Here is a 55,076-nt window from a genome sequence, read left to right on the forward strand (position 1 = left end):
TGCTAACAGCGAAATGGTGAAGGAAATGCTCGAAAAAGCCGCACCCTGTCTGACTGATAAGGGAACGATGCTGCATTCCGACCAAGGTGTGCTGTACCGTACGGCGGGGTATAGGGAATTGCTTGCGGAGCATTCCATGGTCCAAAGTATGTCGCGTAAGGCGAACTGTTGGGATAACGCGCCGATGGAGAGTTTCTTTGCGGTGTTGAAGACGGAGTGTTTCTATAACGCAGGAGAATTGACGGTGGACGAATTGATGAAGCAGATAGATGACTATATGGATTACTACAACCGGGAGCGTTGCAGTTTGAAATTGAAAAAGCTGAGTCCTGTCGCATACAGAACCCAGCTTGCACAGAGCGCCTGAAAAGGCTTTTATGAGTGTCCAAGATTTGGGGGGCAGTTCAAACGGATTTCAGACGACCTTTTGACAAACAGGGAATGCGGATTATGCGTTGCCTTCTTGTTGTTGCTGGTACATGGCTTCGAAGTTGATCGGAGCGAGCAGTACGGGCGGGAAGCCGGCGCGGGTTACGCTGGTGGAAATGGCTTCGCGGGCGTAAGGGAAGAGGATGTTCGGGCAGGCTACGCCTAAGAGCAGTTGAACGTCTTCTTCAGGGATGTTTTCCAGACGGAAGATGCCGCTTTGGGTTACTTCGTTGAGGAACATGGTACGCTCGGCGTTGAGTTTGGCGGTTACGGTTACGGTTACGTCAACGTTGTAGTAGCCTTCTTCCAGCTTCTCGCTGTTGGTGGAAACGCGCATATCGACTTCAGGCTCGCCTTGTTCTAAGAAGATTTGGGGGGCGTTGGGCACCTCCAAAGACAGGTCTTTGACGAACAGGCGTTCGATGCTGAATACGGGTTGCAATTCTTCGCTCATTTTGTTTTCCTAGTTGGGTTTAAAGTTACGGGTTTAATAAAGAATCCAGCCTGCCTTCGCGGTGCAGGCCGTACAAATCGGTGAAACCGCCGACGTGGGTATCGCCGATGAAAATTTGCGGTATGCTGCGCTGCCCTGAAAGCTGCTGCATTTCGGCAAAGGCTTCGGGGCTGCGGTCGACGCGGATTTCGTTGATTTCGGCGACGCCCAGCGAATGCAGCAGCTTTTTAGCCATGGTGCAGTAGGGGCAAAACGCGCCTGTGTACATCGTAACGGTTTGCATGATTGTTTTTTAAAGTTCTAACGGGGTTCACTATATGGGCATATGGTTTATTTTACAATACTTGAAATCGGCTATTTTGCCTGAATCTTTGTTTTTAGGGCGTAAGGGCTGCCTGCCGCCCATGTGCCAAAACGCCGTTTTTAAAGTATGATAAACGGCAATCCGAACCGCTTTTGCCATTTATAGTGGATTAACAAAAATCAGGACAATGCGACGACGCCGCAGACAGTACAGATAGTACGGAACCGATTCACTTGGTGCTTCAGCACCTTAGAGAATCGTTCTCTTTAAGCTAAGGCGAGGCAACGCCGTATTGGTTTAAAGTTAATCCACTATATTTTCCACAAAACCGACGGCAAGCGGATGGTAGATTAAATTTGAGTCAGAACAGCAACACAATCAGCCGATCATTTTTCAGGTTTGGGCAAAGCAAAACCGGACTGGTTCAAATTTAATCTACTATATTTCTTATTAAAAATCAGGAACTAAAACAATGCTTTCAGGAATCCCTATCCCGAAGGACGCTATCCGTCCGCCCGAAACCGTGCTCGTCAACATTACGCCTCAGGAAACGCGCGTGGCGGTGTTGGAAGAAAACAATATCTGCGAGCTGCACATCGAACGCAACAGCGGTCATAGCTTGGTCGGCAATATTTATCTGGGCGTGGTACGCCGCGTCTTGCCGGGAATGCAGAGCGCGTTCATCGACATCGGTTTGGAACGCGCCGCGTTTTTGCACATCGTCGATGTTCTCGAACAACGCCGCAATCCCGAAGAAACGCAGCGCATTGAGCATATGTTGTTCGAAGGGCAGTCGGTTTTGGTACAGGTCATCAAAGACCCGATCAACACCAAAGGCGCGCGCCTTTCCACTCAAATTTCGCTGGCTGGGCGTTTCCTCGTCCACCTTCCGCAAGAAGACCACATCGGAATTTCCCAGCGCATCGAAGACGATGCCGAGCGCAACAGTCTGCGCGAACGCTTGACCAACCTGCTGCCCGAAGACGCGTGCCACGGTTATATTATCCGCACCAACGCCGAAAACGCCACCGACGAGCAGCTTCAGTCCGACATCCACTACCTGACCAAAGTGTGGGAACACATTCAAGAACAAGCAAAAATCCAGCCGCCGGAAACCCTGCTTTATCAGGATTTGCCTTTGAGCCTGCGCGTGTTGCGCGATATGTTCAGCCTCGACACGCAAAAAATCCTGGTCGATTCAACCGAAAACCACCGCCGCATGACCCGCTTCGCCGAGCAATACGTCCACGGCGCATTGGGCAGGATAGAGCTGTTCAAAGGCGAACGCCCGTTGTTTGAAACCCACAACGTCGAGCAGGAAATCAGCCGCGCCCTGCAACCGCGCGTCAACCTCAACTTCGGCAGCTACCTGATTATCGAGTCCACCGAAGCCATGACCACGATAGACGTAAATACCGGCGGCTTCGTCGGCGCGCGCAACTTCGACGAAACCATCTTCCGCACCAACCTCGAAGCCTGCCACACCATCGCCCGCGAATTAAGGCTGCGCAACCTCGGCGGCATCATCATCATCGACTTCATCGACATGGCGCAGGAAGCACACCGCGAAGCCGTGTTGCAAGAGCTTGCCAAAGCCCTCGCCTTCGACCGTACCCGCGTTACCCTCAACGGTTTCACCAGCTTGGGTTTGGTCGAGCTGACGCGCAAACGTTCGCGCGAAAACCTCAGCCAAATCCTCTGCGAACCCTGCCCGTCCTGCCAAGGCAGGGGTCGTCTGAAAACGCCGCAGACCATCTGTTACGAAATCCAGCGCGAAATCGTCCGCGAAGCCCGCCGTTACGACGTGCAGTCCTTCCGCATCCTCGCCGCGCCCAACGTCATCGACCTCTTCCTCGACGAAGAGTCGCAATCGCTGGCGATGCTCATCGACTTTATCGGCAAACCGATTTCGCTGGCAGTCGAAACCGCTTACACGCAAGAACAATACGATATTGTGTTGCTGTAAAGACAAAAGGTCGTCTGAAAACGGAATCGGGGTTTTTCAGACGACCTTTTGGCAAGATTGGCAAACCATTCAAGTGCAGTATTCCTTTAGAAAAAAATGTCCAACATATAGTGGATTAACTTTAAACCAGTACGGCGTTGCCTCACCTTAACTCAAAGAGAACGATTCTCTAAGGTGCTCAAGCACCAAGTGAATCGGTTCCGTACTGTCTGTACTGTCTGCGGCTTCGTCGCCTTGTCCTGATTTAAATTTAATCCACTATACTAAGTAGAACTCACTCCCAAGGAACCCGATAAAGTACGGAAAAACAACAAAAAGGTCGTCTGAAAACCCGATTCCGTTTTCAGACGACCTCCCGCTAAACCCTTCCTAATTTTCCCCTGCTATCCTCCCGTTAATTAAGGAGAACACCATGCGCGTATTGCTTGCAGAAGACGACAACATGATTGCCCAAGCCGTAGCCGCCAACCTCAAAGACAGCGGCTATGCCGTCGATTGGGTCAAAAACGGCAGCCAAGTTTCTACCGCCCTTCAGGCGCAGAACTACGACTTGCTGCTGCTCGACCTCGGACTGCCCGGCAAAGACGGGTTGGACGTTCTCACCCAAATCCGACACGAAGGCAGCAAAACCCCCGTCCTCATCGTAACCGCCCGCGACGACCTCCACAGCCGCCTCAACGGACTGGACGGCGGCGCAGACGACTACATCGTCAAACCCTTCGACATGGCGGAGCTGCAAGCCCGTATGCGCGCCGTCCTGCGCCGCCACGGCGGCCACAGCCAAACCCTGCTGACCAACGGCGCACTTACCCTCAACCCCGCCACCTACCAAGTCGAAGTCAAAGGACAAGACAAACCCGTCCCATTGAGCAACAAAGAATTTGCCGTCCTCCAAGCCCTGATGATGCGTCCCGGCATCATCCTTTCCCGCAGCGACCTTGAAGACAAAATCTACGGCTGGGGAGAAGAAGTCGAAAGCAACGCCGTCGATTTCCTCATCCACGCCTTACGGAAAAAGCTCGGCAAAGAACACATCCAAAACGTACGCGGCGTAGGCTGGCTGGTCGCAAAAGAGGTCGTCTGAACCTCAAACCGCGTATCCATACCCGCCTATGCCATCATTAATAACAAAACCTAAAACATGCTCGCCAACACACCCAACACACTATGCATCACTTTATCCAGACCCTCAAACAATCCCTGCAAGTCCGTATCAGCATCGCCCTGATACTGATGTTCCTGCCTTTGTCCATCATCGCAGGCGCGTTCTCCTATTACCAAACCTACCATGAAGCCGAAGAGCTTCAGGACGACCTGTTGCGCCAAACCGCCGCCTACATCAACCCCAAAACCACCGACTACACACAAATAGGCAGCGAAAACCACATCCTCATCCAAACCTTCGGGCGAGAAGACACCGTCCCACTGCCAAACACACTGGGCGAAGGATTCCACACCATCCAAGGCGGTATTGATTATGACGATGATGATGATGACGACGAATACCGCGCCTATATCCGCCAAACCCCGCAAGGCAAAATCGCCGTACTCCAAGAAACCGAATACCGCGACGACCTCGCAGCCACCGCCGCCTACCAAAGCGTCCTGCCGCTGCTCATCGCCCTGCCGCTCATGATTATACTGACCGTATGGATTACTTACCGCGCCATGCGTCCCGTTAAGACGCTTTCCGCCTCCCTCGGGCAACGCCGTTCAGACGACCTCTCGCCGCTGGATGGAGAAGGTGTGCCCAGCGAAATACAAGGCTTCGTTACCGCCATCAACCAACTGCTGCAACGAACAGGCGAAAACATCCGCCGCCAGCAACGCTTCATCGCCGATGCCGCCCACGAACTGCGCAGCCCCCTGACCGCCCTCTCCCTTCAGGCAGAACGGCTCACCAAGCTGCCCCAATCGGACGAAGCCCGCGAACAGACCGGACTCATCCTCCAAAGCATACAGCGCAACCGCCACTTGCTCGAGCAGCTCCTGACCCACGCCCGCGCCCAAGGCTCCGAAACCCAACGCAACCTGACCGACATCAGCCTGCAAGCCCAGTTCCGCCGCGTGCTGCAAGAACTCATGCCCCTTGCCCTTAACAAACAGCAAGACATCGGCGTCGCCGTTGAAAACGACCTGCGCATCCGAGCCGACGACACCGAAATCTACACCCTCATCAAAACCTTCACCGACAACGCCATCCGCTACACCCCCGCAGGCGGCCGCATCGACATAGGTTTCAGCGAGACCCCGACCACCCTCACCATCTGGGTGGAAGACGACGGCCCCGGTATCCCCGCCGCCGAACGCAGCCGCGTAACCGACGCCTTCTACCGAATACTCGGCACGGAACAGCAAGGCACCGGACTCGGACTCTCCATCGCCGACGCCATCGCCAAACGCTACGGCGGCAAACTCATCCTCGCCGACAGCCGCAACTTCGCCCACGGCCTGCTGATACAGGCGGAACTCAACAAGCAACTGCTAGAAGCAGACTAAGCAAACAAGAAGGTCGTCTGAAATCCGTTTTCAGACGACCTTCTTTATTTTCCAAGCCAAATCAAGGCATCAACATGCCGCCGTTGACGTGCAGCGTTTGACCGGTGATGTATTTCGCTTGGTCGGAAGCGAGGAACAATACCGCATCGGCGATGTCCTGCGCTTCGCCGAATTTGCCCAGCGAAGTTTGCGCTTCGAAGGTTTTGCGGGTTTCTTCGGGCAGCGCGCGGGTCATGTCGGTGTCGATAAAGCCCGGGGCGACGCAGTTGACGGTAATGCCGCGGCTGCCGACTTCGCGCGCCATGGATTTGGAGAAACCGATCAAGCCTGCTTTTGCCGCGGCATAGTTGGTCTGACCGGCATTGCCCATCACCCCGACGACGGACGTGATGTTGATGATGCGGCCGGCGCGTTGCTTCATCATGCCGCGCAAGACGGCTTTAGAGGCGCGGAACACGGATTTGAGGTTGACCTGCATGATGTCGTCCCACTCTTCTTCTTTCATACGCATCAAGAGGTTGTCGCGGGTGATGCCGGCGTTGTTAACCAGAATATCCAGCTTGCCGAACGCTTTTTCGATGTCGGCAATCAGGTTTTCGATGGTTTCGGGTTCGGCGGAATTCAATGCACGGCCTTCGCCGCCCCATTGCGCCAGACGCTCGCTAATCGCCGCCGCGCCGCTTTCGCTGGTCGCCGTACCGATGACTTTGGCACCTGCCGCCGCCAACGTGTCGGCAATCGCCGCGCCAATACCGCGCGATGCGCCTGTTACCAATGCGATTTTGCCGCTTAAATCTTGTGTGCTCATGTTTACTTCCTTATTTGGGAATGGAGTCTGTTGATTTCAGACGACCTTATAGCATAAATAGTGTGATGAATCTAATTTTTGAGGTCGTCTGAAACAAAATAAAAAGCCTCCTTATTGTCATTCCCGCGCAGGCGGGAATGACAGTACGGGCATTGCCTATTTTATCTGCTATATCGGCAAATTTCAGACGACCTTTCCGTTTATTCGGGCAGGGTTATTTTTTGATGGGGCGGTATGTCCAGAATATAGCGCAACCAGTTGCCGAAGCTGTATTTTTGGTAGATTTCGGGTGGCAGCTCGCAGTAGGGTTTGGCGACAAATTCTGCCAAACCGTCCAAACTTTTACCGTCCCAAACAAAGATGTTGTCGGGGTGGTAGAAATCGTATTTTTTGATTTCGGCGTTGGTGGTAATCAGTTTTTTGCGGTAGCCGAGGGCTTCGAAGGAGCGGAACGAGAGGCCGTTGTGAACGGGTGTTTTGAAATCTATTAGGATTTTTGCCTGCTTGGCGGCTTTGAGGTTGTCGGCGAAACTTCTGATGCCGATGAAGACTTTGATGTTTTCCGTAGGATAAAAACGGCGGAGGTTTTTTACATTGGTATTCAAACAGCCGATATTGAAGTCGAGCTTCCAGCCCAGCGTTTCGGCCGCTTTGCCGAACGCGGAAATAATCGGGGCGCGTTCGGGTATATGCCAGCCGATGAAATAGAAATCGTTGGGCGGGTTTTCAGGCAGGTTGACGTCGTGGTCGAAATAGAAGTTGGTGGTCGGCAGGAAGGGATGTTTCGGATTTCGCATATCGGCGGGATCAAAAACGTAAATACGGTCAAACCGGTCGGCGCAATCCCAAATGGCGGGGAAACGGTCGATGCCGTCCCATTGGTAGTTGACCATATTGCCGGGACGGGTATGGCGTTTAATCATATCCAGAAACTCAGGCGAGTAGATGTCGCCGCGAATAAACAGGGCATAATCCGCCTTGCCGTGCGCTGCCAGTTTGTTTTCGACGTCTCGGATCAATTGGGCAGATTTAAAGTCTTTTTTGGCGTTTTTGTCCCGCAGCACCAGTTGTCTGAATTTGACTTTCAGACGACTGGAAAGGGAAGGATAGCGGAAATTCAGGTTGTCCATGACGACGCTGACGACGTTGAAGCCGTGATGATCTAGGGCGGCTTCGATGACGCGGTAGATTTGGTTGTCCGCGGGCATCCCAAGGATAATCTTTTTTTGTTCGGTCGGCATGGTATCTGTTTATGCTTCGTCTGATATGTCGAGGATTCGGCGGACCCAGTTGCCGAAGGCGTATTTGTTTTTTATTGCTTCGGGAACAGGATGGTAAGGTCGTCTGAAAAAGTCTTCCAATCCATCAAGGCTTTCCCCGTCCCAAATGAAGATGTTGTCGGGATGATAGAAATCGCATTCCGTTACTGCCTGATTGCTGGTAATCAGTTTTTTGTCGAAACACAGGGCGTCGAATACGCGGAAAGACAAGCCGTAATTTTCAAATTGGACAAAATCGACGACTGCCAGGCAGTTTTTGACCTTTTGCAGGTTTTGCTCGAAGCTCAGGATGCTTTGTCTATTTAAATAGATAATGCCGTCGTTACCGAAAATTTTGCTTGCACGGTCGTCTTTGCAGTAGATATGAAAATCCAAAGGCAATCCCAGCTTGCGTGCTTCATCGAGAAAAACGGAGGTTTGATGTTCCCTGCCTGCTTCGTAGCCGCCTAAAAAATAAAGGCCTTCCGTTTTTCCGTTTCCCTCAATGGGAAAATCGAAATAGAAATTGGTGGTCGCTTTAAAACGGTGTTGGGGGTATTTCTCCACATCGTTTTTATTGAACACCCAGCAGCGGTCAAAATAGGGCAGATATTCGATGATGTCGGGGAAACGGTCGATACCGTCCCATTGGTAGTTGACGCATACTTTGCTATGCTCACGAACAGCAGAAATGATTTTTTTGGGATAAATATTGGCGCGGATGCAAAGGGCGTAGTCTGCTTTGTTTCCTTCCAACGTAGCCAATTTTTCTACTATCTGCCCCTGGTAGCGGGAATATTTCAGTTTCTTCTTATAATCACCGTCTTTTTTGATATGTTTATGGTACATACCGAGAATACGGGAACCTATGTGCGGATAGTATGAATCCCTGTCATCGTAACAGAGATTGATAACATTAAAGCCGTGGAAGCGCAGATTTTTTTCTATGCACTTATCCAACCCGTACATATATGGGGCGACCAGTATGATGGTTTTGTTCATGATTAAGATGTGATGCGGTTAATCAGGAGAGATTTTGCTTTCAGACGACCTTTAGGCAAAAAGGTCGTCTGAAGACACATTTCATATCCCTTAATATAAAAAAGAAATATGAGTTTGTGGAAATTTATTTTTTGAGTATTTTTTTTAGAAATTGCTCTACACAATACAAAGGACTTAAGATTAACCAAGCTGGAGAAAAAACGATCTTAAGTAATTCAGCTCGTGCCAAGCTTTCAGTCTCCGGAATAATGTTTTTCTTTTTAGGACGCCTCCTGAAAAGCCAATTGATTTTTTTACCCAAGCGGAGAATTTTCCAAGTGTAGGAATGATAAATCTTTAACAAGTAGACTTTTGCAGAAGCATGACCGCCTACATCGTTGGAAGAAGGATTGGAAATCGAAGCAGTATCAATTTCTTTAATCCACCATCCGAATTGTTCCGTTTTTAGTTGGTATAGTTGTCTGTCTGCCTCTGCCCATTCTTGTCTTTTTTGTACCGCTTCTGTATGGGTTAATGTTCCATGCGATAGGACTGTATTAGTGCCATCTGACCGAATGCAATATTCGGCACTATAATTCGGGATATGTAATGGTTCATATTTAAATGCCAAGCGTAGTAGAAAATCATAATCTTCATTCTTACATAGAGTCTCATTAATGAAACCTATATCTTTAGCTCGCTCCCTATCTACAACAAAGGCATGGATAGGGATAAAATTTCCCCTAATATGATCATGAAATGAATAGTCCCCTCTCCTAAAAGGATAGGAACGGGATACTAACTGACCATCTTTATTAAAGTCTGCTCTGACAATTTCACAATATACCCATGAAAACTTACTTTTTTGTAAAGCCTGAACCATTTGTTGATAATGATGCGGATAAACTTTGTCATCATCATCCAAAAAGGCAAGATAGCGTCCGGAAGCATATTTCATGCCCATATTCAGACTTTTGGCACGCGCATCAGTATCGGAAGTGTGGTGCAGGAAACTTATTTTAGGAAAATGTTTTTTCCATTTCGCAATAAGCACATCAATTTTTTCAACAGATTCCGAATCTGTTTTGCATTGCGCAACGACAATAGGCTCTAAATCTTGGTATTGCTGACCCGACAAAATGAAAAGACATTTATCTAAAAAATGCTCCCTTCCCGGCATAGTACGGATGACGATAGAAACGGTCTGGTTCATGGCTTAACCCCACATTGGTTGTGCAAAATAAAGGCCATTATTAAAATTCGGATTAGCCTTCAATACTTCTGTTACGGAATGCTGAGACAGGTGCTCCAGCTGCTCCAATAGATCGTTTTTTTTCATATCCACATGTTGAAGCCACATTTGCATTGCTGTTTCTTGGAATTTTTCAGAACGCCATTTATAAGCAAGAAAAGTTGCAGCACGCCAAATTTCAGATTCTCTCGATTGTCTGTCCATTGCATAATGGAAGAAAAAGGCATCGGCACAGGTGTAGCACTGATAACCTGCGGCTTTGACGCGCCATGATAAATCTACATCTTCACAATACAGGAAAAAGTCATCATCAAAACCGTTTATCTGACGATAAATAGCGTTCGGTATAAGCACACACGCACCGGAACACCAATCAGTCAAACCTGTTTTAGGGTTGAAAGTTTTGGGATGCATAATTGGTTCTTGTATTGCTTCTACGATACCGTGCCAATCATTTTTTTGACTGAAAGACACTAATTTTTCGAGACCTTCGTCATGTAAAAATCCATCCGGATTCATGCAAAGATATGCCGTAGATTGGTTTGAAATCTCAGAAAAAATTTGATTATGCCCTGCACCAAACCCAATATTCTCCCCATGATAAACTTTAATCTCCCAACCTTTTCCTTCGGCTAAAGATTTAATTTGCTCAACTAATTTTTTATTTCCCTGATTACGGATGATAACTTCTATGCTCTCAAAGCCGTATGTTTGGCTGAAAATACTTTCCAAACATCTTTCTATCTCGGACATTGGATTATTGTAAGTTAATATACCTATGCTTATGAAAGGTTTCATTTTTATCCCTTTTGGTTGGTTTAAATACAATTCACATAAAAGCAGAAGATACTTAAAGTAAGTTTTGCTTTAAGGTCATCTGAAAACGAGTAAAGCAGGTTCCGTTAAGATTAATTCACTGCCTGCTTCGGCATATTGCGCAGCATGGCATAGTAGCCGTTTTGAGCCATCAATTCATCGTGGGAACCTTGCTCAACGATATGACCGTCGTCCATGACAATAATGCGGTCGGCTTGCTCGACGGTGGTCAGGCGGTGGGCGACGATGATGCTGGTGCGGTTTTCCATCAAGCGTTCGAGGGCTTGTTGGACGAGGCGTTCGGATTCGTTATCCAGTGCGCTAGTGGCTTCGTCTAAAAGCAGGATGGGAGCGTCTTTCAAAATGGCGCGGGCAATGGCGACACGTTGACGCTGACCGCCGGAGAGTTGATTGCCGTTTGCACCTATCTGTTGGTTCAAGCCATGTGGCGAGCTTTCAACCAAATCTTGCAAGTTCGCGGCTTTGAGGGCTGCCAATACTTCTTCTTCAGTGGCATCGGGACGGCTGTAACGGACGTTTTCCAAAAGCGTGCCTTCAAACAAAAAGACATCTTGGGAAACAAGGGCGAATTGGGAGCGCAGGTTGTCGAGTTTGATATCTTCGATATTTACATCATCCAAATAAACCGCTCCGGAGCTTGGTTCGACAAAACGCGGAAGCAGGTTGACGGCAGTAGATTTACCGCTGCCTGAGCGACCGACCAAAGCTACGCGTTCGCCTTGGCGAATGTCAAGATTGAAGCCGTCCAAGGCTTTTTTACCGTCTGCGTGGTAGCGGACATCGACGTTATCAAATTTCAGACGACCTTCGACATTGGTCAGGATTTTTGTACCGTTATCTTTTTCAGGCTCGGTATCGAGGAATTGGCAAACGGCATCAGAAGCAATAAACATGGTCTGCATGGGGATGCTGATGTTCGCCAAGTTTTTAATCGGACTGAGCATTTGCAGCATGGCAACGATAAACGCCATAAATTCGCCGATGGTGGTATGTCCTTGTTGGCTCTGCCAAAGGGCGATAAAGATGACAATAGCCAAAGCAAACGACGCAATCAGTTCGCTGAATGGAGAACGGGCGGCAGTGGCTTGGGTGATTTTTTTACCGAGACGGACGATGGTGTCATTGACAGCAGTGAAGCGTTCGGCAGCCTGACGTTGGCCGCCGAAGAGTTTGACTACACGATGTCCTTGATGGACTTCATTGACGACATTGTTCATGGTACCGATACTGAGTTGTGCTCCCGCAATAATGTCTTTCAGACGATTACGGTAATAACGGGACAACAAAGACAGCAGCGGGAACATCAGGGCAACAACCAAGCTAAGCTGCCAGTTCAAATAAAGCAGGACGCAGACCAAACCGATGACAATCATGGTATCGCGGGTTAAAACGATAAAGACATTGCTGGCGTTGCTGATGGATTGTTCCGCCATTTGCACCATGTTCATCAAAACCGTGCCAGACGGGGTTTCCTGATGAAATTTGGAAGAGAGTTGCAGCATCTTGGCAAACATATCGCGGCGCAGATGACTGATTGCCATAACGGAAACCCAAGTCAAGAGATATGTGCTGACATAGCGGCTGATGCCTCGAATAATGACCAAAAAGATAAAAAATATCGGCACAACCCAGACTTTGTTAGGCGTACCCCAAATCAGGTAGGTAAATTGGTCTTTCCAGTTTTGCAGCGTGGCGATGATGCCGCCTGCGGTATTGAGTTCGGGCGGTGCAGAAGGCGGGGCGAAGCCTTGGTTGACCAGCGGGGCGATGAAGGCGGCAAGATAGCTTTCGGTGGCGGCAACGCCGAAGATAGCAATTAAAGCAAAGATGATGCGTGTTTTATAAGGGCGGATATAAGCCATCAAGCGCATGAAGCTGCGCGAATCTTCTTGGGTAAACAGGCCGAAGGTCAGTTTTTCTATCATTGGCTCGGTGTTCCGGGGTAATGTAGATCGAACGTTTTGTCAATCTGTCGGATTGGTAAAGCTTATGATTATATCGCAACGAAGTTACCGATGCGACGAAATTGCTGTTTTTAAATAAATAATGATTTTTATTTCTGTAATTTCTTTTTAGACAACCTTAAATGTTCAAAATAAATGGATAGTGAACTGAAATGAAAAACATCTTCCTGCTGCTATTCCCTTCCCTATCCGAACACAACCGACAGACATTAAAAAACGACCCTTCATTAAGAAAGGTCGTCTGAAACATACAAGGCGGCAAGTTTAATGCGCTTCGATAAAGGCAGCGACTTGTTCGGAATGGGTCAAAGCGCTGCACACGGCTTCTTTGTTGATGCGCTTTGCCAAACCTGCCAACACTTTGCCCGGTCCGCATTCGGCGGATTCGGTAATGCCTTCCGTAACAAGCGCGTTGACGGTTTCCGTCCAACGTACAGGGCTGTAAAGCTGGCGGACAAGTGCGTCTTTGATTTTCTCTGCGTCGTCGTAAGCGGCAACATCGGCATTATGGATGACGCGGATTTGCGGTTGTTTGATTTCAACGGTTTTGAGTGCTTCGGCAAGTTTCTCTGCGGCAGGTTTCATCAGGCTGCAATGCGAAGGAACGGATACAGGCAGCGGCAGCGCGCGCTTGGCTCCTGCTTCCTTAGCAGCGTTCATCGCGCGCTCGACGGCGGTGGCATTGCCCGCAATCACGACTTGTCCGGGCGAATTGAAATTGACGGCTTCGACCACTTCGCCTTGCGCGGCTTCTGCGCAAATGGTTTTTACCTGTTCATCTTCCAAGCCGAGAATCGCCGCCATCGCGCCTACGCCCTGCGGCACGGCGGACTGCATCAGTTCGGCACGCAGGCGGACGAGTTTGACTGCATCTGCAAAATCCAATGCACCGGCGGCGACAAGTGCGGTGTATTCACCCAGGCTGTGGCCGGCAACGACAGCAGGCGTTTTGCCGCCCGCTTCAAGATAGGCACGGTAAACGGCAACGCCGGCGGCCAGCATGATAGGCTGCGTATTCACGGTTTGCCCGATGAGGTCCGCATCCGTGCCGTTAATCATCGCCCACAAATCCTGACCCAAGACGGCAGAAGCTTCATCGAAGGTGTTTTTTACGACCGATTGTCCTGCGAAGCCGTCCATCATGTTGAGGCTTTGCGAACCCTGACCGGGGAAGAAAAATGCAAAAGACATGATATTCCTTTGTTTCAGTTTAGTTTTTCAGAAAATTCGTCAGAGGATTGTCGGCGTAATGTATCAGCAGGGCATAGGTAATAGCAACATTTATTGCCACTGTCAGCCAGAAAATCTGAACAAAAGGAACTTTCTTGGTTTTGTGGCGGAACGCGGCGCGCGCAACCAATGCGCCGGGCCAACCGCCCAGCAGGCTGAATGCGTGCAGCTTGTTTTCAGGGATGCGGTTTTGGTATTCGTTTTTACGTCTGATCTTGCGCGCGGACTCAATCGCCGTCTGCTTGTCCTGTTGATAGAGAATGAAGGCGGCAATACTGATAAGGACGTAAATGAAAAACAGCTTATTGGAAAGCGCGGCGACAACGGTCAGGAAAACGACGGCAATGACGCTGTTGATAAGGAGTGCCTGCATATCGATGTTGAGCCTGTTGTAGTCGGGTGGCAATTCGTCAAACAGGAATGCTTCATCGCCCAACCGGACAACCTTGATCGCTTGTTGGCGGTTGCCTTCTATCGGGCGGTTGCAGTAGAAACTGACGCGCTGACCTGTTTGCGGACGGCTGGTATTGTAATGGTACGCGCTGATGTGGAAGAAAATATTTTGGGATTCGTCGCCGAAACGGATAAAGCCGTAGCCTTTGGCATCGTCCCATGTGGTAATCGTACCGCTCATGACCTGATTGGGCGGCAGCAGATTCTTTTGGGCGGATTTCGGAGCGGGATAACGGGTTTCGGCAACCAACGGCTGTTCGATTTTGGCTTGAACTTTCGGGCCGTGCTCCGGACGGAAAAAGTGTATGGTTTGAACATTTTCTTTTTTCGCGGCCGCAGCGTGTATCGATTCAGGCTCTGGCTCGGACTCAGGCGTACTGCGGATAACTGCATCGACCAGCAGCCATTGTCCGTTGGGATGACGGCGGAGCGTGCCTTCAAGACGGTCGCCCGCCCGAGGCGTACAGGTTTGGTCGGCAAGAAACTGTCCCAGCACAAACACCGGCTGCCCTTCATTTGAAACATCCATTCCATAACCACCATTCTTCGACCAATCCCAGTCGGTCAGCGTAATGACCGCGCTGTCATTGTTTTGATAACCCGGATTGACGCGCTCGACATCCCTTGCGACGGCGCGGTTGTTTTCCGTTTCAATTTGAAAGCTGACGCGGTGTCCGGTTTCAGGTTCTTGATAATCGGGGTGGAGGGATTGGCGGTTGGCAAAGATGCGTTGCGAAGACTCGTCGCAAATGATGGAGCCGCGGCTCATTTCCCCGAACCAATGGGCGATTGTCCCGTGATGTTTATTATGGTTCATTTTATTTTTATATTAGGAAAAAATGTATTGGATAATCATTTTTCCAATTATACCGATTTATCATAACCCATGTACATTTTAATCATAATAAATAAAAAGGTCGTCTGAAACGGTGTCGGTTTGAAGCAACTGCACGTTTTCAGACGACCTTTTAGGCTTGAGACAAAGGCAAAACAATTTACCCCACTCTGCATATTATCTGTTTATATAGTGGATTAAATTTAAACCGGTACGGCGTTGCCTCGCCTTGTCCTGATTTTTGTTAATCCACTATAATTTTGAATCCTCACATATCAAAAAGGTCGTCTGAAACCGCTCCGGCGCAGTTTCAGACGACCTTTTAAGTTTTAAACAGACAAAAAAATCAGTATTTCACCAACACCGCGCCCCACGCGAAGCCGCCGCCTATGCCTTCGAGCAGCAGGTTTTGTCCGCGCTTGATTTGACCGTTTTGGATACCGACGTCGAGCGCGAGCGGGATGGACGCGGCGGATGTGTTGCCGTGTTCCTGTACGGTCAGGATGACTTTTTCCATACTCAATCCCAAGTGTTTTGCGGTGGCGTCGATGATGCGTTTGTTGGCTTGGTGCGGCACGAGCCAGTCGATTTGATCGGCGGTATAACCTGCCTCGCTGATGACTTCGTCGGCGATTTTTGCGAGCATTTTGACCGCAAATTTAAACACGCCCGGCCCGTCCATTTTGACGTAAGGCGAACCGCAAACTTGCCCGTTGGCGATTTGACCGGGTACATTGAGCAGGTCGAGGTAGTTGCCGTCGGCTTTGAGTTTGCTGTGGATGATGCCCGCTTCGTCGGACGCGCCCAATACTACCGCGCCTGCGCCGTCGCCAAACAAAACGCAGGTCGTGCGGTCGTTCCAATCCAAGATGCGGCTGAACGTTTCCGCGCCGATGACCAAAGCCTTTTTCGCCATGCCGCTTTTGATGTAGGCGTTGGCGGTGGACAGGGCGTACATAAAGCCCGCGCAGACCGCCTGCACGTCAAATGCAGGACAGCCGTTTTCTATGCCGAGTTTTTGTTGAACGATGGTCGCGGTGGATGGGAACTGCATATCGGGGGTGGCGGTTGCTACGATAATCAAATCAATTTCATCGGCAGCGACACCCGCAGAAACGAGCGCTCGGCGCGATGCTTCGGCAGCGAGATCGCTGGTTTTTTCGGCTTCATCTGCAATATGGCGGAACTTGATGCCGGTACGGGTCGTAATCCACTCGTCGGATGTATCGACTTTTTTCGCCAAATCGTCGTTGCTGACACGGTTGGCGGGAAGATAGCTGCCGGTACCTAAAATTTTGGCGTATTGCATGTGAAGGCCTTTGAGCGTTGATTCGGATAATCGGCTATTGTAAGCGAAAACGGATGAATTGCCCAACGCCGCGAAGTCGTAAAACAGGTAAAGCGGGCAATGGCTTGAAAAACAAATATAAACATATGATTTCAATAAAACTTACTTTTCAAACCATCTAAAAATTTACGTTTCCATATCCCGTTTTCAGACGACCTCGATTACACAAAATCCCCCCAAAGCGTCTGCATCGCCGCAATCGCCGCCAGCGAAGCGGTTTCCGTCCGCAAAACCCGCTTGCCCAGCGTTACCGACTGGAATCCCGCCTCAAACGCCAACCGCTCCTCCTCGTCCGTCCAGCCACCTTCCGGCCCCACCATAAAAATCAGGTCGTCTGAAAACGGCTTGACGGCACGCAAACTCTGGGCGCGGTTCAAACTCATCAACAGCTTGGTCGTTTCAGACGACATCTGTTTCAAAGCCTCGCGGTAAGGCAGCAGCGGTCGCACTTCCGGCACAATATTCCTGCCGCTTTGTTCGCAGGCGGATACCACAATTTCCTGCCAGCGCGCCACCCGTTTGTCCGCCCGCTCGCCGCTCAGGCGCACGACACAGCGTTCGCTGATTACCGGCTGAATCGCCACCACGCCCAGCTCCACGCTTTTCTGCAAAGTAAAATCCATACGTTCGCCACTCGATACCGACTGCACCAAGGTGATTTTCAGCGGCGATTCGTTGTCCGTCTCCTCCTCGCGCAACACTTCCGCACAGGCACGGCGTTTTTCCAAAACATCCAAACGCGCGGGATACGCCTTGCCGTTGCCGTTAAACAAAACGACCTCTTCCCCGCAGCGCACGCGCAAAACATTTAAATGACGCACAACATTATCAGGCAGTTCAACGACTTGCCCCGCATATAAAGCATCAGGCAGATAAAATCTGGACATGGTTCTTCAAGTGAAAACGGATATAATAACGCGATTATACGATTTCGCACCCCAACCGCAAAAACAAGGACAAAAAGTGTTACACCGATTGCAAAAAGTCGTCCGGCACATCGCGCAAACCGAAGTCATGCCGCGCTTCCTGAATACCCCGTCGCACCGCAAAGAAGACGGCTCCATGCTCAGCGAAGCCGACCTTGCCGCCCAAACCGCCTTCGCCGCCGCCCTGCCCTTGTTGATCGACAGCCCCATGCTCGGCGAAGAAATGAGCGTGCAAGAACAAACCACCCTTTGGAAACTGCACGCGCATACCGACGGGCTGTGGGTCGTCGACCCCATAGACGGAACCAACAACTTCGTCAACGGACTGCCCCATTTCGCCGTTTCCGTCGCCTTCGTCAAAAACGGCCGCGCCGAACTCGGCATCATCTACAACCCCGTCAGCGGCGAATGTTTCTACGCTGAACGCGGCAAAGGCGCATACCTCAACGGCACACAACTCCCCCTGCGCACCGTCGACAAAAAACTCAGCGAAGCCATCGCAGGCGTTGAAATCAAATACCTGCGCTCCGGCAAACTCACCAGCCGCATGAGCACGCTCGCCCCCTTCGGCACCATCCGCAGCATGGGCAGTAGCACGCTCGACTGGTGCTACCTCGCCAGCGGACGCTACGACGTGTACGTCCACGGCGGGCAAAAACTGTGGGACTACGCCGCCGGCGCGTTGATTTTCGAAGAAGCAGGCGGCAACCTGTCCACTTTGGAAGGCGACGACTTCTGGAGCGGCGAACACGTCTTCAAACGCTCCGTCATCGCCGCCCTGCAACCCGCCCTGTTCGAACGTTGGGAAAAATGGATACGGGAAAACCAATAAACAGGGCATTACCCGTCTATCCGTACATTCGGTACATTCAAATCAAGAGTACCCTTCCCGTCATCCCCGCTTTACATCTTATAGTGGATTAAATTTAAATCAGGACAAGGAGACGAAGCCGCAGGCAGTACAGTATAGTGGATTAAAATTGCAATGATACGGCGTTGCCAACGCCCTTATGTACTACCCGTACACGGCGGGCGTTGCCGCCTTGTATCATTTTTATTTTAATCCACTATAAATATTCGACAAAACGAAAAGGCTGAGGCCTTTGCAAAACCTCAGATTTAAATACAGTTCAAAGCCATAGAGCATCACAGAGAGCACGGATAATATTGAAATATTTTCAAGCGTTCGAGAAGCGCATGGCGAAGAAATGTGCCAAAGATGAGGATTTTGCAAAGGCCTCAGGCAGCCTGAAACTTTCAGGCTGCCTTTTTTGTGCCAACACCCCTATTTCTTAAGAACCTGCGCTGCCGGCCGCTGCAGATGGCGCTGCATATAGCTTGCAAACGGCTCAACGTTTGGCAACACTTGGGCGCGGAACATACCCCAAGCCAAGAGGGCGGTCAGGTATATATCGAGCGCGCTGAAATGTTGTCCCACGGCGTATTCGCGGCCGTCGGCCAGCAGGGTTTGCAGGGTATGCAGCGCGGTATCGAAATCGCCGTAGCCGAGGGAACGGCGCCATTCCTCGCTCTGCGGCACTTGACGCCAGCGGTCGAGAATGGCGTATTCGAGCTGAGAACCAAACGACAGCCAGCGGTAGTATTGCCCGCGCTCCGGCGTGCCAGCAGCCGGGATCAGCCGTTTTTCGGGGAAAAGTTCGGCCAGATAGGTGAGGATGGCGGGCAACTCGGTAATCACTTGCCCAGCATGTTTGATAGCGGGTACTTTGCCCATCGGGTTGATGGCTAAATAGTCCGCCTCTTTGAGCTGCGGGTAATCCAGCACCACGGTGTCGTAATCCGCGCCGCATTCGGCCAGCATCCAGCGTACATTGGTGCCGCGTGAAGGATTTGCAGTATAGAGGGTGATTTTGCTCATGATGTTTCCTTGTCCAATTGTGGGTGAGGTGTTTGCAGGCTGTCTGAAACCCAGTAAGGATACCTCATGGCTGTGTCAGTTTCTGTCAGCAGCATGGTCTTGGTCAAACCGCATCGCGCTAGCGGCTCAAATCAAACGCGCTCAAATCCAGCCCTTCCTGCTGCCGCCAGCGTTGCAGCAGCAGGCGGTGCGGCATGGGATAGGCTGCGCCGGTTTGAATCTGCGCGATGCGGTCGCAACGGAAATGGCGGAATGCCTGTCGCAAGGTGCACCAAGCCGCCAGAAGCCGCACGTTGTCCCAATAGCCCAACGCCACCGGCCACACCGTGCGTCGGCTGGCCTGCCCTTGCACATCGGTGTAGCTGAAACTGAGTATCTGCTCCTGCCGCAAAGCCTGCCGCACCTGCGCCAGAACGTGTTCTTCGTCGTGTCCGAACGTCGTCGCGCAGTTAATCGGATACACCGCATGGGCTTCTGCCTGCTCCGCCAAGCGCGCGGGCAGCACTGCGTGCACTTTACCCAACACCGAACGCGCCGCCTCCGCCATTTCGCCATCGGCATGCGCCGCCGCCCAACGCATACCCAACATCAATGCCTCCAGCTCGTTTTCGCTAAACATCAGCGGCGGCAGATTGCAGTCCTGCTGCAACACAAAGCCCACGCCCGCCTCCCCGCCAATCACCGCGCCCTGCCCGCGCAGTGTGTCGATGTCGCGATACACCGAACGCACGCTGATACCCAACTCCTGCGCCAGCAGCCGCGCACTTTTCGGATGGCGGCTGGCACGCAGAAGCTGCAAGAGTTTGAGCAGGCGGTCGGTGCGGCTGGGCATGGTGGGTCTCCTTGATTTCCTTTGAGGAAGGTGGGCAGTTTGTTTGATTTCTGAAATATGCGGATAACCGGGCAGCCTGATTGCCTACGCATTGTTGCATCAGGCATGGCCGTCATGGGAAGCGGAAGAGTAGCGGGTTCGGGCTTGAATGGGCAAGGGTTCCGATTCGATTTCGTTTACCACCAAGCGGTTAAGGAGTCATGGCAATTGCACCAAAGGTCGTCTGAAAATAGTTTTCAGACGACCTTTGTTCACATTATTTATTTCCCGAATCAATGCCTGAAATGGCGAACGCCCGTTACCACCATGGCGATGCCGTGTTCGTCCGCTGCATCAAAAACTTCCTGATCGCGCATCGAGCCTGCAGGGTGGATGATGGCTTTGATGCCCTGTTCGGCGATGACGTCCACGCCGTCGCGGAACGGGAAGAAGGCATCGGAAGCGGCACATGCGCCGTTGAGATCGAGATTGGCGTCCTGCGCTTTGCGGGCGGCGATGCGGGTGCTGTCCACGCGACTCATTTGGCCTGCACCGATGCCGTAGGTTTGACCGCCTTTGCCGAAGACGATGGCGTTGGATTTGACGTATTTTGCGACGTTCCAAACGAACAGCAAATCGTTCCATTCCTGCTCGGTCGGTTGGCGTTTGGAGACGACTTTCAAATCGGCACGGCTGATGCGGTGGATGTCGGGCGTTTGTACCAACAGTCCGCCGCCGACGCGCTTGAGTTCGAAGCGGTTTGCACCCGCTTCTAGAGGCACTTCCAATACGCGCACGTTTTTCTTGGCGGCGGCGATTTCGAGGGCTTCGGCGGTGAACTTCGGCGCCATCAGGACTTCCATAAACTGGTTGTCGGTAATCTGTTGCAAGGTTGCGCCGTCCACTTCGCGGTTGAAGGCAATGATGCCGCCGAACGCGCTGGTGGTGTCGGTGGCGTAGGCGAGTTTGTAGGCGGTCAAGGTATCGGCTGCAACGGCGACGCCGCACGGATTGGCGTGTTTCACAATCACGCAGGCGGGCGCGTCGAAGGATTTGACGGTTTCCCAAGCGGCATCGGCATCAGCAATGTTGTTGTACGACAATTCTTTGCCTTGGAGCTGTTTGTATGCGGCGAGGCTGCCTGCGGCGGGATACACATCGCGGTAGAACGCGGCGCGTTGGTGCGGGTTTTCGCCGTAGCGCATGTCTTGCACTTTGATCCAGCTTTGGTTGAACTGGCTTGGGAATTCGCCGATTTCGGGCGTGCCGCTCAACACGTCGTCTGAAAGCGAGGTCAGGTAGTTGGAAATCATGCCGTCGTATTGGGCGGTGTGGCTGAACGCTTTGCGCGACAAGTTGAAGCGGGTTTTGTCGCTCAACGCGCCGCCATTGGCTTCCATTTCGGCAGCGACGGCGGGGAAGTCGGCTGTGTCGGTAACGATGGCGACGTGTTTCCAGTTTTTCGCGGCAGAGCGCACCATGGTCGGACCGCCGATGTCGATGTTTTCAATCGCGTCTTCCAGCGTGCAGTTTGGTTTGGCGATGGTGGCGGCGAAGGGGTACAGGTTGACGCAAACGAGGTCAATGTTGCCGATGCCGTGCTCTTCCATCTTGGCGACGTGTTCGCCCAAATCGCGCCGCCCCAAAATACCGCCGTGGATTTTCGGATGCAGCGTTTTCACGCGGCCGTCGAGCATTTCGGGAAAACCGGTGTAGTCGGCGACTTCAATCACGGGAACGCCCGCATCGGCAAGCAGCTTCGCCGTGCCGCCGGTGGAGAGGATTTCGACACCGAGTTTGTGCAGGGTTTGGGCAAATTCGACTGCGCCGTTTTTGTCGGACAGGCTGATCAGGGCGCGTTTGATGGAAGGCATGGGGATTCCTTTTAAGCAGATTTATAACTGGAAACAAACACTTTCAGGGGCGGTATTATCCCCCAGTTTCGAAGTTTTAGCAGCAGTTTTCTGGAAAAATTGTTGACAATTTTTTCTATAAAAAAGGTCGTCTGAAAACCGTGTTCATAAGTTTTCAGACGACTTTCACATATCCAACCACTTAACATTTTTAAATAATTTTAAAATTTCATACAGTTAAATCTTGCATACATTAACAAACAGCCATAGAATGCAAAATTGGTTGGATTGCATAATCTGCCCTACAAAGTCCAAATTCCGAGTTACCCAGGAGTCATCCAATATGTACAGAAAATTCCTCTGCATTTTCGCAACCGCGGCCTTGGCAGCCGGCTGTGCGACCGAGTCTTCCAAAACCATCGAAGCCGTCAAAGTCAGCAGCTACAATACCCCTTATCACGGTGCGCGCGCACCTATTTCCATCGGCAGTTTCGACAACCGCTCCACTTACCAGCGCGGCGTATTTTCCGACGGGGAAGACCGTTTGGGCAGTCAGGCGAAAACCATTCTGCTGACCCACCTGCAACAGACTAACCGTTTCAACGTACTCAACCGTACACAATTGAGCGCGCTGAAGCAGGAAGCAGGCATCGGCGGCAAAACACAAGCCCTTAAAGGTGCGGATTATGTGATTACCGGCGATGTGACCGAGTTTGGCCGCAAGGATGTCGGCGACCATCAGCTTTTCGGGATTTTAGGACGCGGCAAATCCCAAGTCGCCTATGCCAAAGTAGCGTTGAACGTCGTGGATGTACGCACTTCCGAAGTGGTTTATTCAGCGCAGGGCGCAGGGGAATTTTCATTGTCCAACCGCGAAGTCGTCGGCTTTGGCGGCACTGCGGGCTACGATGCGACGCTGAACGGCAAAGTATTGGACCTGGCCATCCGCGAAGCAGTCAATAATTTGGTTGCCGGCATCGAAAGCGGTGCTTGGACGCCTGCACGCTGAAAGGTCGTCTGAAATGGACAAACTCATCAAAACAGGCTGCCTGGGCGCATTCTGCCTGCTGCTGGCCGCATGCGGCAGCCCTCAGCAAACCCTTTATTATTGGGGAAACAACAATGCCGATGTTTACGAACGCCTCAAAAGCGACGGCAAACCCCTAGGCGAACAAATCGACGCAATGGAAAAATATTTCCAAAAAACCCGGAGCGAAAATAAAAAAGAAGCACCCGGCACACACGCTCATTTGGGAATGCTGTTGAGCGAGGCGGGGCAGGATCGGTCGGCGGCGGAACACTTCGAAACCGAAAAACGCCTGTTCCCCGAATCTTCCGTCTTCATGGACTTCCTGTTGAAAAATAAAGGAGCCCAAAAATGAGCAGCCTGAAAACCGCCCTTTTTTGCCTCTGCAACCGCCGTCATACTGTCAGCCTGCTCCGCTACCGCGCCGCAGCCTTTCGACTATTCTGCATTCAGGGAAAGCAAACCCCGCTCCATTTTGGTATTGCCCCCCTTAAACGAATCGCCGGAAGTCAAGGCAAGTGCAGGGATGCTCGCTTCTTCCACGCGACCGTTGGCAGAATCGGGCTATTACGTCTTCCCGGTTGCCGCAGTGGCCGAAACCTTCAAGCAAAACGGTTTGGACAATGCGCACGACATCCATCAAGTCAGCCTTGAAAAACTCAATCGGATTTTCGGCGCGGATGCCGTACTCTATATAAAAATCAACCAATACGGCACCAGCTACCAACTCATCCAAAGCGATACCCGGGTTACGGCGGAAGCCAAACTGGTTGACGCGAAAACCGGAAAAGAGTTGTGGCACGGTTCTGCAACGGCTTCCAGCACCGAAAACAACAATACTGCCGGACAAGGCCTGCTCGGCGCAATGGTGAGCGCAATCGTCCAACAGATTGCAAGCTCGGTCGGCGACAAAGGATTCGATATTGCCCAAGTTGCAGGCACGCGCCTGCTTTCGGCGTCCGCGACGAACGGCATCATGTACGGCCCTTATTCGCCCCACTATGAAACCCAGCCGGGTAAATAATCCCCAAAGCAAAGGCCGTCTGAAAACAAGTTTTCAGACGACCTTTTTCTTAGTTTACATTTCAATATTGGATTGATCGCTTATTTTATAGTGGATTAACTTTAAACCAGTACGGCGTTGCCTCGCCTTGCCGTACTATCCGTACTGTCTGCGGCTTCGTCGCCTTGTCCTGATTTAAATTTAATCCACTATAGCAAGGCACTTATTCAAACCGACTGTCGTCATTGCGGCGATCAGGTTGAATCCAATTTAAAAATCAGGCATGCGTTGCTTTTAAAACAGATTCCCAAACGTCTTTCAAATCGGGTTTCCCTCCGGTTCAGACGACCTCTTACGCACTCTTTCCTCTGTTCGACAGCCATCCCACCACAAACGTCGAAGCGATGACGATGAACACGCCCGAAGCCGACACGGCGGATAAATGTTCGCCCAGAATCAGTACCGCCATAATGACACCGATGACGGGTTCGAGCGAAATCAAGAGACCGGAGACATTGGCAAGGACTTTGTTCATGCCCTTGTTCCATAAAAGATAAGCAAGCCAACTGCATCCGATCCCCAAATATAAAACCGACAACACGCAGCCCCACGACCAGCGGACTTCATAACTTTCAGCCAACACCAGCGAAAACGGCAGGCACAACACCGCCGCCGCTGCCATGGAAGCAGAAGTAAATGCGGGCGCGCCGATGCGGGCAATCATCTCTCGGCTCGGGCGCATCACACCGGCAAAACCGATTCCGGCAAGCAAAATCAGCAAACAGCCGAACCAATCGACCGCGCCGCCCTCTTCCGCACCGCCCAGCACCATCATCCCGATACCGACAAACGCCGCCGCACCGCAAATCCAGTGGTAAATTTTCGCTTTGTCGTTGAAAAAGAAATGCCCGACAAACACCACCAGCAAGGGTTCAAGCCCGACCATGGTAATCGCGCTGGCAGCGGACGTGTATTTCAAACCGATAAACTGAAGCAGCAAAACCACGACGTAATTGATAAAGGCAATCCACAACAACGGCTTCCACTCGCGGCGCGGAATCTTGCCGAAATGACGGTAACAGGAAGGCAGCACCATCAACGCAGCAATCAGCAGCCGCGCCTCAACCATCAACGCGGCATCAAGCATCTCGTAGGAATATTTGGCGGCGATAAACGAGCTTCCCCAAATAATCAAGGCAAGGACTTGATAGAACATTTCAGACGACCTCAGCCCTCCAGCAGACCGTGTTGCAAGAGTTTCTTACGCAGCGTATTGCGGTTCAGCCCCAAAATCACCGCCGCTTTAGACTGATTGCCGCCGCATTGTTCCATCACACACGCGAGCATCGGCTTTTCCACTTGGTGCAATACCATATCGTACACGCCGCAAGGCTCAGTACCGTTCAAGTCTTTGAAATATTGTTGCAAATTCTGTTCAACGCATTGCGCAATATCGGGGATGGGTTGTTTCATGACATATCCTCCTTCATTATTTTTAAAAGATGACAGGCCGGCTGAAACGGGATTCAGACGACGTTTGTTGAGTTTGTATAGTGGATTGTTTTTTATTTCGATGAAACTGTGTTTTCAGACGACCTAACCTTCCCGATATTCACACACCCAGCGGTCGGTTTTCTCCGAAAGCGCCTCAAGATAGGCGGCAAGGGTATCGTATTGTGCCGCGGCGCTGTCCAAGCGGTTGATGTCGCGGCGCGTCTGCTCGCCGTCGGGCATGGCGTCGATGTACCAGCCTATGTGTTTGCGGGCAATGCGTACGCCGGCAACTTCGCCATAAAACGCGTGCATGGCGCGGATGTGGTTCAAAATGGTGGCGTTGCATTCTGCCAAGCTCAAGGCAGGCGGCAAAACGCCGTGTTCGGCGAAATATTTCAAATCGCGAAAGAGCCACGGCCTGCCTTGTGCGCCGCGTCCTATCATGATGCCGTCAGCGGCGGTTTGTTTGAGGACGGCGGCGGCTTTTTGCGGCGAAGTGATGTCGCCGTTGACCCAGACGGGGATTTTCAGACGACCTTTGGTTTCGGCAATCAGATCGTAAGCCGCTTCGCCTTTGTACATTTGCGTGCGTGTGCGTCCGTGGACGGCAAGGGCGGCAATGCCGCAATCTTCGGCGATGCGGGCGATGGCGGGCAGGTTTTTGTGGTCGTTGTGCCAGCCCAAACGGGTTTTGAGGGTAACGGGAACGTCCACCGCGCGGACGACGGCTTCGAGAATGGCGGCAACCAGCGGTTCGTTCTGCATCAGCGCGCTGCCGGCTTGAACGTTGCAGACTTTTTTGGCGGGGCAGCCCATGTTGATGTCGATAACCTGCGCTCCAAGACTGACGTTGTAACGCGCGGCATCCGCCATCTGCTGCGGATCGCTGCCGGCAATTTGGACGGCAACGGTGCCGCCCTCATCGGCAAAATCGCTGCGCAGCAGGGTCTTTTTGGTATTTCTCAACGTCGGGTCGCTGGTCAGCATTTCGCACACCGCCCAACCTGCGCCAAAATCCCGGCAAAGACGGCGGAACGGTTTGTCCGTAATGCCCGCCATCGGGGCGAGTGCAATGGGATTGTCAATAATGTAGCCGCCGATGCGCATGGTCAAACCGCCGTATGGAAAGGGCTGCCATTGTACAATTTTTAAGCAGGGTTTCCAATGGGATTTACTTTGGAAACAGATAAAACAAAGGGCGCAATCATGCGCCCTGCGGGTGTGTTTAAGGTTTCAGACGACCTCTTCGCCGTCTTGCGGACGGTTCAGTTTAACAAGGTCATAAAGAGGTACACAGCCGTCTGTATCAGCGCAACGATAGGCAGGATGATTTTTGCCAGCAGCCCTGTGAACATCAATATTAGGACAATCCACATTCCGTAAGGTTCGATTTTGCGAAACTGCATGGACTGTTTGGCAGACAGGAAAGTATCGATAAAGATGCCGCCGTCCCAAGGCAGGATGGGAATCAGGCTGAAAGCGACCCAAATCGCGTTCACGATAACGCCGTATTGCGCCATTCGGACCAACGGCTCCTGATAGGACTCGGGCGCGTAAACGGCAAAGGCGGCGACAAAGCCCCAGAAAAACGCCAAAATCAGATTGGCAATCGGACCGGAAATGGAAACCCAGCGCCAAGCGCGGCGCGGATCGCGGAAATTGCGCGGGTCGATGGGCATCGGGCGCGCCCAGCCGAAAACGAACGGGGTCAGCAGCAGGCTGATTATGGGTACGACGATCGTACCTACCGGATCGATATGCGGCAGGGGGTTGAGTGTCAGCCGCCCGTATTGTTGGGCGGTACTGTCGCCCCAACGGCGGGCGGTATAACCACGCGCGACTTCGCGTATGGTCAGGGCAAGGAGGACGGGCGGAATCGCGAGTAGGACAGTGCCCAAGTCAAAGTTTTGAAACATGGTTTTCCTTTGAAAGGTCGTCTGAAAACGACGGTGTATGTGCGGATGGCCGATTTATCGGAAACGGGAAGATATTTCTGCCTCATTCAATATGTTCTTTTTTGTCGGGTTTTCAACCCCTCCCCAGTCTTCATCATGCCCGGGCAGGCTTTAAATAACGGGATGTGTCTCGCCGCAAGCGACCCGGCTATACACACCTTCACACCGCCAGCCCCGTTACCAACTGCTTAAATTCCGTCCACGCGTCGCCGTCTTCCGCGCCTTTGATGATGCGATCGATTTTGGCGCAGGTTTTGAGGGCTTCGATCAGGCGGACGGCGGGAATGCGTTTGACGGCAATCGGCGCGAGGGTTTGCTTGTCGCCCCACAGGCGCAGGCTGTTGCGGACGGATTGCACGCTTTGTCCTTGCTTGAGCGCGGCGGTCAGGCGGATGAGGGTGCGGATGTCTTCGGCAACCGCCCACAGCAGCAAGACGGGTTCTTCGCCTTCTTCTTCGAGTCCGTCCAGAAGGCGGGCGACGCGCAGGGCATCGCCTTTCATCCATGCGCCGGAGAGCTGGAACACGTCGAAACGGGCGACGTTGGCGACGGCGACTTCGGCATCGGCGATGTTGACGATATGGTTTTGCGGGTGCAGCAGGGCGAGTTTGTCGATTTCTTGGCGGGCGGCAAGCAGGTTGCCTTCGACGCGTTCAGCAAACAGGGCGAGCGCGTCGGGTTCGATGTCGAGTCCGACCTTGTTCAGACGACCTTTTATCCACTGCGGCAGGGCTTGCGCGCTAATGGCTTTGGCTTCGAGTACCGTGCCTTTGGCGGCGAGCGCGGTGAACCATTTTGCCTGCGTTTGGGCTTTTTCGAGCTTGGGCAGCAGAATCAGGGAAACGGTGTCTTCGGGCAGGCGTTCGGCGAAGGTTTGCAGCGCGTCGCCGCCGTTTTTGCCGGGCTTACCGTTCGGAATGTGGATTTCCAAAAGTTTCAAATCGGCAAAAAGCCCCGCGCTGCCTGCGCTTTGCAAAAGTTCGTCCCAGTCGGCGCCGTTGTCCGCCGTAAAGACTTCGCGGTTGAGATAGCCTTGTTTTTTGGCGGCTGCGCGCAGGGTGTCGAGGGCTTCGATGCGCAACAGGTCTTCTTCGCCGTGGATGATGTACAGCGGCGAAAGCGGCATATCCGCGTTGACCTGTTCGATATTCATGACCGCCATCAATACGCTTTCAAGAACGTCAGGCGGCGGACGATTTGGTCGGCGGCGTCGGCGCGCATTTCCGCCCAGATGGTTTCGCTTTCTTCCTGTTTGCCCAATACTTCGCTGTCGTTGTAGTCCATCGTGCGGTTGACGAGGATGGTCATCGGTTCGCCCACAGGCTCGCCGTTGCGCATGGCTTGGGCTTCGACGCGAAGGGTCAGCAGGTATTCGTTGACCAGCGCGGCGCGGGTGATGGTGTAGATGTCCTGACGGGTTTCAATGTTCTTGATGTGCAAAGTCATTTGCGCTTCGGCGGCGGAAACGGGTTTGCCGTCGGCGCGGCGCAGGGCGTTTTCCAAAGCCTTTTGCATGACGGAGGCGTTTTGGATGTGCCAAGCGGGATACGGCAGCGTGTGTGCGGTGCCGCCCATGCCTTTGAGGTGGAAGCCGCAGGCGGACAGAAGCAGCACGGCGGCGGTCATCAGGATTTTGTTCATTTCATTCTTTCTGTTGCGCGGGTATCGGGGAATTATAGCGGATAGTCGGGCGGTCGGGAAACGCGGCGGCAGAAGCGGATTTCAGACGACCCCTTGCCGTTTGTCGTTTACCGGCACGATGGGTACAATCCAAACGTCAGACAACAGGAGAAACATCATGCACCCCATCCGCGAACCCATCCGCAGCGGCCTGCTGCCCGTATCGGACATCCATCAAATCTACTGGGAAGAATCCGGCAATCCCGACGGCCTGCCCGTCATCTTCCTGCACGGCGGCCCGGGCGCGGGCGCATCGCCTGCCTGCCGCGGCTTTTTCAATCCCGACGTGTTCCGCATCGTCATCATCGACCAGCGCGGCTGCGGCCGTTCACTGCCTTACGCCTGCACCGATGACAACACGACTTGGGACTTGGTTGCCGACATCGAAAAAGTCCGCGAAATGCTGGGTATCCAAAAATGGCTGGTGTTCGGCGGCTCGTGGGGCAGCACCTTGTCGCTCGCGTATGCCGAAACCCATCCCGAACGCGTTGCCGGACTCGTTTTGCGCGGGATATTCCTGTGCCGCCCGTCCGAAATGGCGTGGCTCGACGAAGCGGGCGGCGTCAGCCAAATTTATCCCGCACAATGGCAGAAATTCCTCGCGCCCGTCGCCGAAGAAAAACGCGGCAGCCTGATTGCGGCTTATCACGAAATGCTGTTCGGCGAAGACGAAGCAGGTCGTCTGAAAGCCGCCAAAGCATGGGCGGACTGGGAAAGCTACCTGATCCGCTTCGAGCCGCAAGACGTCGATGAAGACGCCTACCAATCGCTCGCCATCGCCCGCCTGGAAAACCATTATTTCGTCAACGAAGGCTGGCTGAAAGGCGACAAAGCAATTTTGGCGAACACGGACAAAATCCACCATATCCCGACCATCATCGTGCAAGGACGCTACGACTTATGCACTCCCATGCAAAGCGCGTGGGAACTGTCGCAGGCGCTGCCCGACGCCGAGTTGCGCGTGATTCAGGCGGGACACTCGTCGTTTGATCCGCCCTTGGCGGCGGCGTTGGTGGAAGCGGTGGAAGATATGAGGGAACGCGCTGCGTGGTGATAATAAAGAATTGAAATCATAAAAGCATAACTTGCCGTTATAGTGGATTAACAAAAATCAGGACAAGGCGACGAAGCCGCAGACAGTACAAATAGTACGGCAAGGCGAGGCAACGCCGTACTGGTTTAAATTTAATCCACTATATTTCTGTTTGGATGGAAATAACGGCAGACAAACAATATCGTTTTCTTTGACTTTGCGACAGGAAACTCCACCTGCCGCCACCTTCCCACCAAATTCCGAAAATACTGTAAAATAGCGTTAATTACGAGATTCAAGGTCGTCTGAAAACCGACGCGGCAGGTTCTCCGAAACCAGCCTCCGTTTTTCAGACGACCTCCCACCCTTAATAAGGAACCACAACTTCATGGACAACCAAACCAAACTCCGCATCGGCGGCCTGCTCGTGCTGACCACCGCCGTTTTAAGCTTGCTCATCGTCTTAATCGTCGATTCATGGCCGCTCGCCATCCTGCTCGCCATCATCATCGTCGCCGCAGCCGCCGGCGGCTTTGTTTGGACTTCGCGCCGCCAACAGCGCCAGTTCATCGAGCGCCTGAAAAAATTCGACATCGACCCCGAAAAAGGCCGCATCAACGAAGCTAACCTGCGCCGTATGTACCACAGCGGCGGACAACACCAAAAAGATGCGGTAACTTTAATCTGCCTGTCGCAAAAATGCTCGGTTGACGAAGCGCACGCCATGTTCAAAAAACGCCCGACCCGTCAGGAAATGAACCAAATGGCAGCCCAGCAGACGCGCGGACAAAAACGTCCCCACCGCTGATTCCTCCCAACACATAAGGTCGTCTGAAAACGGATACGGCGGATTTGCCGAAACAAAACATTCCGTTTTTCAGACGACCTTTTTACCGAGCAGACCGCCATGACCGCCCTTCCCCCCGCCCCCGTCAAACGCCGCCTTGCCGCCCTGATGTACGAGCTGTTGCTAACCGGCGCCGTAACCGCCATCGCCGCCATCCTTGCCGGGATCGCCGCCATTTTCCTCAACCCCGTTTCCCACATCCTTTCCAGCTTGGCTACCTGCGTTATCTTCGTAGGAAGCTGGTGGCTCTACTTCAAAACCAACTGGACGAAGACCGGCCGCACCCTCGCCATGCAGACTTGGAAAATCGGGCTGCACGGACGTAACAGCGCGCTGCCGCCATTGTCGCAACTGCGCATCCGCTTTATTTGGGCGTGTATCTTCGTTGTCTTCATCCCCCTACTCGCCTACGCAGGCCTGCGCCACCTGCTCGCCATCCCGCCCGTGCCCGCCTTCGGCGCCGCCCTGATTTGGCTCATCCTGCCGTGGGGCTTCGCCCTGCTGAACCCCGACCGGCAGTTTTTATACGATTTTTTGGCGGGAACGCGATTGGTCGATTTGAAACAGGAAACATCCGAAAGCTGAATGTTTCGCTGTTGTTCAACCACATAAAAAAGGTCGTCTGAAAACCAAACAGGTTTTCAGACGACCTTTGTTCAACGCTCTTGCGTTTCTTCAATCCTTTTAGTCGGCAACGGCCATCAGGCTGGCGTTGCCGCCGGCGGCTGTGGTATTGACGCTGCAAGAAATTTCTTCAAACACTTGCAGGATGTCTAAGCCTTGTTCGGACGGGAGGATGCGGATGAGTGCGCCGTCGCGTTTTGCCAGCTCTTGCTTGCGGCTGCTGTCCAGCGGGCTTAGGGCGGCGACGTGGTGCACACCCGTGCTTTCAGGTTTGCTGTTGACTTGCAGCAGGCCTTCGAGGTCGGCGGTGTAGGAGGCAAGCGGGCTGTCGGGCTCGACGACGGTTACGATGCCTGCGGCGGCAAGTTCGGTCAGGGCGCAGAAGGCTTGCAGGAGGCTGCCGCCGTGTACCCAGACGCGTTTTGGCGCACGCCAGCTCAGGGCGTTGCGTTCGCCGGTCGGGCCGACCAAGACGGATTCTGCTTGGCGCAGGGTGCGGATGCGGGCGTGTCCCAATGCCGATGCCGCTGATTTTTTCTCTTCCGCATTAAACGGCAGCTTGTGAATCAGGGCTTCGAGGCGTTTGAGCGCGGCTTCGTCCGCTTGTCCGATGCGGCTCAGCGGCGGGGCAACCCATTCGGGGATGCGGGTCAGTTTTTGCAGGTAGAACGAACCGCCTGCTTTCGGACCTGTACCGGACATACCGTGTCCGCCGAACGGTTGTACGCCGACGACCGCGCCGACGATGTTGCGGTTGACGTAAACGTTGCCCGCTTCGATACGCTCGCGGATGCGTTTGACCGTGCCTTCGATGCGGCTGTGTACGCCGCTGGTGAGCGCGTAGCCTTTACTGTTGATTTGGTCGATGATTTTGTCAAGCTCGTCGGCGCGGTAGCGGACGACGTGCAGCACCGGACCGAAGACTTCGCGGGTGAGTTCGTTCAAGTTGTTGAGTTCGAACAAAATCGGCAGCACGAAGGTGGATTTCGTAGGGTCAACGTCGGAGGCGGCTTTGACTTCGTGGTAAGACTTGGCAACGCCTTTCATTTTGTTGATGTGCGATTGCAGGTTTTGCTGCGCTTCGGCATCGATGACGGGACCTACGTCGGTGGTGAGCTGAACGGGTTTGCCGACGACCAATTCGTCCATCGCGCCTTTGATGATGGCGAGCATCTTGTCGGCGACATCTTCTTGGACGCAAAGGATGCGCAGGGCGGAGCAGCGTTGTCCCGCGCTGTCGAAAGCGGAGTTGAGTACATCCAAGCAAACTTGCTCGGGCAGCGCGGTAGAATCGACAATCATGGCGTTTTGACCGCCGGTTTCGGCAATCAAGACGGGGCTGTCGTCGCGTTTGGCGAGGGCTTTGTTAATCAGTTGTGCCACTTCGGTCGAACCGGTGAAAATCACGCCGCCGATACGCGGGTCGCCTGTCAACGCTGCGCCGACATCGCCTGCGCCGAGGATAAGTTGCAAGGCGGAAGTCGGGATGCCTGCTTCGTGCATCAGGGAAACGGCGTAGCCGGCAATCAGGCTGGTTTGTTCGGCAGGTTTGGCGATGACGGTGTTGCCGGCTGCCAATGCGGAAACGACTTCGCCGGTAAAGATGGCGAGCGGGAAGTTCCACGGGCTGATGGCGACGATGGCGCCGACGGCTTTGGCGTCTTTGGGCAGGGTATTTTCGGCTTCGTTTGCGTAGTAGCGGCAGAAATCGACGGCTTCGCGCACTTCGGCGACGGCGTTGTTCAGCGTTTTACCGGCTTCGCGCACGGCAAGCATCATCAGCGCGGGAGTGTGCTGCTCCAGTAAGTCGGCGAAGCGGCGCAAGCAATTAGCGCGCTCGGCGGCAGGCGTCGCGCTCCATTCGGGAAACGCGGCGACGGCTGCGCCAATCGCTTCTTGGGCAAGCGCGGCATCGGCAAAGCTGACTGTGCCGACGATGTCGTCGTGGTCGGCGGGGTTTTTAATCGGTTGCGCTTCGCCGACATCGCGGGCTTTGCCGTTGATAATGGACGCAGCGTGGAAGTCTTGCACGGCGGAGCGGTTGAGTTTTTCTTGAAGCTGTTGCAACACGGTTTCGTTGCTGAAATCCACGCCTTGAGAATTCAGACGACCTTTGCCGTACAAGTCGCGCGGCAGCGGCAAGGCGTTGTGCAGATGGATGCCTTGTTCGGCGATGGTGTCGAACGGGCTTCGGATCAGCGTATCGATGCTGATGTTTTCATCGACGATTTGGTTGACGAACGACGAGTTCGCGCCGTTTTCCAACAGGCGGCGTACCAAGTAGGCGAGCAGGGTTTCGTGCGTACCGACCGGGGCGTACACGCGCACGCAGCGGCCTAAGTTTTGCGGACCGACCACTTGGTCGTACAAGGTTTCGCCCATGCCGTGCAGGCATTGGTGTTCAAAGTCTTTGCCTTTGCCCATTTGGTAAATCGCGCCCAAGGTGTAGGCGTTGTGGGTGGCAAATTGCGGGAACACGGCATCTTGCGCATCCAGCAGTTTGCGCGCGCAGGCGAGGTAGGATATGTCGGTATGGACTTTGCGGGTGTAGGTCGGATAGCCGTCCAGTCCGTCCACTTGCGCCCATTTGATTTCGCTGTCCCAGTACGCGCCTTTAACCAAACGAATCATCAGTTTTTGGTTGTTGCGACGGGCAAGGTCAATCAGATAGTCGATAACGAAGGGGCAGCGTTTTTGGTATGCCTGAACGACAAAGCCGATGCCTTTGTAACCTGCCAAATCGGGATCGGAAACGAGTGCTTCCATCAAATCCAAAGACAGCTCCAAGCGGTTGGCTTCTTCGGCGTCGATGTTGATACCGATGTCGTATTTTTTACCCAAAAGGAACAGCTCTTTCAGACGAGGTAAGAGTTCGCTCATGACGCGTTCGTGTTGGGCTCGGGAGTAGCGCGGATGGATGGCGGAGAGTTTGACGGAAATGCCGTTGCCTTCATAAACGCCTTGTCCGGCAGCGTCTTTGCCGATGGCGTGAATGGCTTGAACGTAGTCGTTGTAATAGCGGTCGGCATCTTCTTGGGTAAAGGCGGCTTCGCCCAACATATCGAAGGAGAAGCGGTAGCCCATTTTTTCGCACTCTTTGCCGTTTTGCAGCGCTTCTTCAATGGTTTGTCCGGTAACAAACTGTTTACCCAAGAGGCGCATGGCGTAATTCACGCCTTGGCGGATCAGGGGCGCGCCGCCTTTGCTGATAAGGCGGTTCAGGGCAGAACCCATCTGCTTGTCGTTCGTTGCGGTCAGTTTGCCGGTAACCAGCAAGCCCCATGCCGCGGCGTTGACGAACAGGGAGGGGCTGTTGTTCAAATGGCTTTTCCAGTTGCCTTCGGAAATTTTGTCGGCAATCAGGCGGTCGCGCGTCGCATTGTCGGGAATGCGCAGCAAAGCTTCCGCCAGACACATCAGCGCAATGCCCTCTTCGCTGGAGAGCGAGAACTCGTGCATCAGCGCATCCACACCGCTGGCTTTGGTGCGGCTGGCGCGAACCTGCGTAACCAAACGGCGTGCAAGTTCGGACGCTGCCCGACGCTCCTCATCGCTCATCTGCGCGCGTTGCAGCATGTCCTGAACGGCTTCGATTTCGTCGCGGCGGTAAGCATCGGTAATCGCTTGGCGCAGTGGCGTTTGTGTCGGAAAAGCAAAGTCAAACATTTTAAGGTTCTCCAAAGTTTTTATGATGATTTTCAGACGACCCCATCCCTTCGCAGGGTCGTCTGAAAAGATTTAAAGCAATTATTTAATATCGTAATAAATTTATACGGGGCGAACAAGTAATTTACCTTGAAAACAGGATTTTTTGCTTTGATAAAAGCAGATAAGGTCAAAAGACCGAATTATCGCGATAGGTCTCAAAATAAAAACAAAACCTGCCTTCCCGTATAAAAATTCAGACGACCTGCAATAGATGGCAGGTCGTCTGAAAACACTTATTTCGCCTCGCGATATTCCGCGTCCGATTTTTCAAAACGTTCTTGGACTTCACGAGACGGCTCTTTGTCGATAAGTGAAACCACAATAGCGACCACCAGGCAGGCGATGAATCCGGGGATGATTTCGTACATGGTCCAAATACCGGTTTCATTTAGAGCCAAAGCAGGCTCTTTGACACACTTCGCCCAAATCACCACAATCAGTGCGCCGGCAATCATACCGGATAAAGCGCCGTATGCCGTGATGCGTTTCCACAGTACCGACAGAATCACAATCGGACCGAACGCCGCGCCGAAACCTGCCCATGCATAAGACACCAAGCCCAAAACCTTGCTTTCAGGGTCGGAAGCAATCAGAATCGAGATAATAGCAATCGCCAATACCATCACCCGCCCAATCCACACCAATTCTGACTGCGGCGCGTTTTTACGCAAAAAGCCTTTGTAGAAGTCTTCGGTAATCGCGCTGGAGCAAACCAAAAGCTGGCAAGACAAAGTGGACATGACCGCCGCCAAAATCGCGCTCAAAATAATGCCTGCAATCCAAGGGTTGAACAATAAAGTAGAAAGCGCGATGAAGATACGTTCGTGGTTGCCCTTCATTGAAGCGACTTGGTCGGGGTTTGCTCCAAAATACGCAATGCCGAAATAGCCGACCGCTACTGCGCCTGCCAGACACAACACCATCCAAGTCATACCGATGCGGCGTGCCGACACCAGCGATTTCGCGCTTTCAGCCGCCATAAAGCGCGCCAAAATGTGCGGCTGACCGAAATAGCCCAAGCCCCATGCGGCTGTGGAAATAATGCCGATGAAGGTCGTACCGGCAAACAAGCTGCCGTATTCCTTGCCTGTACTTGCGGCGACGTTTTGGATCGCGGCAGACATTTGGTCTGCACCGCCCAAACCCAAATACACCATCACAGGCGTCAAAATCAGCGCAAAAATCATCAAAGAAGCTTGCAGCGTATCCGTCCAGCTTACCGCTAAGAAACCGCCCAAGAAGGTATAAGCAATGGTCGCACCCGCGCCTAACCACATGGCTTGGGTGTAAGTCATGCCTTCAAACAGGCTTTGGAACAAAGTTGCACCCGCTACAATGCCCGAAGCGCAATAAATCGTGAAGAAAAACAGAATAATCAGCGCGGAAACCACTTTCATCAAGTGTCCGCCCGCGCCAAAGCGGTGGAAGAAATAATCCGGCAGCGTCAGCGCGTTATTGGCATATTCGGTATGCACACGCAGACGGCCCGCCACCAAAAGCCAGTTGAAATACGCGCCGACTATCAAACCGATGGCAATCCAAGATTTATTCAAACCGTAAAGATAAATCGCGCCGGGCAGACCCATCAAAAGCCAGCCCGACATATCGGACGCACCCGCCGACATCGCTGTAACAAACGGGCCCAAGCTGCGGCCGCCCAAAATATAATCATCGAAATTGCGCGTGGAGAAATACGCGGCCAGACCAATCAAGAGAACGGCAATCAGATAGATTGCAAAAGTGATATACATGGGATTCATGTACTATTCCTCATCTAAAACTTCAAAATCACGGGCTGATGAAATTGCAGACAATCCACGCCCAAACATTTTTCTAATTAAAATACAGCGGAAATTCTCGCGTTTTTACTGACACGCGGAACAAATCATTTTCAATTACAACAAGATAAGTAAACAAATCCTATTGATTTGTAAATAATCCAATCCAGCATACCGTAAAAACTTCCACTTGCAAAGGCAGCGGAAACAGGTTCACCGCACAATGCAGACATACCAATCAAAATACCATGTAAAACAAAATATTATGAAAATCCATTAAAAAATCTTGTTTTTAAACACTGAAACTATCTTTCCTAATACTCAAACAATCCGCACAATTTTCCAGTAGTTAAACAACACCCAAAACAGATCAACCCAAATTCTACTTTAAAACCACCTTGCTTCATTTTCAGACGACATTTTCAAAAACCAGCCCGCCAACGGCCTGCCGTTTCCTATATAATCCCTGCATTACCGACTGTCGCGCAATATATTCTCATGAAACGGCTCAAACGCATCAAAACCATCCTCCGCACGCTTTACCTTTACCACCTCGCCGAACTGTTTGCCGCGCTTGTCCGTCCGGGCTGGGCGCGGACGCTGTTGAAAATGCTGCCGCAGTCGTCTGAATTTGAAAACGAACCGCCTGCCGTCCGCCTGCGCCTTGCCCTAGAGAGCCTGGGGCCGATTTTCATCAAGTTCGGACAGGTTCTCTCTACGCGCCCCGATTTGATTCCGCACGATTACGTGTTCGAACTGGCAAAGCTGCAAGACAAAGTCCCGCCGTTTGACGCGCAGCTTTCGCGGGAGCAAATCGAAAAATCGCTGGGGCAATCCATCGAAACGCTGTATGCGGAATTTGAAACCGAGCCTGTCGCCAGCGCATCCATCGCCCAAGTACACAAAGCCCGGCTTCATTCGGGCGAACAAGTGGCGGTCAAAGTCTTGCGCCCCAACCTTTTGCCCGTGATCGAACAGGATTTGTCGCTGATGCGTTTCGGCGCGGCTTGGGTCGAGCGTCTGTTTGCCGACGGCAAACGTTTGAAACCGCGCGAAGTGGTAGCAGAGTTCGATAAATATCTGCATGACGAGTTGGACTTGATGCGCGAAGCCGCCAATGCCAGCCAGCTCGGACGCAATTTCCAAAACAGCAATATGCTGATTGTGCCTAAAGTGTTTTACGACTACTGCACCAGCGACGTGCTGACCATCGAATGGATGGACGGCACGCCCGTATCGGACATCGCCAAACTCAAAGCCGACGGCATCGATTTGCACAAACTTGCCGATTACGGCGTGGAAATCTTCTTCACACAAGTCTTCCGCGACGGCTTTTTCCATGCCGATATGCACCCTGGCAACATTTTGGTCGCCGCCGACAACCGCTACATCGCCCTCGATTTCGGCATCGTCGGCACGCTGACCGACTACGACAAACGCTATCTCGCCATCAACTTCCTCGCCTTTTTCAACCGCGATTACCACCGCGTCGCCACCGCCCACATCGAATCAGGCTGGGTGCCCGCCGACACGCGCGCGGAAGAATTGGAAGCCGCCGTCCGCGCCGTGTGCGAACCGGTGTTCAACAAACCGATTTCGCAAATCTCCTTCGGCTTGGTGCTGATGCGTCTGTTTGAAGTCAGCCGCCGCTTCAATGTCGAAATTCAGCCGCAGCTTGTATTGCTGCAAAAAACGCTGCTCAACATCGAAGGCTTGGGACGGCAGCTTGATCCCGATTTGGACTTGTGGAAAACCGCCAAACCGTTTTTAGTGAAGTGGATGAACGAACAGGTCGGCCCGAAAGCCTTTTTGCGCAACCTCAAAAACGAAGCCCCCGACTGGGCGCAAATCATCCCTTCCCTGCCGCGCAAAATCAGCGCGCTGGTTGACGAAAACCGCCAGCAGGAAATGCGCGATGCCTACATCCATTTGGTCAAAGTGCAGCAGCGGCAAAGCATGTGGCTGGGCGTGATTGCGGTTATTTTGTTTCTGATTTTGCTGTTTGATTAAAAATATATGTACACAATAGGTCGTCTGAAAACGCAGTGGTGGTTTTAGAAAAACCCGCTACCTTTGTTTTCAGACGACCTTTTATTATGGATTTGAATAAAATACCCGCCGTAACCGTAGCGTAGGCTTCGCCCACGAAAATCAGGATATTTTGCCCATCGCACAAAACAGATTAGACCGACATATTTTTCAAGGGCAAAGCCCACGCTACTTTTCCACTCATTACCAAGGTCGTCTGAAAACACGGATTATGGCTGGGCAAGCCTGTTATGAGTGTTTTCAGACGACCTTTTTCCTTATACAATAGCCGCTTGAATTTTATATATTCTGATATAAAGGATACGGATTATGTTCGGCAAACAACTCTTTGAAGAAGTCAGCGCCAAAATCAGCGAAACCATCGCCAACAGCCCCGCCAAAGACATGGAGAAAAACGTCAAAGCCATGCTCGGCAGCGCGTTCAACCGTATGGACTTGGTCACGCGCGAAGAATTCGACATCCAGCAACAGGTGTTGATTAAAACCCGCACCAAGCTGGTCGAGCTGGAAGAGCGTCTGGCAAAACTTGAAGCCGCGCAAGAGCCGGAACAGACCGCATTGGAAGCCGCGCAAGCCGCAGCCCAAGAAGCCGTCGAAGAAATCAAACAGCAAACCGAAGCCGGCGAATAAGGTCGTCTGATACATGTCGCTTGCATTGGTTTACAGCCGCGCCTTGAGCGGTATGAATGCGCCGTTGGTCGAAGTGGAAGCCCACCTTGCCAACGGCCTGCCTCATTTCAATATCGTCGGATTGCCCGATACCGAAGTCAAAGAAAGCCGCGACCGCGTGCGCGCCGCTATCATCCAAAGCGGTTTCGACTTCCCCGCCAAAAAAATCACCGTCAACCTCGCCCCCGCCGACCTGCCCAAAGAATCGGGACGTTTCGACCTGCCGATTGCGCTGGGTATCCTCGCCGCATCCGGACAAATCGCACCCGAAAAGCTCGCGCAGTATGAGTTTGCCGGCGAATTGGCACTTTCCGGCATGTTGCGCCCTGTGCGCGGCGCGTTGGCGATGGCGTGGCAGGGGATGCAGGCAGGGCGTTCTTTCGTCCTGCCGCAGGAAAACGCAGAACAAGCCGCCGTGATGCGCGGCATTACCGTTTACGGCGCGCGTTCGTTGGGTGAAGTCGCTGCTCATTTGAACGGCATCGAACCCTTGGCGCAAACCGACTGCAAAGTTCCGCAGAGGTCGTCTGAAAACGCCAAACTGCCCGACCTCATCGATGTCAAAGGTCAACACACCGCCCGCCTTGCTTTGGAAATCGCCGCCGCGGGCGGACACAGCCTCTTGATGATGGGGCCGCCGGGAACGGGCAAGTCCATGCTTTCCCAACGGCTGCCCGGCATTCTGCCGCCTTTGACCGAAGACGAATTGGTCGAAGTATGGGCATTGCGTTCGCTCCTGCCCAACCACCAGCAACAACTCGACAGCCACCGTCCTTTCCGCAGCCCGCACCATAGTGCCAGTTCGGCAGCCATGGTCGGCGGCGGTTCCGATCCGCGTCCGGGCGAAATTTCATTGGCGCATCACGGCGTTTTGTTTTTGGACGAGCTGCCCGAGTTTGACCGCAAAGTTTTGGAAGTTTTGCGCGAACCTTTGGAAAACGGCGAAATCCACATTTCCCGCGCGGCGCGTCAAGCCGTCTACCCCGCCAAATTCCAGCTTGTCGCCGCCATGAACCCTTGTCCGTGCGGTTATCTCGGGCATCCCGTCAAACCCTGCCGCTGCACGCCCGAAAGCGTTGCGCGTTACCGCAGCAAGATTTCCGGCCCGCTGCTTGACCGCATCGATTTGACCATCGAAGTCCCCAGCCTGTCCGCCGCCGAACTGATGCAGCAGGAAGCAGGGGAAAGCAGCGCATGTGTGTTAGAGCGCGTGATCGCCGCCCGCTACAAACAATACGCGCGGCAAGGCAAAGTGAATGCCGCCTTAAGCGTCAGTGAACTCGATACGTCCGCACGCATCCAAAAAGAAGCGCAGGAAGCCTTGGGCAGCCTGTTGGAAAAACTCTCCCTCTCCGCCCGCAGCTTCCACCGCATCATGCGCGTGGCGCGTACGCTGGCGGATTTGGCAGGCGATGAAGAAGTCGGTAGAAGCCATGTTTTGAAAGCCGTCAGCTTCCGCCGCGCGTTGTAAAAAATTTTCAGACGACCTGATATGGTAAATCAACTCTGTCTTCAGAGATTGTAGGATATGCAAATGGTAAGCCTACAAAAGTTATTAATGTTTATCGGAAAGACAATGGGGTTATTTATGCGATGCCAGAAAACTAGTGTTTTTTACGATTTGACACAGGATTTTTTATGGGGTATGGAGCGTAGGTATGATGCAATCTCTTTAAAAAAATCTATTTTTTTAATATCAAATTATTTTTCATTCGAGACGGATTGGGATAAAGGAATTGAAAATTGGGTTGCTTTTCATGGGGAGAAAGAAACTGATTTTATATTATTAAACTGTATGATTCCTTTTGTTTTTGCCCATAATAGCTTATTTGAAAAATTTAAAAAGTTTTCAGAAATTAAAATTATGTTTTTTAATAATTATCATGAGGATAAAGTTTTTTTGGAAAAATGGGTCATGGATAATTTATTTCAGATACCAGAGGGTTACTATGATTTTACAAAAGCACACACCATATCAGATTTTATATATGTAACATATACATGAATTGAAAGTAGGTTAGCAAATTTCTGTTTTGAATTAAAGAAAGGTTAGCTTAAAACACAGTCTGATTATAGACTAAATTTGAGTATTGATTTATCAATAAAATATAGTTTTTAATTAACAAATATAACCTTTTAAGATCATTAATATAATTAAGTGGAAACAGTACATACAAGTAAATCAGCACCATCGTTATGGCTAATAAAAATGGAGAAGCAAATTTGCATTTGTAGGAACAAATAATCAAAATGTTAGGGGCTGACGTAGATTGGTTCTAAATTCCACACCAATCCCGCAGAATTTTAAGCTGTTGAGACGGTGTGCCGAAGTTAAACCGGAATTCGCATTCTTTTAAGAATAGTGGAAAAGATTTTCGGTCAATTCCGTTGTATTTGCGTAAAACCCGCTTTGCCTGATTCCAAAAGTTCTCGATACCGTTGATGTGGTTCTGACGGTCTGCAAACTCCTTGGAATGGTTGATACGGTAATGGATAAAACCGCTCACACCCAACTTGTCCTAACTGCTTGAGACCGGCCGCCCTTGAATACTGAAAACGGAAGATTCAAGATAAAAAGCTGAAAAAGATTGGGTATCTTGCTGATGTTTTAAGTGCGGAATATCTTGTTTTATAAGGAAAAATTCTGTTGTCGACAAACTGTCAGTACGTCCTAACATCACGGCGGTTTTCGTAAAAACCATGTAAACAAACGGCGCACTTTTGCCCAATATAAAGGATATTGATAAAATGACCCGTCCCTGCCGATGGCAGCAGCAGATTCATCTGCCGCCAAAAGGTCGTCTGAACGGCATCATCAATATAGGTATCTCATGAATAAGAACACTCAATACGGCAAAGGCCTTTTCGGCTTTTTCTTCGGCCTCCTCCTCGCTACCGGCGTGATCGGGGGCATCCTGTATTTTCTGAATCAAGACACGCCGAACGCCTTCAAAGGCGCGACCGAGCCGCAAAAACAGCAAACCGAGCCTGAAATCCTCAAGCCGCAGGAAAAATCCAAACCTGAGGCTAAGCCTGAAGCCAAGCCTGAAGCGGAAGAACCACCTGTCGTTGTTCCCGTAGAGAAAGAGCGCCCGACCGAAGAGGTTAAGCCTGAGGCGAAACGCAGCGAGGCTGACGATGATGCGGCAGCCAAAGAAAAAGAACGCGCCGAGAAAGAAGCGCAAGAAAAGGCAGATAAAGCCAAAGCTGACAAAGAGCGCGCAGACAAAGAAAAAGCGGAAAAAGAACGTGCCGTCCGAGAAGCGGAAGACGAAGCCCGCGAAACAGAAAAAGCCCTGCGCGAAGCTGAAAAAGAAGACAAAGACGCTGCCGAACGCGAGTTGAAACAAAAACTTGCCGAGAAAAAGGCAGAGCTTGCGAAAAAACGCGCAGAAAAAGCCAAAGCCGACAAAGATGCCGCCGATAAAGCCCAAAAGGCAGCCGAGTTGACCGACAAACAAAAAGCGCGCGCCGAGCGCAAACTTGCTGAGAAAAAAGCGGCAGAGAAGAAAGCCGCCGAAGCCAAGAAAACCGAAACGGCTAAAACCAACAAACCGACTCCCGAACAAATCCTGAACAGCGGCAGCATCGAAAAAGCCCGTCAGGAAGCGAATAAAGGCGCGGCGAAAGAAGTGAAGAAAGCCGAAGCAGACAAATCATCCGCCAAAGCCGAAGCCAAAACTGCGGAAGGCGGTAAAAAAGTCATCCTGCAAATGGGTTCGTACGCCGACCGCAACAGCGCCGACGCGCAACGTGCCAAACTCGCCATGCTGGGCATTTCGTCCAAAGTGGTCGAGCGCACCAACGGCGACAAAACCGTTTACCGCGTACAAAGCAACAGTATGTCGTCTGAAGCCGCGAAAAACGTTCAGAAAGACTTGCAAAAACACAATATCAACAGCCTGATGCGTTCGGCTCAATAAGGGGGCGGCAATGAAACGGACAACTAGACCGGCAGCCGTCCTCCTCAGCCTTGTGCTTGCCTTTTCTGCAAGCGCGCAGGCTGCGGTCGAAGGCGTAGATTACACGGTTTTGAACAAACCGATTCCGCAACAAGACGCATCCAAAATCGAAGTTTTGGAATTTTTCGGCTATTTCTGCGTACATTGCCAAAACTTTGATCCCGTCTTGCTGTCATACAGCAAAACTTTCCCGAAAGACGTTTACCTGCGTACCGAACACGTCGTCTGGATGCCTGAAATGTTGGGCTTGGCGCGGGTTGCCGCGGCGGTTAACGCTTCGGGTTTGAAGTATCAGGCAAACCCCGCTATTTTCAAAGCCGTACACGAACAGAAAATCAATTTGGCGGATACCGCCACTTTCAAAAGCTGGGCGGCGGCACAAAAAAGCTTTGACAGCAAAAAACTGATCGCCGCATACGACGCACCCGCGAGCCTTGCAGCCGCTAAAAAAATGCAAAGCCTGACCGAGACCTACCATATCGAAGGCACGCCGGACGTCATCGTCGGCGGCAAATATCGGGTCATATTCAGCAGCGATTGGGCGAATGGGCAGAAAACCATAGGCGAGCTGATTAATAAAGTCCGCCAAGAGCGTTCCGGCAAAGCCGCGCGCTGACGGAATTTATCCAGACAGTTTCGGAATGACCGCAAAAGATAAGGCGGTTTCCGAACTGTCTGTTTGTTTTGGGCGGCGTATAGTGGATTAACAAAAATCAGGACAAGGCGACGAAGCCGCAGACAGTACAAATAGTACGGAACCGATTCACTTGGTGCTTCAGCACCTTAGAGAATCGTTCTCTTTGAGCTAAGGCGAGGCAACGCCGTACTGGTTTAAATTTAATCCACTATAAAATCCATAAAAACGATACTGCTGAGGGATAGGGCAAACACCGCCATACCGCAGCAGTTTTCCGATTCTGATACCGCTTTATCCTGAAATCCAGACGGGCAAACGTCGTCTGAAAACCAAAAAAGAAAGCAATATGGACATTTTGACTTTATTAAAAGCCCTGATTATGGGCATTGTGGAAGGTTTGACGGAATTTCTGCCGATTTCAAGTACCGGCCACTTGATTGTATTGGGCGATTTGCTCAATTTCCACAGCAACGGCAAAGTCTTTGAGATCGCTATCCAACTGGGCGCGGTCCTTGCCGTGATTTTTGAGTATCGTCAGCGTTTCACTTCCGTTTTGTCCGGACTGGGCAAAGACCGTGCCGCCAACCGCTTTGTACTGAACCTTGCCATCGCGTTCGTGCCTGCGGCAGTCGTAGGTTTGCTGTTCAGCAAACAAATTAAAGAAGATTTATTTAAACCGATTACCGTCGCCACCATGTTGGTATTGGGCGGACTCTTTATTCTGTGGGTCGAAAAACGTCAAAGCAAAATCAAGCCGAAAGTCAAAAGCGTGGATGAAATGCGCCCGATTGACGCGCTTGTGGTCGGCTGCGCCCAAGTTTGTGCGCTGGTGCCGGGGACTTCGCGTTCGGGCAGTACGATTATGGGCGGTATGCTGTGGGGCATCGAGCGCAAAGCTGCGACCGAATTTTCTTTCTTCCTCGCCGTGCCGATGATGATTGCCGCTACCGGCTATGACGTATTGAAAAACTACAAACTTTTTACTTTGCAAGATGTCGGCCTGATTGCCGTCGGTTTCATCGCCGCCTTCTTGGCAGGTTTCCTGGCGATTAAATCGCTGCTGAAATTCGTATCCAGCAAAAACTACGTTCCGTTTGCCTACTACCGCATCGTCTTCGGCGGATTGATTCTGCTGACTTGGGCGATGGGCTGGGTCAAATGGGCAGCATGATGTTGAAGCAGGGATAAGCTTTAGATAAAGCAAAGGTCGTCTGAAAACCTTATCTGGAAGGTTTCAGACGACCTTTTTCAGTATGATGGCTAATCGGTCAAACCGCCCGCCCCTACTTTCTAACCTGCGTGCAACACAAATATCGTCGGGCGTTTTTTCAAATTCGGCAGCGTTTTCAATTTCCGCCAAGCGGCAACGGTTTGGCTGATGATTTCCTGCGTCGGTAAAGTCAGGTCGGTTGCGGTGCAGAGGCGGGTTTCAGGGTGCAGCGTTTCCAGTGCGTCGGCGAGCAGCGCGTCGTTGCGGTAAGGCGTTTCGATGAAAAGCTGGGTTTCGTTTTGCTGGCGCGAACGCTGCTCCAAGCTCTTCAAAGCTTCGATACGCTCGCTTTTCTCGGACGGCAGATAGCCTTTGAACGCGAAATTCTGCCCGTTCGCTCCTGACGCCATCAGTGCCAGCAACAGGCTGGACGGGCCGACCAGCGGACGGACTTCATAGCCGTGTCGGTGCGCCAATGCCACCAGATTTGCACCCGGATCGGCAACCGCGGGACAACCGGCTTCGCTGAGAATGCCCATGCTGCGCCCTTCTTGCAAAGGTTTCAGAAGCTCGGGCAGGGTTTTCAGGTCGGTGTGTTCGTTTAAAGTTTGCAGGTTCAGCTCGCGGATGGGCGTCGTGATACCCAAATGTTTCAAATGGGCGCGGGCGGTTTTCTCGGCTTCGACGACAAAATCGGTCAAGCCGGTAATCTGCGCCTGTTCGTGCGGCAGCAGGCAGGGGGTGTCGGGCGCACCCAAAGGGGTGGGAATCAGGTAAAGAATCGGGGACATGATGGGTTTCCTATACGGAAGGTCGTCTGAAACTGTCAGACGGCTGTTTTCAGACGACCTAAATGATTTCTACGCCTTCGTTTTTTAAAAACTCGACCAGTTTGAAGATGGGCAAACCGATAAGCGCGTTCGGGTCGCTGCTGTCTATGCGCTCCAGCAACGCCGCGCCCAAGCCCTCGCTCTTCGCCGCACCCGCGCAGTAAACCGCGTCCGGTTCGCGTGCCAGATAACGCTCAATCTGCCCGTCTGTCAGCGCGCGCATCACGACCGACGTGTTATCGACATGCCGCTGAATGCGTCCCGAAGCAGTATTCAAAAGCACGATTGCGCTGTAAAATTCAATCTTTCTGCCGCTCAAATCCCGAAGCATTTGTTGTGCATTTGCCACGTTCATCGGCTTGCCCAACTGGCGGTCATTGCACCACGCCACTTGGTCCGCGCCGATCACCAGTGCGGCAGGAAATCGAGCCGCCAGCGAACGCGCCTTCCCTTCTGCCAAACGCAAGGCAGTATCCGCTGCGTTTTCACCCGCAGCAGGCGTTTCGTCGAAATCAGGCGCGGCAGTTTGAAAATCAATGCCCAAACGTTCGAGCTGCACACGGCGGAACACCGAACCCGAACCCAATATCAAAGGCAGTTTTGCACTCATATTTTGCTTAAAAATATTGACGTTAGACTGTCGAAATTATATCATACCCCGTTTATGTCAGACCCTAATTTGATTGACCCAGAAGTTTTCGCCTCCGAAAAGCAGACCCTGCAAGGCAGCTTCCTGCTTGAGGAATTGGACGAACGAGTCCGTTCACACGATTATCCGGCCGACAAACAGACCAAAGTGTCGTTTACGCTGAGCGGCGGACGCGACCGACTGCAGCGTTTGTTTCTCGATTTAAACGTCAAAGCCGATATGCCGCTGATTTGCCAACGATGTATCCGCCCCATGCCGTTTACGCTCGACGAAACCAGCCGCATTGTTTTGTTCGCCAATGAAGAGGACTTGGATGAAGCGATGCTGACCGACGAAGAGTTGGAAGGCATGCCGATTGAGAAAGAACTCGACGTACGCGGGTTGGTGGAAGACCAAATCCTAATGTCGCTCCCCTTCTCCCCGCGCCACGAAAACTGCGACAATGCCGCGCTGGAACAAGTCAATCAGGACAAACCCAACCCTTTTGCTGTTTTAGCAGGTTTGAAAAGCAGTTAACCAGGACACAGTTTTATTTATCTAGGAGCTTGAAATGGCCGTTCAACAAAACAAAAAATCCCCTTCTAAACGCGGTATGCACCGCTCTCACGACGCTTTGACCGCGCCTTCTCTGTCTGTTGACAGCGTAACCGGCGAAGTACACCGCCCGCACCACATTTCCCCCAACGGTATGTACCGCGGTCGTAAAGTAGTGAAAGCCAAAGGCGAATAATCTTATTCGACTGACTGAAAAAGCCAGAATATTGCCATGCAATGCTGGCTTTTTTACATTACATCCGAACTGCCCGACTTCATGCCTGAATCCATCTCAACACTCGGCACGAAATCCTCACAGTTCAAACTGATACACCCAATACAATCGGGAATCGCCATGAAACAGAAAATCTGGTACACCTACGACGACATCCACCGCGTGATCAAAGCGTTGGCGGAAAAAATCCAAAACTCCGGCGTCAAATACGATGCCATGATCGCCATCGGCGGCGGCGGCTTCATCCCCGCCCGTATGCTGCGCTGCTTTCTGGAAATCCCGATTTACGCCGTAACCACCGCCTATTACGATAGCGACAACGAAGGACAGGTAACGGAAGAAGTCAAAAAAGTCCAATGGCTCGACCCCGTCCCTGACGCACTGAAAGGCAAAAACGTACTCGTCGTCGATGAAGTCGACGACAGCCGCGTAACCATGGAATTCTGCCTGACTGAGTTGCAAAAAGAAGATTTCGGCACCATCGCCGTAGCCGTCTTGCACGAAAAAATCAAAGCCAAAGTCGGTAAAATCCCCGAAGGTATCCCCTACTTCAGCGGTCTGACCGTAGAAGACTGGTGGATCAACTACCCTTGGGACGCGCTCGACATCGACGAACACAACCGCCTCGCTGCTGAAGGCAAAAAATAAGCCCGTGATGGAGAAGCCCACCTTCTCCCGGAACGGCAACGGCGAAATCCGTACCATACCGATAAAACGCGATTTCGCCTCTTTTCAGCGCATCTTCATAAAACGTATTAGAATGTGGAACGCAACACTTCAATCCGAAGCACCCGACCACACATACACCCCATTTTCAGACGACCTCCATACCGCATATCGTCCAAAGGTCGTCTGAAACCGATTGTGAAGCCGAATAAACCCACAGAGGCAGCCGATACTGCCCCTATTTACCTTCACCACACAAACCGGAGAACAACATGATTACATTGGCCGTAGATGCCATGGGCGGCGACTCAGGTCTCGCAGTTACCGTCCCCGGTGCCCTTGCCTTTTTGAAACAGCAGCAAGACGTACACCTCATTATGGTCGGCGACGAATCCGCCATCCGCCAATCCCTCTCCGCAGCCAACGCGCCGATGGATCGCATTACCGTGCTCCACGCCTCCGAAGTCGTCGGTATGGACGAAGCTCCGCAGCTTGCCCTGAAAAATAAAAAAGATTCCTCCATGCGCATTGCCATCAACCAAGTTAAAGAAGGCAACGCGCAGGCCGCCGTATCCGCCGGCAATACCGGCGCGCTCATGGCAACAGCCCGCTTCGTCCTCAAAACCATTCCCGGCATCGACCGCCCCGCCATCGCCAAATTCCTGCCCTCCGACAGCGAACACCTGACCCTCGCCCTCGATTTGGGCGCAAACGTCGATTGCACGCCCGAACAGCTCGTACAGTTCGCCATCATCGGCAACGAACTCTTCCAAGCCCTCTACCCGCAAAAAGGCAGCCCGCGCGTCGGCCTGCTTAACGTCGGCACCGAAGACATCAAAGGCACGGACACCGTCAAACAAACCTTCAAACTGCTCAAAAGCAGCAAACTGAATTTCATCGGCAACATCGAAAGCAACGGCGTCCTATATGGCGAAGCCGACGTTATCGTCGCAGACGGCTTTGTTGGCAACATTATGCTCAAAACCATCGAAGGCGCGGTCAAATTCATGAGCGGAGCCATCCGTCAGGAATTCCAACGCAACCTGTTCAACAAAATGGCCGCCGTCGCCGCCCTCCCCGCCCTGAAAGGCTTGAAAAGCAAACTGGATCCCCGCAAATTCAACGGCGCGATTCTGCTCGGTCTGCGCGGCATCGTCATCAAAAGCCACGGCGGCACAGACGATATAGGCTTCGGCTATGCTTTAGAAGAAGCCTACCACGAAGCAAAATCCGCCAGCCTGTCCAAAATCGAACAAGGCGTCGCCGAACAACTTGCCGCATTGGAGACAATCAAGGAACAAAAAGAGGCTGCTTCTGATACGGCAGAATAACGCCATTGAACGATGAAATATAAAAACGTCGTCTGAAAAATTTTCAGACGACGTTTTTTTGAAAAAGTAGCAGGTATTGGGTTAATAATTTTTAGAACAAACTTGCCAAACCATATGCTGTCCGGCAAACCAAAACTTGTGGCACAAGCTTTATCGGCAAATTATGCCAAAAACTTTAAAAGCTTTTTTCCATTATATTTGCAAGTAAAGTCCATACTACATCACCATCGTTATCCCTTGTGCAAGCGAAAATCTATATTTCAGTTGTTCAAGAATGTTTAAATATTTCCAAGATTTCTAGTCTTTGGATTTCCACTTGTACGAAAATAGTAGAGCCAGCCTCGAAAACAAAATAAGTTCACTATAATAAATCCGTTACCTACCACCTACCCCACAACCGCGAACCTGAAACAATCAAAAAGGTCGTCTGAAAACGTTAGGCAAAGCTGCTTGTCCGTTTTCAGACGACCTTTGTTTATGGCTCGATATTATTCGCCCAAGAGCGCAATATCGGCTACTGCGTTCATCTGCTCTGCCAAGCGGTTCAGCAGGTTCAGGCGGTTTTGTTTTACGGCGGGGTCTTCCACCATCACCATCACGCCGTCGAAGAAGGCATCGACCTGCGGTTTAACGGAAGCCAGTTCGGACAAGGCTGTCTGAAAATTGCCTTCGGCAACAGCGGCGGCAATTTTTGGCTGCAAGCCTTGTGCGGCGGCATACAGGGCTTTTTCTTCGTCTTGTTGCAGCAGGCTTTCATCGACTTCGCCCAACGCGGCATCGGCTTTTTTCAACAGGTTTTGCACGCGTTTGTTGGCGGCGGCGAGCGCGGCGGCTTCGGGCAGTTGCTTGAACGCGGCGACGGCTTGCAGTTTGGCATGGAGATTATATAGTTTATGAAACCAAAGGCGTACTCCCCGTTTACTTTCTTCAGGAGTTTGTTTTGGACCTTTCAAAACTGCTGAGATTACGTCTTGCGAATATTCATTTTGTAAAAGAATTGCTAAACGGGTCTCTATGAAAGAGGTTATGTTGGACAAAAAATGTCGCTGTTCCAAGGAATTTGCCATATTTTTCCAACTACAAGGAAAGGTTTGAAATGTTTCATTAATTAATTGACCTAATCCTAATTGATCTCCTTTACACTCAGGTAACATTAGTATCCGCAAAATACCCAATGTGGCACGACGCAAGGCGTAAGGATCTTTATCACCTGTAGGAATTTGTCCGATACCCCAAATGCCAACCAAAGTTTCCAGTTTGTCGGCCAGCGCAACAGCGATAGCGATTTTGCTTTGAGGAAGATTGTCGCCTGCAAAACGTGGCCAATAATGTTGCTCAATGGCTTCGGCAATTTCTTCGGTTTCGCCGTCCAAACGGGCATAGTATTTGCCCATCGTACCTTGCAGTTCGGGGAACTCGCCGACCATTTCGGTAACCAAGTCGGCTTTCGCCAAACGTGCGGCGCGTTCGGCTGCGGCAGCGTCCGCACCCAAAGCTTTGGCGATGTGGGCGGCGATGCTTTGCAGGCGTTCGATACGCTCGGCTTGCGAACCGATTTTGTTGTGGTACACCACGTTTGCCAACTTGGGCAGGCGGCTTTCCAAAGTCGCTTTCTGGTCTTGCTTGTAGAAGAACTCGGCATCAGACAGGCGCGCGCGCAAGACGCGTTCGTTGCCTTGGATGATGTGCGACGGGTCTTCGGTTTGCAGGTTGGAGACCAGCAGGAAGCGGTTCATCAATTTGCCGTTTTGGTCGAGCAGCGGGAAGTATTTTTGGTTTTGCTGCATGGTCAGAATCAGGCATTCCTGCGGCACAGCGAGGAAATGTTCTTCAAAACCGGCTTCCAATACCACAGGCCATTCAACCAGCGCGGTCACTTCGTCCAACAGGGCTTCATCGGCGGCTACGGTGGCTTTCAGACGACCTGCCTGTTCGCTCAAGGCCGTTTGAATGGCGGCTTTGCGCTCGGCAAACGAAGCGACGACTTTGCCTTGCTCGCGCATTTGTGCGGCGTAGCTGTCGGCGTTTTCAATGGTGATTTCGCCGTTGGACAGGAAGCGATGTCCCAAGGTTTGATTGCCGCTTTGCAGGCCCAAGACGCTGACGTCCACGATGTCGTCTCCATGCAGCACAATCAGCCCGTGAACGGGGCGCACGAAGGTAAACGTGCTGCTGCCCCAACGCATCACTTTGGGAATCGGCAGTTTCTTAACGGCTTGATTGATAATGTCTTCCAAGAGTTCGCCCAACGGTTTGCCGGTTTGGACGTATTCGTAGGCGTACACATCCTGCTTACCGTCGTGGACGATGGTCAAGTCTTCGATTTTCGCCCCAGCACCGCGCGCAAAACCTTCCAAAGCCTTGGTCGGTACACCGTCTTTCATGGCATTCGCCACGGCAGGGCCTTTTTTCACGATTTTCTGATCAGCTTGAACGGCTTTAACGTTTTTGATTTGAACAGCCAAACGGCGCGGCGAGGCGTAGGCGGTAAATTCGGCTTCGCCGTCAATCAGTTGCGCTTTTTCCAAGCCTTCGGCAACAGAAGCGGCGAAGTGGTTGCCTAAATTATTCAGGGCTTTGGGGGGGAGTTCTTCGGTAAGGAGTTCGATTAAAAGGGTTTGGGTTGTCATGGGAGACTTTCTGTTTGTCCGTAGGTCCTGCTTATAAAGCCTGCATATGCCGTACGGCCTGTATTAATGAATACGCAATAAAGGTCGTCTGAAAACCTGTTTCAGACGACGTATCGTTATTTTTTAATCAACGGGAAGCCCAGTTTCTCGCGGCTTTCGACGTATTTCTGCGCTACGGTGCGGCTGAGGGCACGGATGCGGCCGATGTAGGTGGCGCGTTCAGTAACAGAAATGGCGCCGCGTGCATCTAATAGGTTGAAGGTGTGTCCGGCTTTGAGGACCAGCTCGTAGGCGGGCAGGGCGAGGCTGGCGTTTTCTTCGGCGAGCAGGCGTTTGGCTTGCGCTTCGTAGTCGTTGAACTGGCGCAGCAGCCAGTCGGCATCGCTGTATTCGAAGTTGTAGGTGGATTGTTCGACTTCGTTTTGGTGGTACACGTCGCCGTAGGTGACGGTATTGCCGTCCAGCGTTTTTGCCCAAACGAGGTCGTAGACGTTTTCCACGCCTTGCAGGTACATCGCCAAGCGTTCGATGCCGTAGGTGATTTCGCCGAGTACAGGCGTGCAGTCGATGCCGCCGACTTGTTGGAAGTAGGTGAACTGGGTCACTTCCATGCCGTTGAGCCAAACTTCCCAGCCCAAGCCCCATGCGCCGAGGGTGGGGTTTTCCCAGTCGTCTTCGACGAAGCGGATGTCGTGGACTTTGGGGTCGATGCCCAATTCGCGCAGAGAGTCGAGATAAAGGTCTTGAATATTGGCGGGCGCGGGTTTGAGGGCGACTTGGAATTGATAATAGTGTTGCAGGCGGTTGGGGTTATCGCCGTAGCGGCCGTCTTTGGGGCGGCGGCTGGGTTGGACGTAGGCGGCAAACCAAGGCTCGGGACCGAGCGCGCGCAGGCAGGTAGCGGGGTGGGAAGTACCGGCGCCGACTTCCATGTCGAAAGGTTGGATGACGGTGCAGCCTTTGTCTGCCCAGAATGTTTGCAGTTTGAAGATGATTTGTTGGAAGGTGAGCATGGCTTATGTTTCGGATTGGGGTAAAAGGGGGATTTTACTGTTTTGACGGTGTTTTGGGTAGGTGTACAGGCGGATGGAATGGCAGGTCGGCGGTGTGATTTGACTGTCAATAAATGCGGAAACATGCCACAATGCCGTTATCCTGTTGTCTGTTTTAATCTGTTTTGATTGAATTTGAGGAGTCGCCCATGACCCCGATTTTGGCTTTCGATATTGAAACCGTGCCTGATGTGAACGGCATCCGCCTGTTGTACGATCTGCCTGCTTCTTTGCCGGACGACGAGGTCGTCTTGTTTGCCCAGCAGAAACGCCGCGCCCAAAACGGCTCTGACTTTATGCAGCACCATCTGCACCAAGTGGTCGCCATTTCCTGCTGTATGCGCTGGGGGCAAGACAAAATCCACGTCGGCACCATAGGCGAGATGCACGACAGCGAAGAGGAAATGATCGCCAAGTTTTTCGACCTTATCGAAAGCCATACGCCGCAATTGGTGAGCTGGAACGGCGGCGGCTTCGACCTGCCCGTCCTGCATTACCGCGCGCTGATACACGGCATTGCGGCGGCGCGTTATTGGGATATGGGCGAGGGCGATTTCGGCGACAGCCGCGATTTCAAGTGGAACAACTACATCAGCCGCTACCACAACCGCCATTGCGACCTGATGGACCTGCTCGCCCTGTACCAGCCGCGTGCCAATGTGCCGCTGGACGATATGGCGAAGCTTTGCGGCTTCCCCGGTAAATTGGGCATGGACGGCAGCAAAGTTTGGGAGGCGTTCCACGCAGGTCGTCTGAAAGACATCCGCGACTATTGTGAAACCGATGCGGCAAACACTTATTTGATGTTCCTGCGCTTTCGCCTGATGAGCGGCGCTTTGGACGCGGACGAGTATGAAGTGGAAGTCAAACGGCTGAAGCATTACCTGACCGGACAGGCTCAGGACAAGCAGCATTGGAACGAGTTTGTCGCCGCCTGGCGTTGAGCTTCAGACTTGGAAACATCGTTCCTGCAAATCATAAAGGTCGTCTGAAAAGCAGAATCCGGTATGGATTTCTGTTTTCAGACGACCCTAAACAAAATTAGAACCTACAATAGATTGACTTCAAACCAAAACAACGTTACCTCACCTTAACTCAAAGAGAACACGATTTACTAAGATTCGAAAGCTCAAGGTAAATCAACTGCAGACTCTATACAGCCGACCATTCCTCTACCCTATCCTGCTTTAAAGTGAAATCTCTATAAGTCGTCGTCTGAAAACCAAATAGCCGTCCTCTCCACGTTCGTTTCTTACGCACAAAAAATACCGGCAAAGCCGGTATTTTTGAAATTTGGCGCGGCGGACGGGGCTCGAACCCGCGACCCCCGGCGTGACAGGCCGGTACTCTAACCAACTGAGCTACCACCGCGCATCATTGTTTTA

The 55,076-nt window shown here is 52.2% G+C and carries 51 protein-coding genes, 1 tRNA gene and 1 pseudogene; 24 read left to right on the top strand and 29 right to left on the bottom strand.

Annotated features, from left to right (window positions below; translation table 11 throughout):
* Nucleotides 1-367: IS3 family transposase (locus NSCA4_RS0102385; protein ID WP_016686652.1), on the top strand; the 367-nt coding region annotated here is incomplete at its 5' end.
* Between the two features lie 81 nt (nucleotides 368-448).
* Here NSCA4_RS0102385 and secB read toward each other — a convergent pair.
* Complete coding sequence (gene secB, locus NSCA4_RS0102390) at nucleotides 449-883, bottom strand: protein-export chaperone SecB (protein ID WP_003741126.1); 435 nt, start codon at nucleotides 881-883, stop codon at nucleotides 449-451.
* A 25-nt stretch (nucleotides 884-908) separates the two neighbouring features.
* Nucleotides 909-1,166 (bottom strand): glutaredoxin 3, encoded by a 258-nt coding sequence (gene grxC / locus NSCA4_RS0102395; RefSeq protein ID WP_003741129.1) that lies wholly within the window; start codon nucleotides 1,164-1,166, stop codon nucleotides 909-911.
* 493 nt (nucleotides 1,167-1,659) lie between these two features.
* Here grxC and rng point away from each other — a divergent pair, with 493 nt between their 5' ends.
* The 3 genes from rng (at nucleotide 1,660) to NSCA4_RS0102410 (ending at nucleotide 5,652) form a co-directional block, all read left to right on the top strand.
* Nucleotides 1,660-3,153 carry a ribonuclease G gene (rng, locus tag NSCA4_RS0102400; RefSeq protein WP_016686653.1) on the top strand — a complete coding sequence of 498 codons (1,494 nt, stop codon included), beginning with the start codon at nucleotides 1,660-1,662 and terminating at the stop codon, nucleotides 3,151-3,153.
* Nucleotides 3,154-3,565: 412 nt separating this feature from the next.
* Entirely contained in the window at nucleotides 3,566-4,237 is a 672-nt protein-coding gene (locus NSCA4_RS0102405; RefSeq protein WP_016686654.1) for a response regulator, read from the top strand.
* Nucleotides 4,238-4,320: 83 nt separating this feature from the next.
* Nucleotides 4,321-5,652: an ATP-binding protein gene (locus NSCA4_RS0102410; RefSeq protein ID WP_016686655.1), complete on the top strand. Its 1,332-nt coding sequence runs from the start codon at nucleotides 4,321-4,323 to the stop codon at nucleotides 5,650-5,652.
* A 61-nt stretch (nucleotides 5,653-5,713) separates the two neighbouring features.
* Here the strand turns inward: NSCA4_RS0102410 and fabG are convergent, their stop codons facing one another.
* From fabG to NSCA4_RS0102460, 10 genes are all read right to left on the bottom strand, one after another.
* On the bottom strand, nucleotides 5,714-6,460 hold the full coding sequence (gene fabG / locus NSCA4_RS0102415; RefSeq protein WP_003776407.1) for a 3-oxoacyl-ACP reductase FabG: 747 nt from the start codon (nucleotides 6,458-6,460) through the stop codon (nucleotides 5,714-5,716).
* Nucleotides 6,461-6,660: 200 nt separating this feature from the next.
* Nucleotides 6,661-7,701 carry a WaaS/CpsH family glycosyltransferase gene (locus tag NSCA4_RS0102420; protein WP_016686656.1) on the bottom strand — a complete coding sequence of 347 codons (1,041 nt, stop codon included), beginning with the start codon at nucleotides 7,699-7,701 and terminating at the stop codon, nucleotides 6,661-6,663.
* Between the two features lie 9 nt (nucleotides 7,702-7,710).
* A complete protein-coding gene (locus NSCA4_RS0102425; RefSeq protein ID WP_029609463.1) occupies nucleotides 7,711-8,721 on the bottom strand; it encodes a WaaS/CpsH family glycosyltransferase in 1,011 nt (336 codons plus the stop codon).
* Nucleotides 8,722-8,845: 124 nt separating this feature from the next.
* Nucleotides 8,846-9,913, bottom strand: a complete 1,068-nt coding sequence (locus tag NSCA4_RS0102430; RefSeq protein ID WP_016686658.1) for a glycosyltransferase family 2 protein — start codon at nucleotides 9,911-9,913, stop codon at nucleotides 8,846-8,848.
* Between the two features lie 3 nt (nucleotides 9,914-9,916).
* Nucleotides 9,917-10,750, bottom strand: coding sequence for a glycosyltransferase family 2 protein (locus tag NSCA4_RS0102435; RefSeq protein ID WP_016686659.1), 834 nt, complete (start codon nucleotides 10,748-10,750; stop codon nucleotides 9,917-9,919).
* A gap of 110 nt (nucleotides 10,751-10,860) precedes the next feature.
* Nucleotides 10,861-12,714: a lipid A export permease/ATP-binding protein MsbA gene (gene msbA / locus NSCA4_RS0102440; protein WP_016686660.1), complete on the bottom strand. Its 1,854-nt coding sequence runs from the start codon at nucleotides 12,712-12,714 to the stop codon at nucleotides 10,861-10,863.
* Nucleotides 12,715-13,017: 303 nt separating this feature from the next.
* A complete protein-coding gene (gene fabD / locus NSCA4_RS0102445) occupies nucleotides 13,018-13,944 on the bottom strand; it encodes an ACP S-malonyltransferase (RefSeq protein ID WP_016686661.1) in 927 nt (308 codons plus the stop codon).
* A gap of 19 nt (nucleotides 13,945-13,963) precedes the next feature.
* Nucleotides 13,964-15,253: a DUF1294 domain-containing protein gene (locus NSCA4_RS0102450; RefSeq protein ID WP_029609464.1), complete on the bottom strand. Its 1,290-nt coding sequence runs from the start codon at nucleotides 15,251-15,253 to the stop codon at nucleotides 13,964-13,966.
* Nucleotides 15,254-15,617: 364 nt separating this feature from the next.
* Complete coding sequence (locus NSCA4_RS0102455; protein WP_016686663.1) at nucleotides 15,618-16,580, bottom strand: beta-ketoacyl-ACP synthase III; 963 nt, start codon at nucleotides 16,578-16,580, stop codon at nucleotides 15,618-15,620.
* A gap of 200 nt (nucleotides 16,581-16,780) precedes the next feature.
* Nucleotides 16,781-17,506, bottom strand: coding sequence for a 16S rRNA (uracil(1498)-N(3))-methyltransferase (locus tag NSCA4_RS0102460; protein WP_016686664.1), 726 nt, complete (start codon nucleotides 17,504-17,506; stop codon nucleotides 16,781-16,783).
* 76 nt (nucleotides 17,507-17,582) lie between these two features.
* Between NSCA4_RS0102460 and NSCA4_RS0102465 the strand changes: the two genes are divergently transcribed.
* Nucleotides 17,583-18,377 (top strand): inositol monophosphatase family protein, encoded by a 795-nt coding sequence (locus NSCA4_RS0102465; protein WP_029609465.1) that lies wholly within the window; start codon nucleotides 17,583-17,585, stop codon nucleotides 18,375-18,377.
* Between the two features lie 453 nt (nucleotides 18,378-18,830).
* Here the strand turns inward: NSCA4_RS0102465 and NSCA4_RS0102470 are convergent, their stop codons facing one another.
* The 3 genes from NSCA4_RS0102470 to purH all read right to left on the bottom strand — a co-directional run bounded on the left by NSCA4_RS0102470 (nucleotide 18,831) and on the right by purH (nucleotide 22,109).
* Nucleotides 18,831-19,424 carry a glutathione S-transferase family protein gene (locus NSCA4_RS0102470; protein ID WP_016686666.1) on the bottom strand — a complete coding sequence of 198 codons (594 nt, stop codon included), beginning with the start codon at nucleotides 19,422-19,424 and terminating at the stop codon, nucleotides 18,831-18,833.
* A 118-nt stretch (nucleotides 19,425-19,542) separates the two neighbouring features.
* A complete protein-coding gene (locus tag NSCA4_RS0102475; RefSeq protein ID WP_016686667.1) occupies nucleotides 19,543-20,256 on the bottom strand; it encodes a helix-turn-helix transcriptional regulator in 714 nt (237 codons plus the stop codon).
* Nucleotides 20,257-20,528: 272 nt separating this feature from the next.
* Entirely contained in the window at nucleotides 20,529-22,109 is a 1,581-nt protein-coding gene (purH, locus tag NSCA4_RS0102480) for a bifunctional phosphoribosylaminoimidazolecarboxamide formyltransferase/IMP cyclohydrolase (protein ID WP_016686668.1), read from the bottom strand.
* Between the two features lie 322 nt (nucleotides 22,110-22,431).
* On the opposite strand from purH, the gene NSCA4_RS0102485 reads away from it, so the two are divergent.
* From NSCA4_RS0102485 to NSCA4_RS12655, 3 genes are read left to right on the top strand one after another with little or no spacing between them, the layout of a single operon-like run.
* Complete coding sequence (locus NSCA4_RS0102485) at nucleotides 22,432-23,097, top strand: CsgG/HfaB family protein (protein WP_003741163.1); 666 nt, start codon at nucleotides 22,432-22,434, stop codon at nucleotides 23,095-23,097.
* 13 nt (nucleotides 23,098-23,110) lie between these two features.
* Complete coding sequence (locus NSCA4_RS0102490) at nucleotides 23,111-23,470, top strand: DUF4810 domain-containing protein (protein WP_016686669.1); 360 nt, start codon at nucleotides 23,111-23,113, stop codon at nucleotides 23,468-23,470.
* 42 nt (nucleotides 23,471-23,512) lie between these two features.
* On the top strand, nucleotides 23,513-24,139 hold the full coding sequence (locus NSCA4_RS12655; protein WP_050901018.1) for a DUF799 domain-containing protein: 627 nt from the start codon (nucleotides 23,513-23,515) through the stop codon (nucleotides 24,137-24,139).
* 331 nt (nucleotides 24,140-24,470) lie between these two features.
* Here NSCA4_RS12655 and NSCA4_RS0102500 read toward each other — a convergent pair whose 3' ends face one another.
* The 6 genes from NSCA4_RS0102500 to NSCA4_RS0102525 all read right to left on the bottom strand — a co-directional run bounded on the left by NSCA4_RS0102500 (nucleotide 24,471) and on the right by NSCA4_RS0102525 (nucleotide 29,208).
* Complete coding sequence (locus NSCA4_RS0102500) at nucleotides 24,471-25,334, bottom strand: DMT family transporter (protein ID WP_016686671.1); 864 nt, start codon at nucleotides 25,332-25,334, stop codon at nucleotides 24,471-24,473.
* A gap of 11 nt (nucleotides 25,335-25,345) precedes the next feature.
* Entirely contained in the window at nucleotides 25,346-25,591 is a 246-nt protein-coding gene (locus NSCA4_RS0102505; protein WP_016686672.1) for a Fis family transcriptional regulator, read from the bottom strand.
* A gap of 123 nt (nucleotides 25,592-25,714) precedes the next feature.
* Nucleotides 25,715-26,719 (bottom strand): tRNA dihydrouridine synthase DusB, encoded by a 1,005-nt coding sequence (dusB, locus tag NSCA4_RS12660; RefSeq protein WP_016686673.1) that lies wholly within the window; start codon nucleotides 26,717-26,719, stop codon nucleotides 25,715-25,717.
* Nucleotides 26,720-26,877: 158 nt separating this feature from the next.
* Nucleotides 26,878-27,528: a site-2 protease family protein gene (locus NSCA4_RS0102515; protein ID WP_016686674.1), complete on the bottom strand. Its 651-nt coding sequence runs from the start codon at nucleotides 27,526-27,528 to the stop codon at nucleotides 26,878-26,880.
* Between the two features lie 199 nt (nucleotides 27,529-27,727).
* The gene (holA, locus tag NSCA4_RS0102520; RefSeq protein ID WP_016686675.1) at nucleotides 27,728-28,729 is read right to left on the bottom strand and encodes a DNA polymerase III subunit delta; all 1,002 of its coding nucleotides are present in this window, start codon (nucleotides 28,727-28,729) and stop codon (nucleotides 27,728-27,730) included.
* Nucleotides 28,729-29,208, bottom strand: a complete 480-nt coding sequence (locus NSCA4_RS0102525) for an LPS-assembly lipoprotein LptE (RefSeq protein ID WP_016686676.1) — start codon at nucleotides 29,206-29,208, stop codon at nucleotides 28,729-28,731. The genes holA and NSCA4_RS0102525 overlap by 1 nt, the downstream gene beginning before the upstream one ends.
* A gap of 157 nt (nucleotides 29,209-29,365) precedes the next feature.
* Between NSCA4_RS0102525 and pip the strand changes: the two genes are divergently transcribed.
* The 3 genes from pip (at nucleotide 29,366) to NSCA4_RS0102540 (ending at nucleotide 31,712) form a co-directional block, all read left to right on the top strand.
* Nucleotides 29,366-30,301: a prolyl aminopeptidase gene (pip, locus tag NSCA4_RS0102530; RefSeq protein ID WP_016686677.1), complete on the top strand. Its 936-nt coding sequence runs from the start codon at nucleotides 29,366-29,368 to the stop codon at nucleotides 30,299-30,301.
* A 367-nt stretch (nucleotides 30,302-30,668) separates the two neighbouring features.
* On the top strand, nucleotides 30,669-31,088 hold the full coding sequence (locus NSCA4_RS0102535) for a hypothetical protein (RefSeq protein ID WP_016686678.1): 420 nt from the start codon (nucleotides 30,669-30,671) through the stop codon (nucleotides 31,086-31,088).
* Between the two features lie 99 nt (nucleotides 31,089-31,187).
* Nucleotides 31,188-31,712, top strand: a complete 525-nt coding sequence (locus NSCA4_RS0102540) for an RDD family protein (protein ID WP_016686679.1) — start codon at nucleotides 31,188-31,190, stop codon at nucleotides 31,710-31,712.
* Nucleotides 31,713-31,811: 99 nt separating this feature from the next.
* Here NSCA4_RS0102540 and putA read toward each other — a convergent pair whose 3' ends face one another.
* Nucleotides 31,812-35,417, bottom strand: coding sequence for a bifunctional proline dehydrogenase/L-glutamate gamma-semialdehyde dehydrogenase PutA (gene putA / locus NSCA4_RS0102545; RefSeq protein ID WP_016686680.1), 3,606 nt, complete (start codon nucleotides 35,415-35,417; stop codon nucleotides 31,812-31,814).
* A 275-nt stretch (nucleotides 35,418-35,692) separates the two neighbouring features.
* Nucleotides 35,693-37,219: a sodium/proline symporter PutP gene (gene putP, locus NSCA4_RS0102550; protein WP_016686681.1), complete on the bottom strand. Its 1,527-nt coding sequence runs from the start codon at nucleotides 37,217-37,219 to the stop codon at nucleotides 35,693-35,695.
* Between the two features lie 516 nt (nucleotides 37,220-37,735).
* Here putP and ubiB point away from each other — a divergent pair.
* The 4 genes from ubiB to NSCA4_RS0102570 all read left to right on the top strand — a co-directional run bounded on the left by ubiB (nucleotide 37,736) and on the right by NSCA4_RS0102570 (nucleotide 41,960).
* Nucleotides 37,736-39,247: a ubiquinone biosynthesis regulatory protein kinase UbiB gene (gene ubiB / locus NSCA4_RS0102555; protein ID WP_016686682.1), complete on the top strand. Its 1,512-nt coding sequence runs from the start codon at nucleotides 37,736-37,738 to the stop codon at nucleotides 39,245-39,247.
* Between the two features lie 348 nt (nucleotides 39,248-39,595).
* Nucleotides 39,596-39,916 carry an accessory factor UbiK family protein gene (locus NSCA4_RS0102560; RefSeq protein ID WP_016686683.1) on the top strand — a complete coding sequence of 107 codons (321 nt, stop codon included), beginning with the start codon at nucleotides 39,596-39,598 and terminating at the stop codon, nucleotides 39,914-39,916.
* A 13-nt stretch (nucleotides 39,917-39,929) separates the two neighbouring features.
* Entirely contained in the window at nucleotides 39,930-41,426 is a 1,497-nt protein-coding gene (locus NSCA4_RS0102565; protein ID WP_016686684.1) for a YifB family Mg chelatase-like AAA ATPase, read from the top strand.
* Nucleotides 41,427-41,489: 63 nt separating this feature from the next.
* Complete coding sequence (locus NSCA4_RS0102570; protein WP_016686685.1) at nucleotides 41,490-41,960, top strand: hypothetical protein; 471 nt, start codon at nucleotides 41,490-41,492, stop codon at nucleotides 41,958-41,960.
* Between the two features lie 271 nt (nucleotides 41,961-42,231).
* On the opposite strand, the pseudogene NSCA4_RS13560 reads toward NSCA4_RS0102570, so the two are convergent.
* Nucleotides 42,232-42,474, bottom strand: a pseudogene (locus NSCA4_RS13560) (transposase); the annotation flags it as partial.
* 312 nt (nucleotides 42,475-42,786) lie between these two features.
* Here NSCA4_RS13560 and NSCA4_RS0102575 point away from each other — a divergent pair.
* The 3 genes from NSCA4_RS0102575 to NSCA4_RS0102585 all read left to right on the top strand — a co-directional run bounded on the left by NSCA4_RS0102575 (nucleotide 42,787) and on the right by NSCA4_RS0102585 (nucleotide 45,725).
* Entirely contained in the window at nucleotides 42,787-43,878 is a 1,092-nt protein-coding gene (locus NSCA4_RS0102575; RefSeq protein ID WP_016686686.1) for an SPOR domain-containing protein, read from the top strand.
* Between the two features lie 10 nt (nucleotides 43,879-43,888).
* Nucleotides 43,889-44,533, top strand: a complete 645-nt coding sequence (locus tag NSCA4_RS0102580; RefSeq protein WP_029609467.1) for a thiol:disulfide interchange protein DsbA/DsbL — start codon at nucleotides 43,889-43,891, stop codon at nucleotides 44,531-44,533.
* A gap of 367 nt (nucleotides 44,534-44,900) precedes the next feature.
* Nucleotides 44,901-45,725 (top strand): undecaprenyl-diphosphate phosphatase, encoded by an 825-nt coding sequence (locus NSCA4_RS0102585; protein WP_016686688.1) that lies wholly within the window; start codon nucleotides 44,901-44,903, stop codon nucleotides 45,723-45,725.
* A 119-nt stretch (nucleotides 45,726-45,844) separates the two neighbouring features.
* On the opposite strand, the gene NSCA4_RS0102590 is transcribed toward NSCA4_RS0102585, so the two are convergent.
* Nucleotides 45,845-46,555 carry an SAM-dependent methyltransferase gene (locus tag NSCA4_RS0102590; RefSeq protein ID WP_016686689.1) on the bottom strand — a complete coding sequence of 237 codons (711 nt, stop codon included), beginning with the start codon at nucleotides 46,553-46,555 and terminating at the stop codon, nucleotides 45,845-45,847.
* A gap of 58 nt (nucleotides 46,556-46,613) precedes the next feature.
* A complete protein-coding gene (locus NSCA4_RS0102595) occupies nucleotides 46,614-47,204 on the bottom strand; it encodes a Maf family protein (RefSeq protein WP_016686690.1) in 591 nt (196 codons plus the stop codon).
* A 54-nt stretch (nucleotides 47,205-47,258) separates the two neighbouring features.
* On the opposite strand from NSCA4_RS0102595, the gene NSCA4_RS0102600 reads away from it, so the two are divergent.
* The 5 genes from NSCA4_RS0102600 (at nucleotide 47,259) to plsX (ending at nucleotide 50,009) form a co-directional block, all read left to right on the top strand.
* Nucleotides 47,259-47,759 carry a YceD family protein gene (locus NSCA4_RS0102600; protein ID WP_016686691.1) on the top strand — a complete coding sequence of 167 codons (501 nt, stop codon included), beginning with the start codon at nucleotides 47,259-47,261 and terminating at the stop codon, nucleotides 47,757-47,759.
* Between the two features lie 34 nt (nucleotides 47,760-47,793).
* Entirely contained in the window at nucleotides 47,794-47,973 is a 180-nt protein-coding gene (rpmF, locus tag NSCA4_RS0102605; RefSeq protein ID WP_003744026.1) for a 50S ribosomal protein L32, read from the top strand.
* Nucleotides 47,974-48,132: 159 nt separating this feature from the next.
* Entirely contained in the window at nucleotides 48,133-48,660 is a 528-nt protein-coding gene (locus NSCA4_RS0102610; RefSeq protein WP_029609468.1) for a phosphoribosyltransferase, read from the top strand.
* A 7-nt stretch (nucleotides 48,661-48,667) separates the two neighbouring features.
* The gene (locus NSCA4_RS15945; protein WP_255265261.1) at nucleotides 48,668-48,868 is read left to right on the top strand and encodes a hypothetical protein; all 201 of its coding nucleotides are present in this window, start codon (nucleotides 48,668-48,670) and stop codon (nucleotides 48,866-48,868) included.
* Between the two features lie 82 nt (nucleotides 48,869-48,950).
* A complete protein-coding gene (gene plsX, locus NSCA4_RS0102615) occupies nucleotides 48,951-50,009 on the top strand; it encodes a phosphate acyltransferase PlsX (protein ID WP_016686693.1) in 1,059 nt (352 codons plus the stop codon).
* Nucleotides 50,010-50,497: 488 nt separating this feature from the next.
* On the opposite strand, the gene glyS is transcribed toward plsX, so the two are convergent.
* Entirely contained in the window at nucleotides 50,498-52,639 is a 2,142-nt protein-coding gene (gene glyS / locus NSCA4_RS0102620) for a glycine--tRNA ligase subunit beta (RefSeq protein WP_016686694.1), read from the bottom strand.
* Between the two features lie 116 nt (nucleotides 52,640-52,755).
* A complete protein-coding gene (gene glyQ, locus NSCA4_RS0102625; protein ID WP_003744037.1) occupies nucleotides 52,756-53,652 on the bottom strand; it encodes a glycine--tRNA ligase subunit alpha in 897 nt (298 codons plus the stop codon).
* Between the two features lie 188 nt (nucleotides 53,653-53,840).
* On the opposite strand from glyQ, the gene NSCA4_RS0102630 reads away from it, so the two are divergent.
* On the top strand, nucleotides 53,841-54,635 hold the full coding sequence (locus NSCA4_RS0102630) for a 3'-5' exonuclease (RefSeq protein ID WP_003744040.1): 795 nt from the start codon (nucleotides 53,841-53,843) through the stop codon (nucleotides 54,633-54,635).
* 350 nt (nucleotides 54,636-54,985) lie between these two features.
* Here the strand turns inward: NSCA4_RS0102630 and NSCA4_RS0102635 are convergent.
* Nucleotides 54,986-55,062 (bottom strand) — tRNA-Asp (locus NSCA4_RS0102635).
* Nucleotides 55,063-55,076 lie beyond the last annotated feature (14 nt).

It is taken from the genome of Neisseria sicca 4320, assembly GCF_000193735.1.
Lineage (GTDB): Bacteria > Pseudomonadota > Gammaproteobacteria > Burkholderiales > Neisseriaceae > Neisseria > Neisseria sicca_E.

Coding starts and splice junctions, on each gene's coding strand:
- secB (WP_003741126.1), bottom strand. CDS start 883: ATGAGCGAAGAATTGCAACCCGTATTCAGCATCGAACGCCTGTTCGTC.
- grxC (WP_003741129.1), bottom strand. CDS start 1,166: ATGCAAACCGTTACGATGTACACAGGCGCGTTTTGCCCCTACTGCACC.
- rng (WP_016686653.1), top strand. CDS start 1,660: ATGCTTTCAGGAATCCCTATCCCGAAGGACGCTATCCGTCCGCCCGAA.
- NSCA4_RS0102405 (WP_016686654.1), top strand. CDS start 3,566: ATGCGCGTATTGCTTGCAGAAGACGACAACATGATTGCCCAAGCCGTA.
- NSCA4_RS0102410 (WP_016686655.1), top strand. CDS start 4,321: ATGCATCACTTTATCCAGACCCTCAAACAATCCCTGCAAGTCCGTATC.
- fabG (WP_003776407.1), bottom strand. CDS start 6,460: ATGAGCACACAAGATTTAAGCGGCAAAATCGCATTGGTAACAGGCGCA.
- NSCA4_RS0102420 (WP_016686656.1), bottom strand. CDS start 7,701: ATGCCGACCGAACAAAAAAAGATTATCCTTGGGATGCCCGCGGACAAC.
- NSCA4_RS0102425 (WP_029609463.1), bottom strand. CDS start 8,721: ATGAACAAAACCATCATACTGGTCGCCCCATATATGTACGGGTTGGAT.
- NSCA4_RS0102430 (WP_016686658.1), bottom strand. CDS start 9,913: ATGAACCAGACCGTTTCTATCGTCATCCGTACTATGCCGGGAAGGGAG.
- NSCA4_RS0102435 (WP_016686659.1), bottom strand. CDS start 10,750: ATGAAACCTTTCATAAGCATAGGTATATTAACTTACAATAATCCAATG.
- msbA (WP_016686660.1), bottom strand. CDS start 12,714: ATGATAGAAAAACTGACCTTCGGCCTGTTTACCCAAGAAGATTCGCGC.
- fabD (WP_016686661.1), bottom strand. CDS start 13,944: ATGTCTTTTGCATTTTTCTTCCCCGGTCAGGGTTCGCAAAGCCTCAAC.
- NSCA4_RS0102450 (WP_029609464.1), bottom strand. CDS start 15,253: ATGAACCATAATAAACATCACGGGACAATCGCCCATTGGTTCGGGGAA.
- NSCA4_RS0102455 (WP_016686663.1), bottom strand. CDS start 16,580: ATGCAATACGCCAAAATTTTAGGTACCGGCAGCTATCTTCCCGCCAAC.
- NSCA4_RS0102460 (WP_016686664.1), bottom strand. CDS start 17,506: ATGTCCAGATTTTATCTGCCTGATGCTTTATATGCGGGGCAAGTCGTT.
- NSCA4_RS0102470 (WP_016686666.1), bottom strand. CDS start 19,424: ATGAGCAAAATCACCCTCTATACTGCAAATCCTTCACGCGGCACCAAT.
- NSCA4_RS0102475 (WP_016686667.1), bottom strand. CDS start 20,256: ATGCCCAGCCGCACCGACCGCCTGCTCAAACTCTTGCAGCTTCTGCGT.
- purH (WP_016686668.1), bottom strand. CDS start 22,109: ATGCCTTCCATCAAACGCGCCCTGATCAGCCTGTCCGACAAAAACGGC.
- NSCA4_RS0102485 (WP_003741163.1), top strand. CDS start 22,432: ATGTACAGAAAATTCCTCTGCATTTTCGCAACCGCGGCCTTGGCAGCC.
- NSCA4_RS0102490 (WP_016686669.1), top strand. CDS start 23,111: ATGGACAAACTCATCAAAACAGGCTGCCTGGGCGCATTCTGCCTGCTG.
- NSCA4_RS0102500 (WP_016686671.1), bottom strand. CDS start 25,334: ATGTTCTATCAAGTCCTTGCCTTGATTATTTGGGGAAGCTCGTTTATC.
- NSCA4_RS0102505 (WP_016686672.1), bottom strand. CDS start 25,591: ATGAAACAACCCATCCCCGATATTGCGCAATGCGTTGAACAGAATTTG.
- dusB (WP_016686673.1), bottom strand. CDS start 26,719: ATGCGCATCGGCGGCTACATTATTGACAATCCCATTGCACTCGCCCCG.
- NSCA4_RS0102515 (WP_016686674.1), bottom strand. CDS start 27,528: ATGTTTCAAAACTTTGACTTGGGCACTGTCCTACTCGCGATTCCGCCC.
- holA (WP_016686675.1), bottom strand. CDS start 28,729: ATGGCGGTCATGAATATCGAACAGGTCAACGCGGATATGCCGCTTTCG.
- NSCA4_RS0102525 (WP_016686676.1), bottom strand. CDS start 29,208: ATGAACAAAATCCTGATGACCGCCGCCGTGCTGCTTCTGTCCGCCTGC.
- pip (WP_016686677.1), top strand. CDS start 29,366: ATGCACCCCATCCGCGAACCCATCCGCAGCGGCCTGCTGCCCGTATCG.
- NSCA4_RS0102535 (WP_016686678.1), top strand. CDS start 30,669: ATGGACAACCAAACCAAACTCCGCATCGGCGGCCTGCTCGTGCTGACC.
- NSCA4_RS0102540 (WP_016686679.1), top strand. CDS start 31,188: ATGACCGCCCTTCCCCCCGCCCCCGTCAAACGCCGCCTTGCCGCCCTG.
- putA (WP_016686680.1), bottom strand. CDS start 35,417: ATGTTTGACTTTGCTTTTCCGACACAAACGCCACTGCGCCAAGCGATT.
- putP (WP_016686681.1), bottom strand. CDS start 37,219: ATGAATCCCATGTATATCACTTTTGCAATCTATCTGATTGCCGTTCTC.
- ubiB (WP_016686682.1), top strand. CDS start 37,736: ATGAAACGGCTCAAACGCATCAAAACCATCCTCCGCACGCTTTACCTT.
- NSCA4_RS0102560 (WP_016686683.1), top strand. CDS start 39,596: ATGTTCGGCAAACAACTCTTTGAAGAAGTCAGCGCCAAAATCAGCGAA.
- NSCA4_RS0102565 (WP_016686684.1), top strand. CDS start 39,930: ATGTCGCTTGCATTGGTTTACAGCCGCGCCTTGAGCGGTATGAATGCG.
- NSCA4_RS0102570 (WP_016686685.1), top strand. CDS start 41,490: ATGGTAAGCCTACAAAAGTTATTAATGTTTATCGGAAAGACAATGGGG.
- NSCA4_RS0102575 (WP_016686686.1), top strand. CDS start 42,787: ATGAATAAGAACACTCAATACGGCAAAGGCCTTTTCGGCTTTTTCTTC.
- NSCA4_RS0102580 (WP_029609467.1), top strand. CDS start 43,889: ATGAAACGGACAACTAGACCGGCAGCCGTCCTCCTCAGCCTTGTGCTT.
- NSCA4_RS0102585 (WP_016686688.1), top strand. CDS start 44,901: ATGGACATTTTGACTTTATTAAAAGCCCTGATTATGGGCATTGTGGAA.
- NSCA4_RS0102590 (WP_016686689.1), bottom strand. CDS start 46,555: ATGTCCCCGATTCTTTACCTGATTCCCACCCCTTTGGGTGCGCCCGAC.
- NSCA4_RS0102595 (WP_016686690.1), bottom strand. CDS start 47,204: ATGAGTGCAAAACTGCCTTTGATATTGGGTTCGGGTTCGGTGTTCCGC.
- NSCA4_RS0102600 (WP_016686691.1), top strand. CDS start 47,259: ATGTCAGACCCTAATTTGATTGACCCAGAAGTTTTCGCCTCCGAAAAG.
- rpmF (WP_003744026.1), top strand. CDS start 47,794: ATGGCCGTTCAACAAAACAAAAAATCCCCTTCTAAACGCGGTATGCAC.
- NSCA4_RS0102610 (WP_029609468.1), top strand. CDS start 48,133: ATGAAACAGAAAATCTGGTACACCTACGACGACATCCACCGCGTGATC.
- NSCA4_RS15945 (WP_255265261.1), top strand. CDS start 48,668: ATGGAGAAGCCCACCTTCTCCCGGAACGGCAACGGCGAAATCCGTACC.
- plsX (WP_016686693.1), top strand. CDS start 48,951: ATGATTACATTGGCCGTAGATGCCATGGGCGGCGACTCAGGTCTCGCA.
- glyS (WP_016686694.1), bottom strand. CDS start 52,639: ATGACAACCCAAACCCTTTTAATCGAACTCCTTACCGAAGAACTCCCC.
- glyQ (WP_003744037.1), bottom strand. CDS start 53,652: ATGCTCACCTTCCAACAAATCATCTTCAAACTGCAAACATTCTGGGCA.
- NSCA4_RS0102630 (WP_003744040.1), top strand. CDS start 53,841: ATGACCCCGATTTTGGCTTTCGATATTGAAACCGTGCCTGATGTGAAC.